This window comes from Nodosilinea sp. AN01ver1 (genome assembly GCF_050565655.1).
Taxonomy (GTDB): Bacteria; Cyanobacteriota; Cyanobacteriia; order Phormidesmidales; family Phormidesmidaceae; genus Nodosilinea.
This window is the reverse complement of sequence record NZ_JBNXVS010000048.1, coordinates 1-43,945: the sequence shown is the minus strand read 5'-3', so window position 1 is coordinate 43,945 and position 43,945 is coordinate 1. Positions and strand designations below refer to the sequence as shown.

32 protein-coding genes and 1 pseudogene are annotated in these 43,945 nt (G+C 52.2%); 19 read left to right on the top strand and 14 right to left on the bottom strand.

Features of this window, described 5'->3' with window-relative positions; genetic code table 11:
• The first annotated feature begins 894 nt into the window (after window positions 1-894).
• The 4 genes and pseudogenes from ACQ4N7_RS25390 to ACQ4N7_RS25375 all read left to right on the top strand — a co-directional run bounded on the left by ACQ4N7_RS25390 (window position 895) and on the right by ACQ4N7_RS25375 (window position 5,412).
• Window positions 895-4,131: an ATP-binding protein gene (locus ACQ4N7_RS25390; protein WP_430714234.1), complete on the top strand. Its 3,237-nt coding sequence runs from the start codon at window positions 895-897 to the stop codon at window positions 4,129-4,131.
• 34 nt (window positions 4,132-4,165) lie between these two features.
• Window positions 4,166-4,594, top strand: a complete 429-nt coding sequence (locus tag ACQ4N7_RS25385; RefSeq protein WP_430714233.1) for a DUF7680 family protein — start codon at window positions 4,166-4,168, stop codon at window positions 4,592-4,594.
• Between the two features lie 3 nt (window positions 4,595-4,597).
• Window positions 4,598-4,981, top strand: a pseudogene (locus tag ACQ4N7_RS25380) (hypothetical protein).
• 8 nt (window positions 4,982-4,989) lie between these two features.
• Window positions 4,990-5,412 carry an ankyrin repeat domain-containing protein gene (locus ACQ4N7_RS25375; RefSeq protein WP_430714232.1) on the top strand — a complete coding sequence of 141 codons (423 nt, stop codon included), beginning with the start codon at window positions 4,990-4,992 and terminating at the stop codon, window positions 5,410-5,412.
• Between the two features lie 60 nt (window positions 5,413-5,472).
• Here ACQ4N7_RS25375 and ACQ4N7_RS25370 read toward each other — a convergent pair whose 3' ends face one another.
• Complete coding sequence (locus tag ACQ4N7_RS25370) at window positions 5,473-6,318, bottom strand: hypothetical protein (protein ID WP_430714231.1); 846 nt, start codon at window positions 6,316-6,318, stop codon at window positions 5,473-5,475.
• Window positions 6,319-6,646: 328 nt separating this feature from the next.
• On the opposite strand from ACQ4N7_RS25370, the gene ACQ4N7_RS25365 reads away from it, so the two are divergent.
• Both ACQ4N7_RS25365 and ACQ4N7_RS25360 read left to right on the top strand, forming a co-directional pair.
• A complete protein-coding gene (locus tag ACQ4N7_RS25365; protein WP_430714236.1) occupies window positions 6,647-7,087 on the top strand; it encodes a transposase in 441 nt (146 codons plus the stop codon).
• A gap of 70 nt (window positions 7,088-7,157) precedes the next feature.
• Window positions 7,158-8,117, top strand: coding sequence for a hypothetical protein (locus ACQ4N7_RS25360; RefSeq protein ID WP_430714230.1), 960 nt, complete (start codon window positions 7,158-7,160; stop codon window positions 8,115-8,117).
• Window positions 8,118-8,134: 17 nt separating this feature from the next.
• On the opposite strand, the gene ACQ4N7_RS25355 is transcribed toward ACQ4N7_RS25360, so the two are convergent.
• On the bottom strand, window positions 8,135-8,344 hold the full coding sequence (locus tag ACQ4N7_RS25355) for a hypothetical protein (RefSeq protein ID WP_430714229.1): 210 nt from the start codon (window positions 8,342-8,344) through the stop codon (window positions 8,135-8,137).
• Between the two features lie 406 nt (window positions 8,345-8,750).
• Between ACQ4N7_RS25355 and ACQ4N7_RS25350 the strand changes: the two genes are divergently transcribed.
• From ACQ4N7_RS25350 to ACQ4N7_RS25330, 5 genes are all read left to right on the top strand, one after another.
• Window positions 8,751-11,579 (top strand): DUF1156 domain-containing protein, encoded by a 2,829-nt coding sequence (locus ACQ4N7_RS25350; RefSeq protein WP_430714228.1) that lies wholly within the window; start codon window positions 8,751-8,753, stop codon window positions 11,577-11,579.
• 100 nt (window positions 11,580-11,679) lie between these two features.
• Complete coding sequence (locus ACQ4N7_RS25345; protein WP_430714227.1) at window positions 11,680-13,395, top strand: ATP-binding domain-containing protein; 1,716 nt, start codon at window positions 11,680-11,682, stop codon at window positions 13,393-13,395.
• Complete coding sequence (locus ACQ4N7_RS25340) at window positions 13,382-14,365, top strand: hypothetical protein (RefSeq protein WP_430714226.1); 984 nt, start codon at window positions 13,382-13,384, stop codon at window positions 14,363-14,365. Before ACQ4N7_RS25345 ends, ACQ4N7_RS25340 begins: the two co-directional genes overlap by 14 nt.
• Window positions 14,365-16,023: a RecQ family ATP-dependent DNA helicase gene (locus ACQ4N7_RS25335; RefSeq protein ID WP_430714225.1), complete on the top strand. Its 1,659-nt coding sequence runs from the start codon at window positions 14,365-14,367 to the stop codon at window positions 16,021-16,023. Before ACQ4N7_RS25340 ends, ACQ4N7_RS25335 begins: the two co-directional genes overlap by 1 nt.
• Window positions 16,024-16,053: 30 nt before the next feature.
• Window positions 16,054-19,212 (top strand): helicase-related protein, encoded by a 3,159-nt coding sequence (locus ACQ4N7_RS25330; RefSeq protein WP_430714224.1) that lies wholly within the window; start codon window positions 16,054-16,056, stop codon window positions 19,210-19,212.
• 140 nt (window positions 19,213-19,352) lie between these two features.
• Here the strand turns inward: ACQ4N7_RS25330 and ACQ4N7_RS25325 are convergent, their stop codons facing one another.
• The 3 genes from ACQ4N7_RS25325 to ACQ4N7_RS25315 all read right to left on the bottom strand — a co-directional run bounded on the left by ACQ4N7_RS25325 (window position 19,353) and on the right by ACQ4N7_RS25315 (window position 21,440).
• On the bottom strand, window positions 19,353-19,901 hold the full coding sequence (locus ACQ4N7_RS25325; protein WP_430714223.1) for a tyrosine-type recombinase/integrase: 549 nt from the start codon (window positions 19,899-19,901) through the stop codon (window positions 19,353-19,355).
• 295 nt (window positions 19,902-20,196) lie between these two features.
• Window positions 20,197-20,676, bottom strand: a complete 480-nt coding sequence (locus ACQ4N7_RS25320; protein WP_430714222.1) for a hypothetical protein — start codon at window positions 20,674-20,676, stop codon at window positions 20,197-20,199.
• On the bottom strand, window positions 20,673-21,440 hold the full coding sequence (locus ACQ4N7_RS25315) for a ParA family protein (protein ID WP_430714235.1): 768 nt from the start codon (window positions 21,438-21,440) through the stop codon (window positions 20,673-20,675). The genes ACQ4N7_RS25320 and ACQ4N7_RS25315 overlap by 4 nt, the downstream gene beginning before the upstream one ends.
• Before the next feature lie 343 nt (window positions 21,441-21,783).
• On the opposite strand from ACQ4N7_RS25315, the gene ACQ4N7_RS25310 reads away from it, so the two are divergent.
• On the top strand, window positions 21,784-22,851 hold the full coding sequence (locus ACQ4N7_RS25310) for a PDDEXK nuclease domain-containing protein (RefSeq protein WP_430714221.1): 1,068 nt from the start codon (window positions 21,784-21,786) through the stop codon (window positions 22,849-22,851).
• 49 nt (window positions 22,852-22,900) lie between these two features.
• Here ACQ4N7_RS25310 and ACQ4N7_RS25305 read toward each other — a convergent pair whose 3' ends face one another.
• The 3 genes from ACQ4N7_RS25305 to ACQ4N7_RS25295 form a co-directional block, all read right to left on the bottom strand.
• The gene (locus tag ACQ4N7_RS25305) at window positions 22,901-24,598 is read right to left on the bottom strand and encodes a hypothetical protein (RefSeq protein ID WP_430714220.1); all 1,698 of its coding nucleotides are present in this window, start codon (window positions 24,596-24,598) and stop codon (window positions 22,901-22,903) included.
• 380 nt (window positions 24,599-24,978) lie between these two features.
• Window positions 24,979-25,248, bottom strand: coding sequence for a hypothetical protein (locus ACQ4N7_RS25300; RefSeq protein WP_430714219.1), 270 nt, complete (start codon window positions 25,246-25,248; stop codon window positions 24,979-24,981).
• Complete coding sequence (locus ACQ4N7_RS25295; protein ID WP_430714218.1) at window positions 25,245-25,439, bottom strand: ribbon-helix-helix domain-containing protein; 195 nt, start codon at window positions 25,437-25,439, stop codon at window positions 25,245-25,247. The genes ACQ4N7_RS25300 and ACQ4N7_RS25295 overlap by 4 nt, the downstream gene beginning before the upstream one ends.
• A gap of 188 nt (window positions 25,440-25,627) precedes the next feature.
• On the opposite strand from ACQ4N7_RS25295, the gene ACQ4N7_RS25290 reads away from it, so the two are divergent.
• The 7 genes from ACQ4N7_RS25290 to ACQ4N7_RS25260 all read left to right on the top strand — a co-directional run bounded on the left by ACQ4N7_RS25290 (window position 25,628) and on the right by ACQ4N7_RS25260 (window position 30,569).
• Window positions 25,628-26,146 (top strand): hypothetical protein, encoded by a 519-nt coding sequence (locus ACQ4N7_RS25290; protein ID WP_430714217.1) that lies wholly within the window; start codon window positions 25,628-25,630, stop codon window positions 26,144-26,146.
• A 63-nt stretch (window positions 26,147-26,209) separates the two neighbouring features.
• Window positions 26,210-26,872 (top strand): hypothetical protein, encoded by a 663-nt coding sequence (locus tag ACQ4N7_RS25285; RefSeq protein WP_430714216.1) that lies wholly within the window; start codon window positions 26,210-26,212, stop codon window positions 26,870-26,872.
• Window positions 26,856-28,151 carry a hypothetical protein gene (locus ACQ4N7_RS25280; protein ID WP_430714215.1) on the top strand — a complete coding sequence of 432 codons (1,296 nt, stop codon included), beginning with the start codon at window positions 26,856-26,858 and terminating at the stop codon, window positions 28,149-28,151. Before ACQ4N7_RS25285 ends, ACQ4N7_RS25280 begins: the two co-directional genes overlap by 17 nt.
• Window positions 28,151-28,699 carry a hypothetical protein gene (locus tag ACQ4N7_RS25275; protein ID WP_430714214.1) on the top strand — a complete coding sequence of 183 codons (549 nt, stop codon included), beginning with the start codon at window positions 28,151-28,153 and terminating at the stop codon, window positions 28,697-28,699. The genes ACQ4N7_RS25280 and ACQ4N7_RS25275 overlap by 1 nt, the downstream gene beginning before the upstream one ends.
• 2 nt (window positions 28,700-28,701) lie before the next feature.
• Window positions 28,702-29,124, top strand: a complete 423-nt coding sequence (locus ACQ4N7_RS25270) for a hypothetical protein (RefSeq protein ID WP_430714213.1) — start codon at window positions 28,702-28,704, stop codon at window positions 29,122-29,124.
• On the top strand, window positions 29,108-30,235 hold the full coding sequence (locus ACQ4N7_RS25265; protein ID WP_430714212.1) for a peptidoglycan DD-metalloendopeptidase family protein: 1,128 nt from the start codon (window positions 29,108-29,110) through the stop codon (window positions 30,233-30,235). Before ACQ4N7_RS25270 ends, ACQ4N7_RS25265 begins: the two co-directional genes overlap by 17 nt.
• Before the next feature lie 175 nt (window positions 30,236-30,410).
• Window positions 30,411-30,569 (top strand): hypothetical protein, encoded by a 159-nt coding sequence (locus tag ACQ4N7_RS25260; protein WP_430714211.1) that lies wholly within the window; start codon window positions 30,411-30,413, stop codon window positions 30,567-30,569.
• Window positions 30,570-31,261: 692 nt separating this feature from the next.
• Here the strand turns inward: ACQ4N7_RS25260 and ACQ4N7_RS25255 are convergent.
• The 6 genes from ACQ4N7_RS25255 to ACQ4N7_RS25230 all read right to left on the bottom strand — a co-directional run.
• A complete protein-coding gene (locus ACQ4N7_RS25255; RefSeq protein ID WP_430714210.1) occupies window positions 31,262-31,708 on the bottom strand; it encodes a hypothetical protein in 447 nt (148 codons plus the stop codon).
• An 88-nt stretch (window positions 31,709-31,796) separates the two neighbouring features.
• Window positions 31,797-34,238: a GUN4 domain-containing protein gene (locus tag ACQ4N7_RS25250; protein WP_430714209.1), complete on the bottom strand. Its 2,442-nt coding sequence runs from the start codon at window positions 34,236-34,238 to the stop codon at window positions 31,797-31,799.
• Window positions 34,239-35,244: 1,006 nt separating this feature from the next.
• Complete coding sequence (locus ACQ4N7_RS25245; protein WP_430714208.1) at window positions 35,245-35,778, bottom strand: hypothetical protein; 534 nt, start codon at window positions 35,776-35,778, stop codon at window positions 35,245-35,247.
• Between the two features lie 623 nt (window positions 35,779-36,401).
• Window positions 36,402-38,663 (bottom strand): pentapeptide repeat-containing protein, encoded by a 2,262-nt coding sequence (locus tag ACQ4N7_RS25240; RefSeq protein WP_430714207.1) that lies wholly within the window; start codon window positions 38,661-38,663, stop codon window positions 36,402-36,404.
• 500 nt (window positions 38,664-39,163) lie between these two features.
• Window positions 39,164-42,625 (bottom strand): MobF family relaxase, encoded by a 3,462-nt coding sequence (mobF, locus tag ACQ4N7_RS25235; protein ID WP_430714206.1) that lies wholly within the window; start codon window positions 42,623-42,625, stop codon window positions 39,164-39,166.
• A 1,105-nt stretch (window positions 42,626-43,730) separates the two neighbouring features.
• Window positions 43,731-43,945: hypothetical protein (locus ACQ4N7_RS25230; RefSeq protein WP_430714205.1), on the bottom strand; the 215-nt coding region annotated here is incomplete at its 5' end.

Genomic DNA, 43,945 nt, shown 5'->3' with positions numbered 1-43,945 from the left:
CCCAGTAAACCTTCCTAATCAACTCCCAGTAAACCTTCCTAATCAACTCCCAGTAAACCTTCCTAATCAACTCCCAGTAAACCTTCCTAATCAACTCCCAGTAAACCTTCCTAATCAACTCCCAGTAAACCTTCCTAATCAACTCCCAGTAGACTTTCCTGAGCAACTCTCAGTAGACTTTCCCGATCAACTCCCTGTAAACTTTCCTGATCAACTCTCAGTAAACTTTCCTGATCAACTCCCAGTAGACTTTCCCGATCAACCTGAGTAGACTTTCCCAGATTTCCTGGCTACCCCTGACCCTAGCGATCGCCGCGACGTAGCTCCACCTACCACAATCGTGGCGGCTACGAGAGAATCCCCAAGTCAGCCAGAGACGAAAATTTAGCCCCTTAACATTCTCAAGAAGAGCGTCAGATTCTCAATAAGGGTGTCTGGTTTTGCCTAGATTCTCTGAAACCCCTGCTATACGGATAAACTAGACTTGCTGAAATTCAAAAAGAGCTAGTCAGCGTTTGCAAGGGTAGTTTGGATCCACTTCTGAGGTGAGCCGGTGCCGAAGCAAAATTGCCATGACCAGGCGAAAATTTGGTCGGCGGATCAGTTCGAGCAGGTGATGGGGGAGCTGAGCCGCTACAGTTAGGCATTCCAGGCCGAGGTACGACACAGCAGAGCATGGGATCGGCAAGACAATGTAAACACTTAATTAAGGCTGATCCGGCTTTAGGACTTTAGCAGTGTAATTCCAGTGTAATTAAGGAGCCAACGAGGAATTTTCCGTACTGGCTTGGGTTACTGACCCCGGTGGGAATTCTTTTAAAGAGAGCCTCAGGGGTTGATCACTCCTGGGCTATTGCTGGCTCTCCCTTGCTCAAATGCCAAAAGAACTTCCCCATGCTGCCATCCGTCTTTGATACCTGCGTCCCTAGGGATGAGATTCGCTCTGGTGACCTCTCTCTCGATCTGTTCGCAGCCAAGCTTCGGCCTGTGGTGGAGGGGAAGGCTCCCCAGATTTACCAGAAACCCGCAGTTTTTCTGGCCAACACCTTTCCGACCGATGGCCTGAAAACCCTGATTACCGAGGTCTTTGGGCGGCTTACCGGACGGTTGATCGGCTCTCCGGTCATTCGGTTAGAGACCAGCTTTGGGGGCGGCAAAACCCACGACGAGATCGCCCTGTGGCACATGGCCAAGCAGGGGCGGCAGATTGAGGGGCTGAACCGCTTTGTGGACGATATTTCGCTAATTCCAGATCGCCCTATCCAGGTGGCGGCAGTGGATGGACGAGATTTAGACCCAGAGGCGGGGGTGTACCACCCCGACACGGGCATCACCACTTACACCCTGTGGGGCGAGATTGCCTACCAAATCGGCGGCATAGACGGCTACCAACTGCTGCGGGGCGCAGACGAAAACCGCATTAGCCCAGGCACCTCGGTGATTGATCGCCTGATTGGCCAAGAACCGACGCTGATTATTCTCGATGAGATTGCTCGTCACCTGCGGGCGGCCAAGGCCAAAACGGTAGGGCAGAGTAACCTAGCCGATCAGGTGGTGGCCTTTTTGTTCTCGCTGATGGATCAGGCGGCCTCCTGCAACAACCTGGTGTTTGTCTACTCTTTGGCCTCAGAGTCTGACACCTTTGCCAAAGAAACGGCGGAGATTCAGCAGGAGCTGATTCGGGCCTCGGCTCGGCAGGAGCGGGTGCTGAGCCCCAGTACCGATATTGAGGTGTACAACATTGTGCGCCAGCGGCTGTTCGCCAGCATCAGCGCCGAGGCGGCGGAGAAAGCCTCTGAGGAGTATCTACAAGCGTTTCGGGCGAGCCGGGTGAACCTGCCCGATGGCTGTAAAGATGCCACCTACGCCAGGGCGATCGCCAACAGCTACCCCTTCCACCCCGAGCTGTTTAATCTGCTGACCAAAAAGATTGCCTCGATCCCCGAGTTCCAGCGCACGCGGGGAGCCCTGCGGCTGTTTGCCCGGCTGGTGCGCTACCTGTGGCAGCACCAGGATGCTCGGATGCCGATGATTCATCCTCACCACTTGCCGGTAGGGCTAGAAGATGAAATTACCAATGATCTGACCTCACGACTCCAGCGGCCCCTGATGCGTCTGCCGATCGGGGCCGATATTTACAACCCCAATGGCCGAGAGGCCCACGCCCAGCTGCAAGACCAGGAATGGATCAGTGCCGGTAAGCCACCGTTTTCCACCTGGGTAGGCCGCACCATTTTCTTGCACTCCCTCCCTCAGGGCATCGCATCAGGCATTCGCCGCACTGAGTTGAATTTGTCACTGCTGACCCCAGGGGTAGACATTAGCTTTGTCGATCGCGCTCTGGAGAGGCTGAGCGGTGTGGCCTGGTACCTGGATGTAGACCCGATCACCTCCGTGGCTCGGTTCAAGGAAGAACCCTCGATTAACAAAATCATTGCCGAGGAGAAAGAGCAGGTCGGTGTCACCGAGGCCAAAGAAGAACTCCGCACCCGGCGCGATACCATCTTTGCCACCAAGTTCTTTCAGCTAGTGACTGGCCCCGAGGGTGCCCACGATGTGGACGATGACCCCAACACCATTGCCCTATGCATCATCGACTTTAACGAGGCGAAGATCGGCAGCTCCACCGACGGCCCGCCAGCGCTGATTGAGCAGATCTTTAACAACACGGGCGAATCGGGCAAGTTTCGCACCTTCCGCAATCGGCTGCTGTTTTTGCTGGCCAATGACCAGGAACTCGACCGGGCGATCGATATCACCCGCGAGTTTAAGGCGGTGCGGGCCATCTTGCGCAGCCAAAACCGGATGGATGACCTCTCCCAAAGCCAGCAGGAGCAGATCAAACAAAAAGAAGGGGAGCTAGATCTGGCGGTGCGGGTGGCCTTGACCAATGCCTACCGCCACCTGTTCTACCCAGCTAACGACTCGGTGAAAGCAGCCAAGGGGTTGATGCATTACCCTTTGCCGGCCCAGGATGCCAGCACCGTCAAAGGCAACCGCAACCAGCAGGATGTGGTGCTCAAGGCGCTGAAGGACTGCGGCAAGGTGCGGGGCGAAGATGCGGCCCCCTACGCGCCCGCCTACCTGCTGCAAAAGGTGTGGCCCACAGGGCTCGACCACTGGACGACCAAGAGCCTGCGGGAGCAGTTTGCCAAGGACTTGGCACTGAACATGCTGCTGGATGCGGAGGTGGCTAAGCTGCGGGACACAATCCGTAAGGGCTTAACCGAAGGCCAGTGGGATCTCAAGATGGGAGAGCAGCTTTACATCAAAACCGATGGGGCAGCGGTGGGAACGCCTACCACCATCGAGTTTTCTGACCGGGCGGAGCTTTACCGACGGGGGCTGCTGAAGCCCCCCGAGCCAAAGGTGGTGGAGCTGAGTGCCCAGCTGCTAGCCGGAGGCGGCGACGAGCGAACGGTGCAGGTGCGCTGGCGGGCCAAGGAGGCGTTGAAGGTTAGTTTGTATAAGGATGGCACCTTGGTGGGCAATCAGTTTTTGCCCTCAGATGAGTACCAGGGGCAGATAGCCAAGACGACTCAGTTTAAGGTGGTGGCCGACTACGGCACAGGGGAAATGGGCGAGGCAGCGCAGACAGTAGTGCTGTACCCAGCGGGGGGCACCGAGTCAACCAATGGAGGTGAAGGCGGTGGAGGGTACGCTGGAACGCTGCCGTTGTTGGACAAACCCACTGAAAAGGACTTTGAGGGCAGTCCCAACAAGATCTTCAATGACTTGGCAGATTGGCTGAGGGATTATCAGCCACAGGCGATCGCAGCTCTAGACTTCTCGGTGAGCGATGTGACGGACTACCGCAAGATGGGCACAACCCTGCCCCTGCTGGCTCGCTACCCAGTTGAAATTCAGCAGTTTGTGACAGTGCAAACAGGGCAGCAGTTTGTACGGCTAGAGTACCAGGGAGATGTGCGGGGGTTCCAGAGCTTCTTCAGCACGCTGAATGGCATGCTGAATCTGCCGGACACCCAGGCCAGTTTGACGCTGACGGTAAGTCTCAAGCTAGATACTCCAATGGCTCCAGAGGGGGCGGAGATCGTGGGGCTTCAGCAGGCGCTGACCCGGAACCCAGTCGATAGGATGAATCTGAGAGTCAGAGTAGAATACGAGACCTGACGTCTTCTTCCCTGTTTGTGGGATTCACGACACCATGCAAGAGTTCCAGCTTCGCGTTGTACCCCTGAACAACAATGACTTTGCCCTGGAACTGTACCAGTGCGCCTACAAAAAGGCGGGGGAAAAGAAGCGCCCGGCGGCCAAGCGAGTAGGGAGGCTAAAGGGCAAGCCGCTGGTGCAGGCGCGGCAGGCGATTTACCAGGCCCTGAAGGCGAATAACTATGACCCCAAGACACTGAGCTACAAGCGACAGGCTCCCTACGTGCTGAGTGAGGCGTCGGGGGTGAATTTGGCGCTGCTGTTTCAGGCGTTGCAGCCGTTGTCGAAGCCGGAGCGAATTGCCAATGTGACGGAGGGCATTGCGGCGATGAGTAACGAGGAGGCCCATTACTGGTTTGGTAAGGTGAGTAATGGGAAGAAGCGTCCGGCCCTGAAGGCGATGCGGGTGCTCTTGGGAGATTAATTGATGCAACTTTCAGATCTCAATCCAGACTGCTTGGCTTTCATCAAGACCGTTCGGTGGGATCGCATTATTGAGAAGCACGAGGGGCCGGAGAACTGGGCCTCTGTGCTGGAGTGATATGACCCAGAATTTATGATGATTGAGGGACGGGCGGTCTTGCTGCCTGTGGAGCGATCGCACCACGACAACATCACGATCCTCCGCACCATCTGGAGCGCCGATGGTAACTCTCTGACGCTATTTTTGAAAGACACCACCTACGGCGATGACTGGTTTATGAGTGGGTATATGGCGGTGTGCGATCGCATGGTTGATCAAGACTTCTACCTGGCTATTCTCTACCATGAGTGGTTCATCATTGAACCGTCCTCAGTGTTGGAAGGCTAATATTTTCAATGGGTAATTTAGATAAGCAGCTTAATCAGGCTATTAAAGATGGCGACGTTAGCACGGTTCAAACAGCCTTGAAACAAGGTGCGTGTGTTGAAGGACGAGCTGATCAGCCCTTTTCTCCGCTTTACAATGCCGTCATCAGTTTCTGTGGTGAGATGGAGCAGCTGCGAATTATCCAGATTCTGCTAGAGCAGGGAGCTGATCCAAATCGCATCGTAGCTACCCATTCAAACTTGGTGATGGCAGTCCGCAGGTGCCAACCGGCTGTCGTCGAGATTTTACTCAGGTATGGAGCTAATACGTCTCACCAGCATAATCTATCAATCGATGGCAGTTTATTGGACTTAGCTCACCATTTAGGACGTTCAGAAATTGCTGAACTTTTATCAAACTGGATGAATCAGGAGACCAACCAGCCCGATTAGAAATAACGGTTCCAGATGATCCAGGACGACATTACCTGTCAAGATGTAGGCCTGCCATAGTTACGAGGACAACCGCGAGGCCATACAAGAAAAACGTTTCATATGGGTACTGAGATTTTTAGCCGCCACTACCTTGCCACAAGAGGGGAAAACACGCTTTCCCCCTAATTTACTAGGCTTCTGCGAGACACCAGAATCTTGGGCAAACTGCTTTGCTAAGCGCGCCACTTCCTGATGATGGTAACGCTCAAGGTGAGAAATAAAACTGCAATTCAAGACATGTTTTTCGCAAAATTGACAGTCTATAGTGCGAGAGACTGCCTTTTCAGCACGATCTTCAGTGCTGTTAGGCTGAGTAAGATTGGCTGTGATGTTGATGCAGCCATAGACTGTTAACGAGTAAAGGTGCCCATAATCGCGCTTTAGGTCTGCCTTGGTAATTCCCATAGCCCTTGCAACCCGTGCCTCTGATATATCGAATAGCAGGCTCCTACTCTCGGTTTTACAGAGGCTATGCAAGATACCCAATAGAATCACTAATTTCTGCTGATCTTGTTTACTGCGGCTGCGGAACAGTGCCAATGCTTGGCGGCGTTGCTTGGCGTCTTGCCAGTAGCGCTGCCAGCATCCGTGTACCTGCCAGGGGTAACCCAGGCTATCGAAGTACACGCAGTCTCCGTTGCCGTTTGTATGGTAGTAAACATGATCGCGGCACCATTGGCAGCGTGTTAAGTAGGTTTCAGCCTTAGATAGATCGATCTGAAGATTGGTATTGCCGTTAGTCTGGTGGCTACCGCAATGGTGCCTACCACCATCAAAATTCCATGGCTGCCAATTGCCAGGTGACATTTCAGATATCAGAATTGGCTGGCTACAGCTACGGCAGAGACGAGGGTAGGCAACCATAAATCAAGAAATCTCTGAGGGGTGAGGATTACGGCTAGATCGGCCTTACTCCTTAAAGCACATGGGCAATAAATTTTGCATAAGCACCTGCCGGGCTAATGTGAAATTTCTGAATGCATCAATGCATCATTTCCACGCTTGAAAGTGAAGATCTGTGACAAACACAACCTACTCATGAACATGGGGTAGGCCGTTGCTTCCAGGTTTAAGGGATCACCACACTTTTTGAAAGAGGAGGTCTGGCAATCATACGGATTAAGTCAGGGCTGGTCTGAAAGGTGGAACAGAAATGATATCCACCCTGTAAGGCTGCAAGCTTGTGGCATTAATGCACTCTCTGGCTGACAGTAAGGCTCAGGGTAACCGGCTTTACTTCATGGAACTGAGCCGTCGGGAGTGCATCGAGTTGCTAGAGAAAATCAGGTGGGGAGGAGAGCCGCAGTGCCCGTACTGCGGCTCTAGACGGGCTTCGCCTATGGATAAGGGGTTGCGCCACCACTGTAACGACTGTTTTACGTCATATAGCGTTACAGTTGGAACAATTTTTCATAAAACTCATGTAGATTTGCAGAAGTGGTTTAGGACGATTGAACTTCTTGCTCAACAGCCTCAAAATATTACTGTTAGAGCCCTAGCGAATACCATAGAGGTTAGCAAAGACACGGCTGCATCCATGCTCAATCGTATCAAGACCCTCAAAAGAGAAGACCCAAATTTTCTCAAAGAGATCTGTTTAGCCTTAGAAAAAAGGAATAACAAAGATAATTAGTCTCTGTTAAATTTTGCTTTTATCTAATCAGCTTTAGCTCTCGATCAGCATCTACCAAGTATATCTAGCCATGAGTCAAGTTATTGAACCAGAAAAGATTAAGATCGGACATCGAAAGATTCCGATATATAAACTAAGTATTCTTTCTTTGGTCATATTTCTAGGTGTATTTTTAATCGTCTTCCTAGTCTGGCTATTCAAAAACGTAACAGATCCAGAACATACTATTAGCGGCTTTGGTACCGCTATAACTTCTGTAGTTGGCATAATTGCTTCTGTTGTCAGCATAAGCCAACTAGGGCTTTCTCAAAGAGCCGCAGATGATGCAGAAAGAAAGGCTAACGAGCAGATTCAAGATAATAAAATTCTGCAAGGCCAGATAAATCAGCTCAATCAAGCTAGCAACGAGTTGATTCAAGATAACAAAACTCTGCAAAGCCAGATAAATCAACTCAATCAGGCTAGCAGTGAAGTAATGGAAGAAATTAAAAAATTGAGGAGAGAGTTAGCTGAGCGTAAAATAGCTGTTTTGAAGCGAGCCAATCAAACCCTTGACGATGATCAAGTTCGAGAGTTGGTCTCTGAGAATTCCGACATAAATCCCGACCAGTTTCTAGTAAGGGTACGGGAATATGAGGCTTATTTAGATTCTTGCGAAAACACAGCCGCTCATCTTGAGAAAAGTGCCAAGCAGCTAATAGCGTTAGCAAAAGAATCAGGCGAAAAAGCAATTCAAAAGCTTGCAAAAAAAGATGCCGTCACCTTGAATGAATTAGGCTTAGACAAGGCAGATCAAAAACATCTCTTTTATACAGATATTTTCTTGTACTTAAGTATTTGGCTGAAAAATAGCATTAGGTTTGATCAAGAAATGCCTTCCATGAAAAGAAATATCAAGGATCGCTCTGTTTATGCCGACGCTCTGGAATATTTAAAGCAAGAACGTATAAGTTGGTTTTCACCAAAAGATCGCGTAGGGCAGGAAATTCTTAGGAAGTATCTAGGTTTGCTAATTAATCAGCTTCGATGATACCTTACCGAACAATCTTATTCCTCAGGTGGAATTGGGCTTCCTACCTGATCCCAGTCAATATTGGCTAAAGCCTCTTGACGAGCCTGATTTAGTTCAATTTCATGTTGATCAACGGCTAACCTAGCTAAATTTTCTTCATTTGTAAGAAGGTTTTGAATTTCCCTCTTGGCCTCCTCAATCTCTTGATAGGCTTGAGTGATCCATGTTGGCTCAGAATGATTCATAGGATAGCGGCTCTCCAACTCTCGCTGAATAACGCTGAGATAGGCAACAGTCTCTACTAGCAAGTTGTTAGTAGTGTTTTGGTTGCTCAGCTGTAGCTGGGCTCTATCTAGCTCTTGAACCACGCTTCCGCTTTAACCTCATGGACAGACCAATGCACCAAAATGCTAAACAAGCAAATCGGCTTTATCCACACCTGTAACTAGGACAAGGGCAGAATGGCAAGGCTACGGGCTAAAGTCAGCTATGGTATCTATGTACTATTTAAGTACACGAGTACTAAAAAGTCAATTCTTTTCGGTGATGATTTGTAAAATTCCACCAAAATGTCATCAATGCGTAGGGAACAACACTTGCGCGAAAGGAAACATAGTCAAGTCTGTTTAACTCAGCTCAATTATTTTTGCTATGCCAGATCAAAAGCCTCAGTCTCGCCCTGCTGTGTTCATCGAGAAGATTTTTCCGGTGACGCTGCTGAATAAGCAGGTGTATTACGAGCATGGGGGCAACCCGTTTAAGGGGCTGCATCGGTGGTATTCGCGCAAGCCGCTGTCGTTTAGTCGGGCGAGTGTGTTGGGCTCGCTGCTGCCAGATACGGTGACGATGGAGGAGTTTGAGTATCTGCTGGGGCTAAACCGGCGGGTGGCGGGGCACCCGGACAGCACGACGAAGCTATATAAGACGCCGCCTAGCCCGGAGCGGATTAAGCAGGTGCATGACCTGTGTGAGCAGACCTGGGGCACGCGCACGCCGACGGTGCTGGATGCGTTTGCGGGGGGGGGCAGCATACCGTTTGAGGCGGTGCGGTATGGGCTGAATGTGCTGGCGAGCGATCTGAACCCGGTGGCGGTGGTGACGATGAAGGCGGCGATGGAGTATCCGCTAAAGTTTGGGCCAGATTTGCAGCATGAGATTGATAAGTGGGTGAAGTGGGTAGGCGATGAGGCGGAAAAGCGGTTAGCGGAGTTTTTTCCGTCGCAGGAGGGGGAGACGGTTCAATATTATCTTTGGGCTCATACTATAACTTGCCCAACATGCGAATCTGTCCTGCCATTAAGTCCTAACTGGTGGCTAAATAAATCTCCTAGTGCAGCAAAGACCGGAAGATGGTGTGCCGCAAAGCCAATTAGCAACAAAGATAATAAATGCATCGATTTTGCCCTAATACAAGGAAAAAAAGGCAAGGGTAAAACTATTCGGTTGAATGATACTGACTATGACCCTACAACAACCGTCACTCTTGGTCGCGGTGTAGGAAAATGCCCTAATTGTGAATCTGTCCTAAGTGATGATGAGATCAAAAAATACTCGTCAACGCATGGCTTAGATTGCCAGATGTATTCTGTTGCATACAAGAAAGGAAAATCAAGCATAGAGTTTAGGCTTCCCAATAAGCTAGATACAGAGGGTTTTGAAAGGTCAAGGGCATTTCTAGATCTAAATTACTCCGGCTATCAAATCAAAAATCTTGTTCCCGAAGAACCAACTAGCATTGGATTAAATGATTCGCCAAGAAATTACGAATACGGACTTCGTCAATACAAGGACTGCTTTAATTCTCGGCAGTTACTTACTCTTATTACTTATTCTGAGATATTACAAGATTTGAAATCAGTAGCCCAGCTTGAATATAAGAAAGAGGAATTTCAAGCAATTATTAGCTATCTCAGCCTCGTTTTAGATCGTTGTGCTGATATGAACTCAAGAATGTCTCGATGGCGTGGTGATCCACTAGTTCCAGCAGGAGCATCTTCTTCTCATTCACTGAACTTGATGTGGAATTATCCAGAGACATCAATATATAAGCTTTGGGATTGGTGCTCGGAAACTGTCGCAGCTGAATACAAAAACCTTTCTTTATTAATAGGTGCTGATTCAGGACTGTCCCTTCTCTCAGATCATCCAAACTCAGACAATGGGAAAATCCTAGTTGAGATGACTTCTGCTGATAGTCTGATAAATATTAAAGATTCTTCTGTCTTTGCAGTTATCACCGATCCGCCTTACTATTCCACCATTCAATACAGTGAACTTTCAGACTACTTCTATGTCTGGCAAAAGCGCGTTCTCGGCGACGTCTTCCCCGAACTCTACCTCTCCGAACTCACCGACAAAGACCGCGAAGCCGTCGCCAACCCCTCCCGCTTCCGCAACATGGGCGAGTCTGCCGAAGAACTCGCCAACCGCGACTACGAAGCCAAAATGGCTCTCGCCTTTGCCGAATACTTCCGCGTCCTCCGCGACGACGGCGTCATGACCGTCCAGTTCAACCACAAAGACTCCGGTGCCTGGGATGTGCTCGCCAAATCCCTCATCGACGCAGGCTTTGAAATCACCGCTAGTTGGGCCGTCAGCACCGAGAACCCGCAAAACCTGCACCAGGCCCAGAAAAACTCTGTCTCCAGCACCGTGCTCCTCGTCTGCCGCAAGCGCGACCCCAACGCCGGTTCCGCCTGGTGGGATGACCTGCGCCCCGAACTCGCCAACCTCGTCGAGCAACGCGCCCCCGAATTTGAAGCCAACGACATCGGCGGCATCGACCTCTACCTCAGCGCCTTTGGCCCCGCCCTCAACGTCTTTAGCCGCGCCTGGCCCGTGCTCGACAGCTCCGGCGTCGAAATGCGCCCCGAAGTCGCCTTTGGGGAAGCTCGTAAGGCGATCGCCAACTACCGCTTCCGCAAACTGCTCGAAGCCGACACCGCCGGGTTCGACCCCCTCACCCAGTGGTACATCCTCGCCTGGGATGCCTTCCGCGCCCGCGAGTTCCCCTTTGATGAAGCGCGACAGCTCGCCCTCGCCGTCGGCGGCTTCAACGTCAGCGACCTGGCCAAAACCCACAAGCTGATCGACTCCGCCAGCGGCACCTGCAAACTGCTCACCCCCCAGCAGCGCCTCAAAAAACGCGCCTTCTCCACCAACCCCGACGACTTTAGCGCGATCGCCCTGGTCGATGGCCTCCACGCCATCATCGCCCTCTACCTCGAAGAACAAAGCATCGACCCCGTCCGCCGCTTCCTCAAAACCACCGGCCTACTCAGCAACGACCTCTTCATGCGCGCCTGGGAAGTGGCCCTCAAGGCGATCCCCCACATCGGCGACGAACGCAAACGCATGGTGGAAGAAAAAGCGCTGGCCGACCTATGGCTAGCGATGGATGAGATTCAGGCCAAGGTGCTCTACGTGCAGCCAGAGCTAGCGTTTGAAGAAGGGCAACAAGCGTTGAACCTAGGTGTTTAATTCTCAAGAAATATTATTCTTTCCCGGCAGACTGAAAACGCTAGCGTATCAAGGATGTAGGGAACTATAGGGTAGTACAGGGCATCTAGGCATCTCTCCTATGGCTGTAATGATTCCAGAAGCTCCTGCTGATTTTAATAACAGCCAGGGTGAGCTAGATGTCTTTGAGGCTCTTAAAAGCCTGGATGATAGGTGCTATGTCTTTCATTCTTTACGGTGGCTTAGCAATCCCAAATATGGTCGCAAGAAGCCCCAAGGAGAAGCCGATTTCGCGATCTTTGACCCCCAGCGTGGACTACTCATTATTGAAGTCAAGTCTGGGCTAATCCGGTTTGAGGCTGGTAGCTGGTATCAGACTAATCGGGCAACAGGGGTCGAAAAGCTCATGAAAGACCCAGAGCAACAGGCCTCTAGTACGAAATTTGAGCTCCTGCCGCTCTTCAAAAACTCACTTCCACCTGCTGAAAATTGCCTAATTGGTACTGCGGTGTGGTTTCCGTCAGGAACCTTTCCTAAACAGCCCCTACCGCTCAACCTACATTCAGATATTGTCCTAGATGAGGAGTCGCTCAACTCCCCGAAGGCGTCTATCTCAGCAGTCTTTGATTACTGGCGACAGAAATTTAGCCATCATCTGTCTCCGAGAGGGCAGGAGAGAGTTATCAGCATTTTGGCTCCTACCTTCAAGGTCATTCCCTCTCTGAAAGCCGGTTTTGCCAAACGCGCTCAGCAGTTTATTCAAATGACTCGCCAGCAGGCTAGCATCATTGATTTCTTAGACGAGCAAGAAGTTGCCGTCATTAGCGGTACTGCTGGCACTGGTAAAACCGTTGTGGCGCTAGAAAAAGCTCGTAGACTGTCAGAGTTTGGTGAAAACGTTCTATTCCTCTGCTATAACAGCGCTCTCCGCAATTTTCTCAAGCAGGAGCATCACCTACCTAGTGTAGACTTCCACACATTCCATAGTGTTGCCAGGAAGTTGGTCGGAGATGCCCCAACTTTCGACCTGATGGCAGAAAGGTTTCTAGAGCATCTTTCTAACCCCACAGAATTTTGGCCATACCAGCATGTCATCATCGATGAAGGGCAAGATTTTTCAGATGAATGGCTAGGATGGCTGACAGAGCGCACGGACGGCTGTAAATATATCTTTTATGATAAGAAGCAGCTCATCTTTAGAGATACGTTGCCTAACTGGGTTGTGAATGCCGAATGTCGCCTAGTACTAACCAAAAACTGTCGGAATACCCTTCAAATTTCAAGAACGGCCTATCGCTTCGCCAACCTTTTTCCTGGTAAACCTGGCGAACTAGTTACCGGTTTCCCTACTAGGCTTCATGACTGTGGCAATTCAGTAGACGTTGGCAAACGCATCAAGCGCATCGTTGGGGAATTATTGAACCAAGATGCGGTACAACCAGAGGATATTGCCATTCTTACAATGAGCACCGTAGAAAACTCCCTGCTTGCGGATCTGCACTCCATCCACTCTATACCTCTAGTCGAATCCTTTGAAAAAGGAAAAATCTGCTTTACAACTGTCCGCAAATTCAAGGGTTTGGAAGCGCGAGTAATCTTTATTGTTGATCTCGCCTTGGCAGATTTTGCTGAACCAAACTTTTCACAAAGGCTGTATGTAGGTTGCTCAAGGGCTAGAGATGAACTCCACCTTTTTGTAGAGGGATGTGATGACGTGAGCATAAAGTTAGCGCTAGAAGCAATTCAGCCTGGTACAAAGCTTGTTCCCAACCGAAAAAATCTTTCAAAACTACTCGATGCCGAATGGCATAAGGAGCATTATAATGTTGCGATCTGAAGCAATTGACAAAGCCCGTGAATTTGACCTGATCAAAAAACATAACCACGTCACCAAAGTCGAAGAATTAATCGAAAAGAACTTTGTTAATTACTTCGAAACAATTCTAGAGAGGGTAAAAGATGCAAAAAGTGCCCAAGATTTGGCTGCTGCATGGAACTCCAAGTCTACTAGTATAGATAAAAGCAAGTGCATTAGCTCTCTATTTGCCCAGAAAATTGAAGACTATGAGAAAGAAGCAGAAAAGTATCGCTCAACTTTTGACGAGGAAGCGCTTGACGAATTCATGTTTGACGAGAATGCATTTAAGGGCTTCTTGACGAAGGAGTGTCCCGTTATTATGCATTCTTTTTATGCTAAGTCGGAGGAGCTGAGAGAATGGCAAATTTCATATGCTAAAACAGCTTCCAGTGATCTGCTAGGAATTTTTAGTAATCTTGTCCAATTCGTAAATGAGTATGCCAATTCTTATGTAGAGGCAGATTATTCACAATATTCTGAATCAGATGAATTCAATTTTAATCAGATAGAAGATGAAAATTTTGGAATCGTAGGAGTCATTGGAATGGGAATCAAGTCCTTTGTGACTTATTACCTGCATCCCAATATTTTCCCAAAGAGAGGAAAGATGGATCTATTTGGACTTTATTTTTTGACTGATAGATCATTCCTTAGTCTGCCAACTAAGACATCGGAATTTATCATGGTTAACGATAAGGCTCATAGTAATGAGGGGGTTTATAAGATTGACCAGAACTATTGGTACCCCTATGGCTTATTCTCGGCATACGCCATGAAGCTATACAGAAAAATTTCCGAATACTGTGAAAAGCACGGTGCCCCTCTTGACCCTCATTACCGATATGTTTACGTCAACACGTTTCTCGAAGGAATTGCTCATTGTCACAAAGAAGATATACAAACCCTGACGAAAAGTAGTAATCCGAAGTACGCTACGAGTCATATCTAATGCGTAATAAACAAACAATCCTTGAACAATACTTTCCTGGCTACGAATTTAGAGATGTTCAGGCCTCGGCGATCGATAAAGTAATCTCTAGCCAGAGTACTCTATGCCTTATGCCAACAGGAGGCGGTAAGTCGCTTATTTTTCAGGTAGCTGGGCTGTTGCTAGACAAAGTCACCATTGTCGTGTCTCCACTGATTGCATTAATGGAGCAGCAGACGATGAGGCTCAAGGAGCAGGGAATTGGAGCAATATGTCTGAGTGGTCTTGGTAGTCAAGATTTTTATAATCTCTTGCGAGACTTTTCATTTACAGAAGGCGGTAAATTTATTTTTATGTCGCCAGAGAAGGCTGCATTTGATGGATATATCGAATATTTACTGAAGCATAATCGCGATCATGTTGGCCTAATTGTTTTAGACGAAGCTCATTGTGTTTCTCAATGGGGACATAGCTTCCGCCCTGCATATAAGGTAGTGCCTCACTTTTTAGATCGCACCTTTGGGGCATTTAACTGGCCTAAAGTTCTGGCTTTGACTGCGACTCTCAACCCTCGAGACCGAGAGGAAGTTTGTAGAGACTTCCGTATTGCTCCCGAAGATATTGTTGAAAGTCCATCCTTGCTTCGCGATAACTTAAAACTCACTGTTGAAACGCTTACAGATGAAGCTGCCAAGAAAATCCGATTAAAGGAACTTCTCTACAAGTTCAGGATAAATCAGGAGGGGAAGCCTAATAAAATCATCGTTTATACTCACCGCAAATCAGGTAAATATGGCACGAGAGCCTTCTCTAAGGAATATCAGGATGAAGGGTGGAGCTGTGATCACTTCGATTCTGATTTGCCTGACAACCGAAAAGATGAAGTTTTAAGAGGTTTCGAGATAGGGAAAATCGACATCATCTTTGCGACTAATGCCTTTGGTATGGGTATAGACATTCCCGACATTCGATGTGTCATCCACTATCTGATTCCTGAGTCTATTGAGCAATACTATCAAGAGGTGGGTCGTGCAGGGCGAGATGGATGTCCTTCTTTTGGGCACCTATTGTATTCAGAAAGAAACATCAGTGTCCGCCAAGACATGCTCAAATCTAGCTTCCCAAATTTCGAAGAGGTTCAGAATGCTTGCCTCTCATCGCCACTAGCAATTCAGGGTGGGAAACCCATCAGTTCACTTTCTCCATTGCTAGATTTCCCTGAAAAATCATCTCTTACGATGATTTTCTACGAGCTAGTTGAACGAGGATTTCTCAAAGTATTAGTTAAAGGGATGCGTAGAATTGCCTGCTTCACGACATATCAAAATGCTGATTTTCCTGAATTTAATAGATTCAAGCAAGCATCTAAGACAGAGCAGGTGCTTCTCGTCGCTCACAAATTAGGACAGTCACTACCTTCGGTTATAGACAAACTCTATGAAGCTTTTACCCAACGTCAGCTTAGATTAACCAGTGCTCCTGAAAAGGTGATTTTCTACGAGTATCCTAAACAACCAAGCGAGGATGAAATTAAGGAGATCACCCAAGGCTTTGATGAAAAAAGACAATCAAAGCTGGAAGCTTTTCAACAGTTAGTAGATTTGGTAGAGACGAATTCAGATCCGACAGCGGCGATTTGCAAACACCTGGGCATCCAGATAGAGTCCCAAAGCTCTTGAAGTCTTGTTTATTCCAACTTCAGTTAAACCATGCCGCAGCCCCTGAAGACCTACAACTGGAAAATCAGCTATGCCAGCGACACCAGCAATCCCGTCGCCGACTTCTACATCCCCGCCCTCGAACGTTCTACCCAGTACGATCGCAAATCCGGCTTCTTCAACAGCGCTATCCTCAGCCAGGTTGCCGGAGGGCTAGGGGCCTTCCTCCACAACGAGGGCCGCATCCGCCTGATCATGAGCTGCCACCTCAGCAAAACCGACCTCCAGGCCATCCAGCAGGGCTACACCCTCCGCGATGCCGTCGCCACCCGCCTCGATGCCAACCTCACCCCACCCACCAACTTTGCCCAGCTCAAACGCCTCGAAATCCTCAGCTGGCTAATTCAGAGCGATCGCCTCGACATCCGCATCGCCATTCCCCTGCGCCACGACGGTCAGCCCCTCGAGCCTGACGAGGCCATCGACACCCACTACATCTATCACGAGAAAGTTTGCCTCTTCACCGACGCCGACGGCAACCAGATCGCCACCACCGGCTCTAACAACGAGTCCAGCGGCGGCTGGAACTTTAACGTCGAATCCTTCCACGTCTTCTGCTCCTGGGAGGGCGATCGCGACCTGGCCCGCGTACAGGAAGAAACGCTGCGGTTCGAGCAGCACTGGCATAACCAAATCCCCAGTGTGCGCGTATTTGAAGTGCCTGAAGCCGTCAAGCGCAAGCTGATCCGCTACGCTCCACCCCAAAAGCCTATTTGGAAAGCTGACGACGAGTTTAATCAGCGCCCCCTCACCCGGCAAGAGCGTGAACAGCTAGAAATACCTGCCCCAGCGCCCATTCAGGAAGATGAGGCAGAGGCCCAGATTGATGAGGCAACCCTAGCTAGGGAACGGGAGATGTTTCGGGCGATCGCCAACATCCACCAAGACCCCGGCTGCCTCAGCGCTTGCCTCAGATCCATCCCCATTCAGCCCTGGCCCCACCAGATCAAAATCCTCAAACGCGCCGCCGCCGAGTTCCCCCGCAGCTTCCTGATCGCCGATGAAGTGGGTCTGGGCAAAACCATCGAGACCGGGTTAATCCTTCGCTACCTGCTGGTCTCCCAAAAGGTCAAGCGCGTCCTGGTGCTGGCCCCCGCCAGCGTCCAGCCTCAATGGCATGAAGAACTGCGCGAAAAGTTCAACCTCCACTTCTGGAGCTACACCCAGGGCGAGTTCAAAGACCCCTACGGCCACACCACCCCGCCCACCGGCAACCCCTGGAATAGCCAAAACCTGATCCTCGCCTCCAGCCACCTGGTACGTCGTAAAGAGCGGATGCAAGACCTGCTCGATGCCGAGCCCTGGGATCTGGTCATCCTCGACGAGGCTCACCACGCCCGCCGTAAATCGCCCCAGGCCCGCAAAGACACCCCCAACCGCCTGCTGCAACTGCTAGAGCAACTGCGTGAGAGAACCAAAGCACTGATTTTGCTCTCGGCTACGCCGATGCAAATTGACCCCATCGAAGTCTTTGACCTGCTGCATGTGCTGGGACTACAGGGCCACTGGGCCTACGGCGACACCTTCTGCGACTACTTTGCGTCACTGGATAGCAAACCCGATCGCCACCTGCTGAACTTTTGGCAAACGATGTCTGCCGACTACTTTGCCCGTGGCGGCCAGCCCTGCCCCCGGCTCCAGCAGCACCTCAGTCAGCAAGACCGGATGCTAGCCAGCACAGTGGAAGATGCTTGGCGGGGGCGGCTGAAAATAACCATCAACGATCGCACCTACCTGCAAGACGAAGCCTTTATCGCCGCCTCTCTCCAATTCCTCTCCACCAACACCCCCCTCAAAGACATGATGTTCCGCCACACACGGGACACCTTGCGGGAGTACTACCGCCTTGGCCTACTAGAAAAAGATGTCCCCCGCCGCGAAGTGTGCGACAACGCCATCACCCTCGAACCCACCCGCGAAGCCGACCTCTACCGCCAGGTCAGCGACTACGTGCGCCACTTCTACCGCCTGGCCCAAAAGGAACAGCGCAAAGCCCTGGGCTTTTTGATGACCCTGTACCGCAAACGGTTAACCAGCTCCTTCTATGCCATTCAGCAGTCGCTCCAGCGGCGGCTCGACTCGCTGCTTACCCAGCAAGGCAGCGGCCTCACCGCCGATGACCTGGCGGATCTGGACGATGCTGATGATGCGGTGATCGAAGGGCTAGAGGGTTATATGGAGCCCGTAGACCCCAGAGAGATCGAGCACCTGGAAGCCCTACTGCGACAGTTTGAGAACACCGGGGAAGACACCAAGCTGGCCCACTTCATCGCCACCCTGCGGCAGGAGCTGGTGAACCGGGAAAGTGCGATCGCCTTCACCCAGTACACCGACACCATGGACTTTCTGCGCGAGCAGTTGCGAGAACTCTACGGCAACCAGGTGGCCTGCTACTCTGGGCGCGGCGGCGAACTGTGGCGCGAGGGTCAGTGGGCGATCGTGCCCAAAGAACTCATCAAAACCCGATTCCGCGATGGCGAGATCAAGATTCTACTCTGTACCGAATCCGCCAGCGAGGGTCTGAACCTGCAAACCTGCGGGGTGCTGTTTAACTACGACCTGCCCTGGAACCCCATGCGGGTAGAGCAGCGCATTGGCCGCATTGACCGCATTGGCCAGCGGTATCCTACCGTCACCATCCACAACTTCTATTACGACGGTACGGTGGAAGCAAAGGTGTATAAGAAATTGCGCGATCGCATTGGGGCCTTTGAATCTGTCGTCGGCAACCTCCAGCCTATTCTGGCCCAGGTGCCCACCTTCATCGAACGGGCCACTATGAGCGTCGATGAAGAAGAGGAAGATGTCTTGCTCTCTGAGTTCGATACCGCTCTATCGGCTCCGCCCCAGCGCCCCGCCCTCGATGACATGGTAAAGCGCGATGTGGAGGCCGACCTACAAGAGATTCAGCGACCGCTGCCGCCTACCGCCATTACTCCGGAGGTTGTGGAGACGACATTTACCCAGTCGAACTTCCTCAAAACAAAAGGAATTCACTTTACCCAAGCAGAGCAAGACGTGTGGCAACTGAGTTACAAGGAGAAAACCTACCGGGTCACGTTCCAGCCAAAGGTCTTTGAAGAAACCCCCTCTCTACGACTGCTGCTCTGGGGAGACCCCCTATTTGAGGAAATAATTAAAGTAGGGTAAGAGCTGCCACAGAAAGCACCGGCGCGGTCACAGATTGCTGTTAATTCGTTAGGTGAAGGCGCTTAGGAGAGGGGCCACCAAGCTTCAAGCCAAAGCCGAGATCTCAGGCATCCTAGGCCCGATATACGTGGCATTCTCGCTTAATACCCCAAGGTCGCGATCGCCTTCTTCTTCTGCTCAGGGCTCACCTCCAGATACCGCTGCAAGCTGGCCAGGCTGCGGTGGCCGCTAATCTCTTGAATCACCCGCAGGGGAATACCCGCATTGCTCAAATTGGTTAGCGCCGTGCGCCTGAAGCTGTGAGTGCTGATGCCAATCCCATCCAGCCCGGCATAGGCCAGCGCCTGGTCGAGCAGCCAATCCGCCGACGAGCGGGCCAACCGGCCTCTCCCATGCCGACCGGGGAACAGGTACTCAGCCCCGCCGTTGTCGTAGGTCGCCAGCAGCGCCGCCAGCTTGGGGTGGATATCGATCTGCCGGGTGGCCAGCTTGCCCTTGGTCGCCTTGGCAGGGAGCACCAGCACATCCCCCTTGATGTCGCTAGGCCGCAGTGAGATCGCCTCACTCACCCGCAGCCCGCCGTAGAGCATGATACCGAACAGCGCCCGATCGCGGGGGGAGTCCATCGCCGCAAACAGCCGGGCAATTTCATCATGGGTTAAGACCTTCGCCTGACCGTTCGTGCTCATCGGATCCGTTATGCGCCTCCCCCACTCTACTAGACAAAATTGAGATTCTGTTGAGTAGAAAACAACGGTTTGTAAGGGTTTCCGGGTATTGGGTCGACGGGTGATTCTGCGTCTCAGATGAGACAGCCGAAAACCCTTGGTTTTTCGTTGAAGTGTCTCAGGCCTGGAATGGTGAGACGGAATCTGAGTTATGGTGCTGAGTCACCTTCATCGGTTATTCAATCTACTGTTTGCACAAAAATATACATGTATAAAGAACTCATTACACAATTATCTAATTGTGTAATGAGTTTATCTACCCTTTGAGCTTTTGCATTTGGCTGTAGATCCGGCGTAGCTTGCCTGCTTCTTTGCGTTCAGCTAGCCTTTCTGAAGCCTGGGAGACAACCCGAGCTTGCAGTTCAGCATCCTCTTGCAGGATGAGGTAGCAAGCCTCTAGCAACGTATCTATAGTCAAATCCTGGTCTTGGACAAAGCGCTCAATCTCCTTATCCAGGTTTTCTTCTAAGCGGATGTTGCGCCGAGGTGCGACCTGAATCAACTGTGCTAGCTGGTCTTCCAAGGAAGGTGTTTCAACCCCAGGCTTTTCAGCAGTCACTTTGGGAGGCTCTTGAAGATGCGCTGGTTCATCTGCTGCCGATGGTGAAGGCTCCATCGCCACTGCTTCAAAAGCCTGGGAGTCTTGGGCAGGTGAAATTAGGGATGTGTCTCGCGCTACCTTAGGTCGCTGACTCCGAGACTTAATACGAGCCAACATATCTTGTCCATCGCTCACTTCAGCACCTCCCGAATACGAGCAATCAATGATTCAAAGGGATAGGCCAGGTCTGGATAGCCTAGATCTTCTAGGAGAACGCCTTGGCTGATGGCCTGCTTATATTTTTCTGACTCTCGAATCGAAGGCAGCATCACGTTCTCTCCAACCTCTCCTGCCATTTCGCTAATGACCATGTCACTCTCTTTGGTGCGAGAGCGACCTACCCAGCGATCTCGAAAGGGAATCACACCTAGAACTTTTGCGTCAGAAACACCATCTTCTGTCAGCTCGCGAACAGCCTCCACTGTACGAATGAGCGAACCATATCCCTTGACCGTAGCCTCACAAGGAATCACGATCTGATCCGCAGCCCCAATTATGCTTTTACAAATCTGACTCCGTTGAGGTGGGGAGTCGATCACTACGACATCAAAGGAGCCTTTGGCGGGTTCTAGCCGTTTACCCAAAGCTAAAGCCCCTACCCCAGAGCTGGCCAAATACTCCTGAACTTGATCTAACCCATCGTCGGACGGAATTAAGAAGAGATTTTTAGTCGCTGTCGGGTAGGTTGCATCTTCTAGGCTTACCTGTTTGCGATAAAGCTCTAGCAGGGTTGGCTGATCAACTGCGACCTCATGCTGTAAAAATGTGGTTAGGTTGCTCTGGGGGTCTGCGTCTACCACAAGCACGGTATAACCAGCACGAGCCAGGTACTTGCTTAGCAGGACAGCCACCGTGGTCTTACCCTGCCCCCCGGATAGAGAAAGAGACGCTAGTGTCATCATGAATTAATCACCTAATTATACAATCACACAATTAGCTAAAGACATAGTAAATTGATTAAGCCAGAATATAGCGAGACTTAAATAGGCTCAAGCCCTTATATATTAAAGGTTAGCAGGTGGAGCTTGTTCAGTTCGAAGTTAAAGCAACTGTGAGCTATGTCTTTGCTTAATTGTATAATTACACAATGACTACTTCAAGGGCAGATGGGGTATGGCACTGATACGTGTGAACATGGGCCACATCTCTTGAAGCTCTTGTAAAACAGTGGTTACAAGGTTCAGAATTTCTGCGCTGGTCACGTCTCTTTATGGCCGCTGATCCACCAATGACTATTGCTTTATGCCCCAACCCCCTGCCCTATTTCCCGAAGACGAAAACTACTTTGCCCTGCTTAATGGCCTAAAGCAACGCATCCGTGGAGCGCAACTCAAAGCTGCCCAAGCCGTCAACCAGGAGCTGATCATGCTCTATTGGCATATAGGCCAAGAGATTGTGAATCGCCAGCTAACGCAGGGTTGGGGCAGCAAAGTTATTGAGCGCCTGGCCAAGGATTTGAAAAAAGAATTTCCGGATGTATCGGGATTCTCGACGCGAAACTTGAAATATATGCGGTCATTTGCCGAGGCCTACCCCGATGAAACATTAGTGCAACGCAGCGTTGCACAATTACCCTGGCGACACAACATCGCATTGCTCTCCAAGCTGAATAGCCTGGAAATGCGCATCTGGTATGCACAAAAGGCCATCAATCATGGGTGGAGTCGCGACATTCTAGCCATGCAGATAGACAGCAATCTGTATGGGCGTCAGGGCGGAGCAATAACGAACTTCGAGCGAACATTACCCCCTGAAAATTCTGATTTAAGCCACCAATTGCTGAAAGATCCTTATAACTTCGATTTTTTGACGCTTGGGGAAGATGCACAAGAACGGGATTTGGAACGGGGCCTGTTAGGCCACATCCGGGCATTCCTGATGGAATTAGGCGTCGGATTTGCTTTCCTCGGAAGCCAGTATCCGATTGTCGTGGATGACAAAGAGTATCGGATAGACCTGCTCTTCTACCATGTTCGCCTGCATTGCTATATCGTTATCGACCTTAAGATGCGGGAGTTTGAACCTGCTTTCTCAGGCCAGATGAATTTCTATGTTTCGGCGGTTAACCACACGCTACGCGCCGAGGGAGATAATCCGACCATTGGCATTATTCTCTGTAAATCAAAAAGCAAAACCGTCGTTGAGTACGCCCTTGATGCTGTACAGCACCCGATCGGCGTCTCAACGTACATGGTGCGTGACGAACTCCCGCCAGCTCTGCAAGATAGTCTACCGACTGCTGAGCAGCTGGAAATGGAGTTGGAAGCTGCTGTGAAAGAGCTAGGAGACGATCAGCCGGATGAACCGTGAAATCCTGCGGCTTTACCCATACCATGCTGCTTGAATAAGAACCTATCGGTTAGTGAGTGAGAATGCCTTGGATAGTCACGTCAGCAGGATCTCCAGCATCAAGGGAACCAAGCCCACGCAGATGATAGAGCAGTAGCAACCGCTCCTCGTCCGCCAGCTCAAACCAGCGCTTGCCCTCAAATCGGTCAGCGATGAACTGGCGAATCACCTCCACAGACCACCCCAGGCTCCTAACCTGCTGTTGAATCTGTTCGTGTAGGGCTAAGTCGTAGGCAACAGGCTCTGCTTCCTGTGGAAAAGAGGTCTCATCCCCCCGCACCCCCCTTTCCGGAATAAAAGAGGTTTGATCCGACCCCAAATCACCGGCGCAAAGCGCCTCACCCTTCATATATCTCTCCAAGGGGTGTAATTCCTTGATTTCTAAGGGTTCTAGCGATTCTGGCATCGCTTCAGAATTCACCTCTTCAGGGGCTAGAAGGCTTGCCAGCTGGGCTATTACACCCTCTTGGTGGGCAGGGTGCCAGAGGCTGAGGTGCTTGTATAGGGTCTGCTGGCTAACTTTGGCCAACTGGGCGATCGCCTTGGCTCGGGCTGTAATCTGCTCGGGCAGCTCTCCGGCTTTCTCTAGCTCGGTGTAGGCCGTACAGATGCGGTGCTGGGCGTCTTCGGCCTGCTGCTGGTTGAAGGGCACCAGGTTGTTTTTGGGCTGGCTGGTGTCGCGGCTGGGGGTAGTGCCCAGGGGCCAGTAGTAGCCTTCGACAGCTCTGGCCCAGGCGGTGACTTTGCGCTCGATGTCGTGCTGGTGGCGGCAGTACTGCTCGTAACCGGAGCAGGTGAGGGCGATGCGCAGGGTGTAGTCGATCAGGGCCTGGCCTTGGATGCCCTCGAAGACGTGGCCATAGCAGGCGATGGTTTTCAGCAGGTGGTTGGTCTGGCCGTAATCTGTCCAGCCCTCGGTAATCTCAAGGTCGAGGTCGTGTCGCCAGCTCTCGACGGGGTGGCTGCGGCGCTTGGGTCGCTTGCGGTGGTTGTCGCGACCAATTTTCATCGCATGGCGTAGGGCCTCCATGTCTTGGTGGCTAGCTGCACCATCCCAGAGCCAGAAGAACCGGGCCAGGCTGCTGCCGACAGGGTTGAGGGCATCGTCGAGCAGGCAGGAGCCGCTGCCCGGCTGGAGGGGCAGTCGGTGGCCCATGTATTCGATGAAGGTTTGAACGCCGTAGGCTTTGACGTTGGGGAAGATTTCGAGCTGACCAGCTTGGAGCCGAAACCCCTGGGACTGGAGGCATTCTTTGAGGGTGACAGCCAGGTTAAAGGTGTTGACTAGCTCGGCAAAGGGGAGGTAGAGGTGCAGGCCGCCGCTCCAGCTGGAGCGAATCAGCAGGGTGCGGGTAATGCCGATGGTCTCTAGGGCGGCACGGATCTGGGCGACGCCTTCGGCGGTGCAGTAGTCACCCCCGGCGTCGAGGTCGAGCAGGGCGTAGCGAGTGTCGTGGGTGAAGCGGACGCCGATCAGCTGGTTAGCGTCTTGCCACTGGTTCCAGAGAACGCGGGGCCGCAGGGGGTAGGTGTTAACGGTTGTCCAGGCGGCTTTGGTGGTGGCGTCATCCGGCAGGTCGGCGCGGATGAAGTTCCAGGGGTAGTGGCCAAAAATTTCACACAGCCGCTGGCCGGTGGGGTCAGCGGGGAGGGGTTCGGAACGGGGAATCTTACGCGACTCCTCGCCCCATCCTATAGATGCGGTCATGGGGGCTTCTCTCTCCTAAAAAAGAGCAATGGGTATTGCCCCGAGAGAGAGCCGGTGTTACCATAGCCGCATAAGTAATTGATGCGCGACTCGGGAACTGGTCCTCTCGGGTTTTCGCTTTTTAAAGAGCCGGTGGCATTCGCTGCCGGTTCTTTTTGCGTATTAAGGGTCTGGTCAGGACGCTTAACACTGATTCACGCAATCGCTAAGTGGTCAGCCCAGCGGGGCGTGAATCATTGCCGGATCATAGTACAGGTGTCTACACCGGGCAAGCCGACTCTAGATATTAGATTTCATCAGGGTTTTGGGGTTGGTATCGGCCTCCTAACGTGCAACAAAAGACTGTGTTTACCGCTCGGTTGGCGGTAGTCGCCAGGGCTCTAGACCAGCGTCGCGGAGTTGCTGGATCTGAACGCGCCTTTGTTCGGCGAACCCACTTCAATACTGTCCGGCGTATAAGCCCTACCCCACGAGGCTTTGATACCCATTGAGTCTAAAAACCGTCGGGCGTTAATTTCAAGCTTGCCCACGCTTTCAGCCACCTGGGTTGGGATCATCCGATAGGAGCCATCGGGCATCTGGAAACCATCGACCAACAGCGGGCCAATCGCAACTGTGGCGCGTTTAGCTTTGTCGCCGGTAGTGCTCACTTGCTGCCCTCTCCTGACTGGGCATCGCCATACTCCCTCACAGCTTTTGCCGCTAGATAGACAAGCAAGTTAGGTATGGTGCGCTGCTCTGATGCCGCCAGCGCCTCAACTTGTGCATAAAGCTCATCTTCAAAAGTGACAGTAGTTCGCTTAACCATGTCCTGCGGTGCCGTGGGATCTCCAATGCCCATCATCTTATTCCTACTTAAGGGTTTCAGCTTACAACTATGCAATATTAGCTCAATTGATGCCGATTTATGCCGATTCATGCTAACACTGTAACTATCCGTGGAACGTGACTGGAACGAATCAGTTCCACTGAACCGCCTAAAGCATTGATTTACCGAAGTTTCAAGCTGTAACTAAGAGGTGTAACGACGTGGAACGTCAACCACTATCGATTCGCAAGTTTGCTGAGGTCTGTGGGGTGTCCCACACCGAAATCGGGCGCAAGATGACCGCCCTGGGTATCTCAGGAACGCCTCAGGGCAAGGGTTTACCCACATTGCTGAGCCCGGCTGAACAGGACAGCATCGCTCAAACCCTGTTTATCCCTGATAAACCGCCCGCGCCCCCTGCGCAGCACGTCGAGGTTCTGGGCAGTGGTTTGTCGGTTTACACGCCGCCGCCGCTGGCCACTCGGGGCGTCAACAGCGAGTTAAGTCGCCATCTGCAACAGCAGCAGCTCACCCAGGCACTGGGGGCGTTTAAGGGCAATCAGGCCAGTTTTAGGAACGCTCTGCTAGGCATGGCCGCTGAGTCGGGTCGCCAGTTGGGCCACGAGATGGCCGTTACCGAGATGAACACCGCCCTGGCCACCCACGCGCAGCTGCAACAAACGGTGGGAAAGGAGTTGGGCGTCGTTGCAGATACGCCCGATACCGCTGCTGCTGGTTAGGGGTTTTGGCCCTGATAACCGCCGTTTTCATCCTGTTAACGCCGTAACTCTGGTCATAACGCCATGGAAGCTAAATTCACTCCCCCTGCCGTCCCCCTCGAATACCGTCGCGAGGTCGTTGGCGGTGCATCACCTATCCAAAACATCTACCTGGCCCCGGTTCCCTGGTGGCAAAACCGTCGTTACTGGGCTGCCGGTGGCATCGCGGTGGCCGCCCTCTCCGGCATTGCCTTCGCCTTTGCTCAGTCAGGCCGAACGGGTGACGAGGGCACCTATCAGAGCGAACTACCCGCTCCTGACTACGAGAACGTGCTGGCTGCGGCTCAAGACCGGCTCTCAGGCAACTACGAAGACAGTCGTTTGGTGTTGGCCGATGTCGGTCGGTCGGTGCTCAACAATGAGGCCTACCGTTACCGCCAGCAAGCGGAACAAGACGTTCTAAAGCCCACTGACCCCTGTTACCAACAACAGATCATCTGCCCCCTCAACCGCTACCAGCGCGATGCCCAGGTGATGTTGGATGCCGCCAAGGGCGATCGCGATTGGCGACAGGCGAATGCGGCGCTCTTTCGAGTTGAGGCCGTGGAGGTGGCGCGGTCAATGGCAGCGCTGCCCCAAGATCCGCCGACCAATCTGGCGGTGGTAGCGATTGAGAATCTGGTGCAGTACCACGACCGACAACACTCTTTGTCTGAAGAGGTGCAGGCCCATGAAGTTAGAGACTAACCATCTGCTCTATGGCTCCATGGGGGCCGCTGCCCTGGGGTTGTTCTGCGGGCTGCAACGGCCTGCCAGCAACCTTACCCCTGCCGATCTAGAAGCCTTCGCCAATGGGGCTCAGATTCGCTACGAGAAAACCTATCCCTATCTGCCTGCGGCGATTGCCTTTGGAGCTGTGGCCGTCGGCTGTGGAGTGGCCTGGGCCTTGGGTGGGGAGCAGCCTAAGGTGGCGATGGCCCTTGAGGGCCGGTCTTCGACCAACGCAGGCCCCCAGATTCAACCAGAACCGCAAAGCTGGAATGGGCAGGTGCCTTTCGCTGGAGCGACTGAGTCTTTCCGGGTGGGCAACCCTGCCGCTATTCTCGCTGCTCGTATGCGACCCACGCTGATTTCAGCCAATCCTCGGGTCGGCAAGGGGCTCACGGTGGCCCATGCCTACCGCCAGGCCCAGGTGAAACAGGGCGCGGTGGTGTGGGTGATTCAGCCCAAGTACCACCCCAAAGAGCACGGTTACTGGAAGCAGGCCGACAACGTGCTCGGGTTCATGGCTGACTCGTTGGAGAGTAAGGAAGACATTGACGACATCTGCGAGCAGATGCAGAAATTCATCTTTGCCTGGCGGCAACTGCCCCAGCGGCCCAAGGTGCTAATCATCGACGAACTGGCGATGATGAAGACGGCTTTCAAGACCTGGTACGACGGGTTCCTCAAGTCGCAGCTCACCATGGAGTTGTCGTCGGGGGAGACGGATGATCGGGCGCTGTGGGCCATTACTCAGTCGTCGCTGGTGGGTGATATCGGGGTCAGCGGTGGCATGAGAGCCACGTTTGATCTGCTCACCATTCAGACCCCCAGCAGCCAGAGCCATCTGGAGAGCTTGCGGAAGTCTGACACCAGCATTCCACCGATTGAAGATGAGGTGATTTTTGAGCGATCGTTCTCGCCGAAGCAGGCGGTCTTTTACCACTCAGAAATCAAGGAATGGCTGCCGATGGTGGCCTATGAAGTGCCGAAACCGAGTTACGCCCCTGCAACGGCAGGTGCAACGGACGGAAACGAAGACGGGGTAAGGCTTTCACCTCTGGGTGAAACGAAAGTTTCCAAGTTTCCAGACCCCACTTTAGCCCCGGATCTGCCCCTGATCATCGCGGTAACCAACGCTTTGACCCAGGGGATGCCCCGCTCCCAAGTCATCAAAGAGGTCTTGGGTTGCACCGGCAAGAAGTACCAGGAGGGCTGTGATTTATTTGACCGCATCAAATCCATCATTGAGGAAAATTCCTAATGGCTAGCTCCAAGAACAATCAACTCGCTAACAGCAACAACGGCCCCGAGATCATCGACGGGCAAATCATCGACATCACGCCTCAGCTCAGCTCACCGGGGCGGGGCAGCGGTGTCCAACTCGCGCCACGCAATGCCATGCGCTCTAATGTGCAGGATGGCGGCTGGTTTGATGCCACCAGCGGCAAGCGTAAGCCCATCTTTGTCATCACGCCCACTACCGATCCCTGGAGCATTTTCCCGGTGATTCGCAGCGGCCTCAGCTGCTTGCGGAACCACCCGTTACAGACGATGGGTGGAGCCTTTATCTCGGTGTGGGGCGGGTTGTTTGTGCTCTCAGCGGGGCTGAATGTCCTTCAAGGTTCGGCGGTTAAGGCCGGGGGCGACATTTGGAATCCGGTGGTGGCGGGGACTAACTTCGGGGCGATGTTGGTGGTGCCGACGCAGAGCATCGCGGGCAGCGCTCACAAGGTCTTGACCGGGGAAGAGCGGGTCGGTCAACCGATTGAAACCCGTCCCTACACTCGCGCTGTGAAGGTTGGGGAGTAGGGATGCTGTTCTGGCGAATCAGAACCCGGTACCTGCTGGCCCTGGCGGCGTTGTTCGTCGGGGCCGCGTTTTTAGACCTGAAGCAGCCAGGCCGGGGGCAGTTCTACAACCCAATTTATGGGGTGAGGTCGTGGGTCAACACTCATCAACCTGCGGCGTGGCAGCTGGTGAATCGTTTGTCTGGCGAGGATGCTCGTCTGCAAACCTGCGTGGCGGTGGCCCCTGACCCCGTTGCCCTCGATGCCACCAAGGCGGAGCTGCGCAGAGCGCTGGTGGGGGAGTCGGAGGCGATCGCTCTGGAGTGGTTGGGTCAGCCTGCTTGTGCCTTGGGTAACGGGGTCTATCGCTGGGCTTTGGACAATGGCTTGGCCCTCGATGTGACTGTGACGGAAGGGGAGGTGACCCACAGTGAACTCAACCGTTAGAAACTACAAACCCCACTGGTCGGAGCTGCCGCCGACCTGGCGCTATGTGATTGGCACGGCAATGCAGGCGGGCGAGCTGGTGCTCAAGCTGGGCTGCGTCGGGGCGATCGCCATCTCGACCTGGGTGATGGTCGATCAGGAGACGAATGAATCCTGGGGGGCACGGTTCAGGAAAGTCAGCGCGGTCGCAGAGTCCGTGGCTGGGTTCTATGACGATGACTTCAAGGCCCTGATCAGCCAGGGCGATGTGATTGCGGGCTACACCGTCAACTCGGGCTTTGGCTTGCGGATGCACCCCATCCATAACGAGATGCGGATGCACTCGGGCATTGACCTGCCGACGCCGGAGGGGGTGCAGGTTCATGCCATTGGCTACGCGGGGGATCGGGTGTCGGTGCGCTGCTGGAGTGACCCCAAGGGCTATGGCACGGTGGCGGATATGACCAGTTCGGCATTCCCTGAGATCACCTTCAGGGCGGCTCACTTGTCCCACTGCAAGGGGGGTGAGCATCGGGCCGGGGCGGTGGTGGCCAAGACCGGCAACACGGGGGGCAGCACGGGCGCTCACCTGCATTGGGAGCAGCTACAAGGCGGCGTGGCCCAGGCTCCGCAGAAGGGTTACTTGGTCTGGGCATTGAATGGTCGCAAGCCCCATGAGCGGTTGGGGGATACGATTGCCCTCTACCAGGCGATTGTCATTAAGGAATCGGGCGGTGACCACACCGCCGTCAACCCTGACACGGGGGCGCTGGGCCTGGGGCAGGTGATGCCGCAGAATCTCAATTGCTCCTGGGACGGTAAGCCGAAGAGCAACTGCGGGTGGGATTATGACGTGCTGGGCCGCGATGTGTCGCCCCAGGAGTTTTTGCAGAATCCCGAGATTCAGCAGCAAATCGTGGGGGTCAAGCTGGAGAGTGCGCTACAGCGGCAGATTCAGGCGGGCCACGATATGAACACGGCGGTGAAGCGGGTGGCGGCGGAGTGGTATTCGGGCAACCCTGAGCTGGCCCACGATACTCGACCCCAGGCAGGCTATGAGTCCATTAAGAGCTATGCCGACAGTGCGGCGGAGAAGTTTCATCGGCTAAGGCAGGAGAACCTGGAGAAGTAGGCTCACACCGAGGGATAGTTTTGGATAGGCCATCGTTGCTACGCCCCTATTCGGGGTCTTCGCGGAGAGTCCACACAGTACGCCAAAGTTAGGGTAAAAAATCCGCTGACCAGCAGCAGCGCCGAGGCCAGGGCAATGGGATAAATCAGGTTAGACCACACCAGCGAGGTATCAAATGGACGCCGACATTCAGACCCTAGAGCAGATCCTCAACCGCATCCTACATACTGAACCCGCCGACAAAGCCCAGGCCGCATTGCTAGATAAAGCCTACGCGGGCATCCAAAGCGCGATCGCTGCCCTGGAGCAGCTTGAGGCGCAAGAGCCCCAATAGAATTTCACCCCAGCCCTTGGCTGTAGTCGTTTTTTTGCGGGGTGGAAAGGTCTGCCCTCTACTCCGTACCCAGCCTCCAAAATTATCCGCAGGTGGGATCAAATTTAATAACCCCCCAATGCACGGGGCACCAGGGGGCAGGTTTTTTATAAGAGTTCGGGTTTATGGGGGGGGGCGAGAGACAGTATGTCTGCTCTCGACTCTAGAGTGCCCTGAACCGGCTGGTTCAGGGCACTCAAAGCTGGCATGTTTACAGGATGCTGGTCGAGCGCGTCAAACCCGTTAACGTTCGTCGAAATGTAGCCAAGTTTCTTTACTTTCTTCCCCGAGTCGTGTTGTTTGCCGGGGAGCAGCCCACGCCCGCTGCCTCAAGTTCACCACCATCGATATCGCGCCTAGACAGAGCACATCAGCAGGCTATTCCCCAGAGTTCATAGCACCACCCACGCGACCAGGCGATAGTGCCCAAACAAAACCCCCACGGCCAACGGTACCGGTGGGGGTTTTGTTCTCAGACTGCATCTACGTTTCAGGACTCCTGCCCGCTGTCTACCCAGGGTGCCCTTGTCGGTTGGGGCGGTAGCAGGGGTAAGCTGTTTGGCGTAAATGGAATTTCACATTTGCCCCCGGCGTTCACACCGTGTCCCCGAAGGGAATCGCTGGGGGCGTTGCACCGCAATTGTTAGGCCTTATCAGGCAAAGAAATTTTCCGGCCAATATGGCTGAGGCAGATAACCGCGAATTAGATTTGCCTCTGCCTGATAGCCTCTTTTATCAAGTTCTCGCAGAAAGTGCGGCCACGGTGGAATGTTGCTCATGTACGGCTCGGAATCAGCGCCAGCATACATGCCACCGCCAACACCAGCGTAGAGACCACCGCCAACACCGGTGTACATACCGCCACCCACGCCAGCGTAGAGACCACCGCCAACACCGGTGTACATACCGCCACCCACGCCAGTATAGAGACCACCGCCAACACCGGTGTACATGCCGCCACCCACGCCAGTATAGAGGCCACCACCTACGCCGGTATACGCGCCGCCATTCACGCCAGCATAAAGGCCACCACCTACGCCGGTGTACATACCGCCACCAACACCGGTGTACAGATTGCGAGGCCACTTGTTTACTATCATGTGTTCACCTCCTTATAAGAACCGCTGTATATCCCTACCAAAAATTCTCAACCGTCCGCTGCAGGTTGTTGGGCTGTATCTACTCCACTTAGGACTCCCTATCTTTTTCTCCCATCGAACAGCTATCTATCTTGGTAAATAATGCAATTAAGCGGTCTCTACGATTTTCAAACCAACCATCTACTCCTGACCACAGGCTACTGGGCAAATGTCCATCAGGAATTTTTTCAGAATCATAAGAAAAGTCTGAATTGCAACGCCAAGTCCAATTCCCATTAGCATCTTTTATCCGCCAGCCATTTTTGATCCCAAAGAGGCATTTGTCCTTAAATGACTCCTGGAAAATTCTCTTTTGCACGCTGAAACCAAATCTCCCTTCACTATACTCTAGCCAAAACGAATCTATTGTCTCTAAGTCGGTGCAAGGAAACACTTTCAAGGCTTCTTGATTAACTTCTGTAGAGTTAGCGACTTTTTGAATCACTTCTTTTATGACGAGGGCTGTTTCTCGATCCGCTTCACGCCATTGCTTCTGCTTCAAATACTCTTTTAAGGACGTATAACTTACACCAACAGAAGATTCCATCAGTTCCTTAAATTGCTCATCCTCCCACAAATGATTGAAATCAGGATCAGATTTAGCAAGCCGCTGAGAAGAATCTGAATCAATTCTAACAGCTTCTCTCAAGCTTTCTAATGCCAACTCTTTATTACCTACCAAGGCGTTAAAACTGGATTTAGCATACCAACCCAAAAAGTTTTCTGGATCTAGTTCAGTAAGTTTCTGAGCAACTGTTGTTGCTTCCTGATATTTACTAAGGTTATACAAACAGGTTCCTTTACCCCACCAAGCCTGATAATTATCAGGCTCTAGTTTTATGCTTTCCTCATAGGTTGAAATTGCCTCTTGATTCCTGCCTAAACCTTGTAGACAATCTCCAAAGTTATTCAGTGAAATAGCAAGTGTTCGATCTAGTTGAACTGCTTGAGCTAAGACTGGCAATGCTTCCTCAAATTTTTTCAACTGGTTTAAACTATAGCCTTTATTATTCCAGGCAAGCGTCAAGCCGGGGTTAACCCGAATTGCTTTATCATAAAACTCAATCGCTTTCTCTAGATCTTCCTCTAAATGCTCATTTCCTTGGTGATAAAATTCAATCGATTGATCCATTACCTGATAGTCAAGCAATCTAACCGAGGCCGTTTCTGATAAGGAATCAATTAGTTTTGCATAAATTAATTGCAAGAGAATTTCCCATTCCTGGAATAGATTAAATCTTGCCTTCTGATATTTTCCTATTAGAGCTTCAAGTGATTTTTGCTGTTTATTTCCTGCAAGCCATCCGCCGATAGCTCCACCAACTACAGAGCCTAAAGGTCCTGCAACCATACCAATCGTTGCTCCTATGACTGCCTCTTTGCCCATCGCAGTCATGCCAAAAAATTGGGCAGTAAACTCTTGCGCAGCTCCTGCGAAAAAGGATTTCAGTGCATCAGTCTCCTGAGGAAAGTCAGTTTGCAGAACTTCTCGTGTCACGCGCTCTAAATCTCGAATTGCCAATCTTACTCCAGCAAAATCAGCATCTATTGCATTAGAAACAATTGCCTTTATTGCTGTGCTGTCTAGTTGAAGTCCAAAGGGTTTAGAAATATTAATAGACTGTTTTGCAAATTGATCAAGATCTCGCTTCAGATCTGTCTCCAGCCCATCCACAAAATCTTCCACAATCTCATGGATTGTTTTGTCATCCTCTGCCCCAACTTTATAAGCAAGGTGTTGGTAGCAAGTTGTTTGAATTGTAATGTAAAGCTGATTTGATAACCTAATGCCATCAACTTCCTGTATTACTGACACGGTTTGGACATGCTTTATTTCCTCGGAATAGAAGGAGGATTTCAGGCTAATAGGCTGAACTTCCTGAGATTTCATTTTGCCTGTAAGCAGTTTGATTTCTTCCTGCCAGTCAGGAAAATCTTCTCCAGATTGTTTGCCATATAGTCGCAGAGTGCTGATACCTGGAACTCCCAGCTTCTGGAACTCAGATTGCAGGAGCAAAACCATTTGTTCTTGATTGGGAACTTCTGTCGCTTCCAGCATTACTTGAAAACAATCATTTTTTGCGCTAACCTTCGCTATAACTCTATTCGCCTGTAGTTTTTGATTAATTAGTGTTGAAATAGCTTTGACGTCTCCTTGTTTCGCAAGAATTGCAGAATCTTGATTGGTCTCTCGCCTAATTTTGAACTCTTCTACCCAATCTGGAATTTCTTCATCTGCCTGTCGCCCGTAAACCTTCACAGCACACCAATCGTCAACAGCCAAACCTGCCAATCCTTTACTGATAAAGTCAACTAACGGTTGCTGCTGGGGTGTTTTAGCCGCTTCCAGCATTATATGCAAGCAGCTATTTTTTATAGAAGCCTTTGCTGTAATGCCTTTGGGCTGAAGTTTTTGGTTAAGTAAGGTTGCGATTGCTTTCGCGTCTCCCTGTCTTGCCTGAGCCAAAAGGGACGGCTGAGAACTTTCCATAGGTACTCCAGCGGGGCAGAAATATGAAGATCTTTTAATTGCTAGGATGCCCTGATTTACTCCCAAGCTAACCGATTTGCAGTCTACTTTGCTCTATGGTTTCCACAATTTAAACTCATCAATGCCATTCTCCACACAGATAACGCTACACCCATACCAGAAACTAAGCAGCCCAAAGTTGCCCATCACCCGTCGCAGACAGCCTGGAACGCTCAACAGATAAGCTTTCGGCGTCGGGGCAGTGGTCTTCTAAAAGGAGATGAATCTTTATAGCTCTTGCCGTACAAGAGCTCAAAGTAGCGAAGCTGCTATTTGGGGAAATTTAGTTTCTTTGTATTGCTGGATAGCTGCGCGCGCAGGCAACTATTCAACCCACAAGCCTTCAGCAGGTCAAGGCCATTGAGCACTCAGTTTGATCGATAGGCACTTCAGCTACCTCTTAGCAGTGCCACTTATCCCACGCAAAGTCGATATTTCAGGAAACAGGTTGATTGCAGGCGGTCTAACGGCTCAAATCAGCGGCGGCAGATAGCCTTAACTTAGCACCAGCACCTTTCAACTGTCCGCTGCATTTGAATTGTGTACGCCCAGCATGGGCGTGAACTAATGGGGTGAAAGTCCTCTGTGGGAGAACCAGCCATCCAAATGCTCGTAAGTCATAGGAGCCGAGAGATGGACAACCACTAGCTTAAGGCAAGGGCGTTTCCGCGAGGAAGGGTCTGAAGGAAGCCAGCGGCAAAGATGCGAGCCGACGAACAGAAACGTCATAGAAGGCCGAGTTCCTAGGGCGAGTTGGCACAACACAACGAAGCCTTTTGGTTCAGGGGATACGGTAAATGACGCGGTTGCGCATTGACAGTTCACGGTCTTATCTGGGGAGGTCTGCCTTCAAGGCAGCTTTGGAGGCTAAGGGAGCCTGATTGAGGTCTGGCCGGAAACGGCCAGGTAGCCTGGTGTGGGAGGGGGGATTCGTGAGGATTCTCCCTATCCCGATTTAGGCACCCTATTAGTCAATGTAAATTTTTTTAATCTCGTAAACAAACTCTGGCTTGTTAGCATATTGCAAGGCCCTATCCCATAGTGGGCTTGTGCGATTGTTGAGATTATTTGCAAGAGCCTTTATTGCCGGTGGTGCATCCTCTCGGAAAAAGTCTTTGTTGCTTCGATTTTTATCGTAGCTTATACCTGTTATCTTGAATTTCCGTGATGCTATGTTCTTTGATTTTTGCTGTTCTATGTCCTTATGTGCGGCTTCCCACGTTATAGCTCGTACCATTAAGGAATATCTGCGTTCATCAAATTTGCCACCAATGGTGTATACAGATTTTGATGGATACTGAGGTTTTATTTTTCTCTTATACAGGCCACCTAAGACAAATCTGAAATGCAAATTATCCGAGGACATCTCATAACGTCGATAATCGACAATATCTACCCAATGCCCTTTTGCTTGAGCGAGATGCTTTTTGACAAAGAGAACTGCAAAGGACTCTTCGGTCTTAGCATATTCAAGGTATTTTTTAAGTAATTTGTCGTCCATAAGGCAAGATGTTCTGGAACCCGTACTTGGCGCCTAACTTGTTATTAGAGAGAAAATCTCCGTCTAATATCCCTATAGGGGTAATTAGGTAGAAATTTGTCAGCCTAATCCACTTTCAAGAGGAATTAGATGGAAAATCGTCAGCCTAATTGTCTTATAGGGGCAATTAGGTAGAAAAAGTCAGCATAATTAACCCTTCAACTCTAGCCGCGATCACACTAATTATCTTTCCCCCTCCCATCCCCCTTGGGAACATTTCGGTTCAATGAAAGGAAAGCTAAGGCCTCGGCACCTGGGAGGAGCCCCGATCAGGCCATACAGTGGCCTAGGTTAGTTGCCCGCGCCGCAGAGCAGTATCACAGCTTCTCTTGGCAGCTCTTTCGTGAAACGTTCCGAAATTTGTCCAGCACTGCTCTGAACAATTACCTTCAGCTACCCAGGGCTTCCTCTAGGTATAAGGGCCTGGTAAGCCATATCGGCTAGTTGCGCGCGCAGGCAACTATGCGGATTCTGGCCAGTTTTAGGTGAAGTTATGGCTAGTTGTGAGGATAGCTAGCAGTGGTCCAGAAAAACAAAGTCGTGTGAGCAACTCTATCGGCTGAAATAGCTAGTCTTAGGGTATCTCATAGGCCGATGTCCTCTCCTGTCTCTGGGTCTATGCCCAGTGCTTCACAGTCACGGTTGGGGTCGAAGGTGATGTTGTCGGGGAGGGTCGTGCGACAGAGCTTGGCTTGAGTGAGCTGGGATTCAGTTAAGTTTTGAGCGTCGCTGAGGTTGGCATTGCTAAGGTTAGCATTGCTAAGGTTGGCATTGTTAAGGTCGGTGTTGCGGAGTTCTGCGTTGTTGAGGTCGGCGTTGTGGAGGTTGGCGCTGAGTTCTGCGTTGTTGAGGAAGGTTCTGCTGAGGTTAGCGTTGCTGAGGTTGGCGTTGTAGAAAGCAGAGGCGAAGATGTAGGCGTTGCTGAGGTTGGCGTTGCTGAGGTTGACGTTGCGGAGGTCGGCGTTGCTGAGGGTAGCGTTGCTGAGGTTGGCGTTGCTGAGGTTGGTGCTGTTCAAATCAGAATCAGACAAGCTTGCTCCTATAAGTGAACGACAATGGCCAAAAATGCGTTCACTGAAATAGTGGGGAATCCACTTCATTTGTTGCTGTCGAGAGCAACCTGCAACTAAATCTTGAACAGCTTGTTTTTCCTCAGACATGCTTTCGCTGTCCAAACGAGCATAGTCTGCCTTGATGCCGCTTTCCCGAATACTATATTCCACCAAACCAACAACCAAAGCCGCTGGAATAAGGAGCCAACTGGCTGTTTTGAGTCGATTGATTTGCTGTTGCCGAATACTGGTCTGAATAAAGGTGTTCGCTAGACCTGATAAGGGTAGCTCAGCAGGATTTTTAGTAGGAAACTGCTTGGCTTCAATGAGTGGGAGTCCTTGCAGTAAGTACCCTGATTTATACCCTTGTGCCTTCCACTCTTCAGCCGCCAACTCGACTTTGCGTTGCTGTCTTAGTAGATCGCGATTCTCATCTAACCACTGTCGTAATTTTGGCCAGATACGGATCAAAGCTTCATGGGCCACATCCACTGTCGCTGTGCGCTGCTCTCCCTGGTCATCGGTCACCACCAGGTTGGCGTCTGCAAGCTGTTTAACAACCTCAGTAACTCGATTCTCAGGATACCGAGAAGACACTAGACTATCTTGAGTCACCCGACGGCGCGTATCTTCGGCTCCTTCTCCCAGTTGAGTCAGGCTCAAGAAGATATGCTTAGCGGTCTGGCGCTGTTCTGGAGTAAGCGACTCGTAGACCTGGTCAGCTCGCTGTTTGAGCGTGCCCGTCACTCCACCCAGTTGGTGATACACCGATAGCTTCAGCTGATAGCCTTGCTGCCGCTGCCAGAGCTCGGTCAGGGTGTATTGGAGTAATGGCAGACCACCTGGAGATTGCTCTAAGTCTTTCAGCAGGGCTTGGGTCAGTCCAGGTTCTAGGGAGACACCCGTTTGTCGTGCGGGTTCTTCGATCGCCTGGGTAAGCTCCTCAGTGGTCATGGGAAGAACTAGTTTTAAATGGTCATTAACCGCTTCCGCTAAGCCACCATAATCTTGCTCAAAGCACTTCCCCACAAAGTCTGATCGCATGGCTAGAATCAGGCAGAGCTGAGACGAAGTAGCTTCTAAGCCACCTAGCAGGGTTTCAAAAAAAGCCTGTCGCTCAGTCTTGTCCTGGCACAGCGTAAAAGCTTCCTCAAACTGGTCAACCACTAACACCACCCGTTGGGCCTCAGAGTTCTGTACCAAGCGGCGCAATCCATCCGCGCCACCAGCGATTAAGGCTTCGGCTTTTGCTTGTTGGGCGGCTCGGTCTAGACGATCTGAGTCTTCATCAATAAAGGCCCGAGCCAAACTCTGTAGCGGATGCTCACCCGGCACCAGAATACAAATTTCGCTGTCCCCTTTATCTTTGAGGTGTTGCAGCAATCCGGCTTGCAGAACAGAAGACTTTCCACTCCCAGAGGCTCCCACGATCGCCAGGAAGTTGTCTTGGTTAACCCTGTCGAGCAGTACCTGGGTCAGGGCTTCACGGCCATAGAAGTATTTGTAGTCTTTATCATTGCAATCAAAGTAGGACAGACCTTTGTAGGGGCAAATTCCCGATGGTGCAGGAGGAGTAATGCCGAGGTCTTCCAGAATTCCTCTCAGGGCATTCATCCCTCGACCTGTCGGAGATTCAACCCAGTCCAGTAAGGCTGCTGCAGTTTTCCCCTGGCTAGTTTCTGTTGGCAAGCTCCCCTTGGGTGGGTTTAAGGCAAACGCCACCTGCTTAAACTGAGCTTCCGGTAAGCTGCTCAGGGTTTTGATCAGTTCCAGGCGTTCAGATGATGAGATCATCGGAGCAGAGGGCTAGCTGGAAATAGTTTCAAGTAAGGTGCTGGCGATTCCGCGTAGAATCACCGCTATCTTATGCCCATTCTTATCTCCTGTGGCTGCGACTCAACTGTAGTCACCTGATGATTTGCCCGCGCCGCAACTCCTCCATTATTGGAACTAAGCCTCAAACTCTTGCCTGGTCTTGATTTCAGCCCCTTAGCTAGGGCTCAAGGTAGAGAGAATACTGAACGAAGCCATCAGGCGTTGGGGGAACTGGCACAAGCCAACATAGTCCTCATTTAGGCCACTCAAGCTGGCTACTGTCACAAAGCATATTTGCTTAAGGTGCATAAGCTCCGATTTCAGCCTGGCCTTTGACCGTGAATTCATTTGAGCCACTAATCCCGCCTGATTTGGATCGCCCGATTGGAACCACATTTTAGGGAAAGAGGAGACAGACAGACAGGCAGAAATCGGTAACGCCGTTTCCGTTTTGAACCCTGGCGGGGACAAGCTTCGCCTTAGCGTTCTATCTCGACCTGACGAGAACGCTGGGGAGCCTGCATCTCCTGGTTCAACAGCCGATGGGCTTTTTGGATCTGGCCAACGTCCTCTACCGTGATGCCCTGGGCCAGCTGAGTCCGCCAGGTTCCCTGGTGCCCCTGAAGTCGGAGCAGCTCGCCGCGACCATCCTGAGCCACCAGGGAGAGCGTGTCGGTCGCTTGGCAAAACGACAGCAAGTGGTGTCGTCCCTCTAGCACCCAGGTTTCAGAACCAGTTTGCTTGAACAGGTCAGCCTGCTCGGCTAGCGTCAGAATACCGCTCACCTCCTGCACCAGGCGTTCAGCCCACATCATCTGCTCGGCGTCGGCCAGCGCCCGTTGCTCCCGCTGCTGGCGTCGTCGTTCAAGGCTGCAAGCGAGGTCATGAGCAAGGCGAGAGATCGCTCCTGCCCATCGAGATTGCTGCTCACCCGCTGATTTAACGCGTTCAGCTGTGTCACTAAGGCCGATAAGAGTGCCTGCAATTGCCTGGAGCTGTCGCTGCTGCTGCCAGTCTCTAGCCCCTTCAGCAATGCGTTCAAGCTCTGCTGGAGTTGGCTGTGTTCGGTGGTCATCTGCCTCAGCGCCTGCTCCGATTGGGCCTGGTGGCGCACCAAGGTCTCGATCTGAGAGCGCAGCTGGGCGTTGTCCTGCTGGAGTCCCGCAATCTGCTGCTGGAGCGGTAGCAAGGCCTGCTGCAACGCGCTCACCAGCGCGTCGGCCAAGATCCCTGGCGGCATCTCGACTGCCCACTGCTGAGGGGGCGACGGCGGGGGTACTTTCCTGGGTCTGGGCATGGCTATTCACCAAATTAAAGAGCGGGACATAGTCGCTGACGTTTTCCTTGGCTGAGGATCGCTGCGCCTGGCGCAGCAGCTCATCTGAGTCAGCGGTGTAAAGCGAGAGCTGGTATTTGGCCCGCGAGACAGCCACATAGAATGACTCCTGGCTGGTGGTGGCATCCATCAGCGCCATCACCCGGTCGGCGGTTTTACCCTGGGCGCTGTAGGTGGTACTCACCAGGCCGTAATCGACATACTGCAAGCCGGTTAAATCGACGCTGTCACAGCGGCCATCGGGGTAGCGGATCTCGGCCTGGCCCTGGGCATCGATGGCGGACAGGGTAAAGGCCTGCCCATTGCGGAGGTTTTGCGACCGGTCGTTGCGCGTCCAGCGCAGGCGATCGCCCACGGCAACAGGGATCGCCTGGCGGGTGTAGACCGTCTTGTTGGGGCAGGCTGTTGGGTCAATTTCAACGGTTTGACCGGCTTCATTGGCCAGGGTCAGTCGGTTGCGGCGAGCATCGACTTGGACAACCTGGTAGGGCTGCTGCTTCACCAGGCCCTGGCGTTTGTAGGGCTGGTTCACAATGACGATGTCGCCGCTGGCGTAGTGGTCGGCATAGCCTGCCTGGGCCTGGGTCATGTCTTTTCGCCGCAGCGAGGTCAGGGTAAAGCCGTCGGTGCTTAGCTGGCCCTGGGTCTGAAGCCCTGTGCGAATTAAGGCGGTGAGGGCCAGGCGCTCTTGGTTGGTTCCGGCGAGCAGCAGGGTTTTGTCGCGCTCTGCCTCGCCCTGGGCCAGGTAGTCGGTGGCCACCTGCTGGAGGCGTGCCTCCGGCGATTTGATCGTCTGAATCGAGCCCGCGCCCACCAGGGTTTGAAAGGCGGATTCTGTCTGGTCGGTGGCCAGCAGGTTAACGGCCTGTTTCAGGGCCGCTGTCTTCTGTCGTCGGGACTCATCGAGGAAGGCGGTTTGAATGCCTCCGGCCTGCAAGCTCTTAAACGGGTTGCCTGCCTCCACTGCCGAGAGTTGGCGGGTGTCGCCCACCAAAATGACGCGAGCCTGTCGCTCCACGGCCAGACTCAGGAGCCCATGGGCATCTTTGGCGGAGAGTAGCCCGGCCTCGTCAATCACCCAGATTTCTCGTTGACCAGGTGCTGAGGTTTTATCAAACGGTGGGGCGTGCAACAGGCTGGCCACGGTGTCGGTCGGCAGTCCGGCTTCTTTGCCCAGCACGTTGGCTGCTTCAGCACTGGGGGCAAACCCTCGCACTGAAAAACCCTGGGCTTCAGCTGATTGTTTGAAGGCCTGCAACACAAAGGTCTTACCGCTGCCCGGCAGGCCCTGCCAGGCCAACATCTGATCGCTACTGGTCAGAGCCAGGGTGAGCGCTCGCTGCTGACCAGCTGTCAGAGTCGGCCACTGATGCAGCTGATCCTGGAGTTCGGCCTCATCTAGAATCGGTGCCCACTGGTGCTGGCCCTGGTGCATGAGCTGAATGGTGTCTCGCTCCCGGTGGAGCGCTGCGGTGGTCGTGCATTTGTCTTTGACCACGTCCACTGGCAGCAGCTCGCCTTGGGCTGAGATCGCCTCAGATAGAGTCGAGAACGGCATTTCACCGAGGGCATGTTCTAGGGCAAAGCGCTCTACCTTTCCCCGGCGAAAGACCGACTCTCGCTCTGAGGCATGGGCGGTGCCCACACGGGCCATCTGGTTGGCCTGGTGGTGGGCGGCAGTGGAAAGATCGCGCTCCTGGTGCGGCACCTCGGGCAGGGTGAGGTTCTGGTCGCTCACCTGCTGCTGCCATGCCGCTAGCAGCACTTCGCGGGGCACGGCCTGTTTGCGTTTTCGGGTGCGCAGAGTGGCCTGCTTTTTCTGGCTGGCATGGAGCGGACTGCCCTTCGTTTCGTCCAGGTTTTGTTGCCACTGCTGGAGATACTTTTCAATTTGGCGGGTGCGAGTTGAGAAGGTGCCGAGCAACGTTTGGCTGTAGTGGCTTAGTTCAAATTGTCCTTTGCCCTGGGGGTCAATGTCGTAGCCGCACTGCCGCAGCTGGTAGGCTAACTCGTTCTGATAAATCTCTCCTAGCAGGATCTGATTGGCCACAATTTCTTCGTTACTGAGGCTCCGCCAGCCTCCGCCGTCTGGCAGCTGGGTGGTGTTCATGACCACGCAATGACTGTGCAGTTGCGGGTCAAGTTCACGGCTACTGTCGTGTTGAAAAACCGCCGCGACGATGTTGCCGGTCACCACTCGCTGCCGTCCTTCGGGGGTGCTAATTCGGGCTTGGGCAAAGCGCTTTTGTAAAACCTCTAGGGCCACATCAACGGCCTGATTATGGGCTGCAATCACTCGCTCGTCGCCTTGCACCAGCCCGGCAATGGAGATGCTTTTAGGAGCCGAAAAGGTGTAGTCGGTGGCCGCCCGATGACGGGTAGGATCGATGGCACGAGCGTGAAGACATTCGCCATTGGGGGCGGTGCCATGGAGCAGGGCTTTGAAGTCCTCGGGCTTGACTTCGCCCTGAAGTCCGAGGGTGCTCGCACCCTGGCCATACCACCGAGCAGTTGAGCGGGCCGCGTCGGTGCCTTCGGTGTAGTAGTCGTCTTTTTCGTAGTAGGTTTCCGCCTGGGCAGCGGAGACCGAGCACATCGATAGCATGGAGCGTCTAATCGCTAAACCAATGGGTTGGATAGTAGCCTTCGAATATCTCCCCCATATTGCAAATCAATTGTCTGGGGTAAAGAATTGTTAGGCAGTCCCTGATCCAGGGCATGGGGGCTGCAATCGCTAAACTGATTGCCATGTGGGGTTTAGGAGGGTTTTGCCCCGCCAGGGATGGCGTAATGTCTGTACGGTTCGGATGCGTAGCCCTCCCAGGGCGTAGCCACCCTCGCAGCTGGGGCTACTGCGCCATCTAACGCTCGGTGTCGCCCCATAACGCCCAGGGAGGCAGAGGCAGGGAGTCCTGGCGGGGAAAAGTGGTCAATGGCGGTAAGTGGCGGTAAGTGGCGTCACAGAGCTAGTTACAACCCCCAATTTAACGTACCAATTCACTGTCGATTCACCCGTCTAGTTCACTGTCGATCAACTCTCAGTAAACCTTCCCGAGCAACTCTCAGTAGACTTTCCCGATTAACTCCCAGTAGACTTTCCCGATTAACTCCCAGTAGACTTTCCCGATTAACTCCCAGTAGACTTTCCCGATTAACTCCCAGTAGACTTTCTCGATTAACTCTCAGTAGACTTTCCCGATTAACTCCCAGTAGACTTTCCCGATTAACTCCCAGTAGACTTTCCCGATTAACTCCCAGTAGACTTTCTCGATTAACTCTCAGTAGACTTTCCCGATTAACTCCCAGTAAACCTTCCTGATCAACTCCCAGTAGACTTTCCCGATCAACTCCCAGTAGACTTTCTCGATTAACTCTCAGTAGACTTTCCCGATTAACTCCCAGTAAACCTTCCTAATCAACTCCCAGTAAACCTTCCTAATCAACTCCCAGTAAACCTTCCTAATCAACTCCCAGTAAACCTTCCTGATCAACTCCCAGTAAACCTTCCTGATCAACTCCCAGTAAACCTTCCTGATCAACTCCCAGTAGACTTTCCCGATCAACTCCCAGTAGACTTTCCCGATCAACTCTCAGTAGACTTTCCCGATCAACTCTCAGTAGACTTTCCCGATCAACTCTCAGTAGACTTTCCTAATTAACTCCCAGTAGACTTTCTCGATCAACTCTCAGTAGACTTTCCCGATCAACTCTCAGTAGACTTTCCTAATTAACTCCCAGTAGACTTTCTCGATCAACTCCCAGTAAACCTTCCTAATCAACTCCCAGTAGACTTTCTCGATCAACTCCCAGTAAACCTTCCTAATCAACTCCCAGTAAACCTTCCTAATCAACTCCCAGTAAACCTTCCTAATCAACTCCCAGTAAACCTTCCTAATCAACTCCCAGTAAACCTTCCTAATCAACT

Bases quoted from the DNA above. Each gene is read 5' to 3' on its own strand.
- ACQ4N7_RS25390 (WP_430714234.1), top strand. From the start codon at position 895: ATGCTGCCATCCGTCTTTGATACCTGCGTCCCTAGGGATGAGATTCGC.
- ACQ4N7_RS25385 (WP_430714233.1), top strand. From the start codon at position 4,166: ATGCAAGAGTTCCAGCTTCGCGTTGTACCCCTGAACAACAATGACTTT.
- ACQ4N7_RS25375 (WP_430714232.1), top strand. From the start codon at position 4,990: ATGGGTAATTTAGATAAGCAGCTTAATCAGGCTATTAAAGATGGCGAC.
- ACQ4N7_RS25370 (WP_430714231.1), bottom strand. From the start codon at position 6,318: ATGGTTGCCTACCCTCGTCTCTGCCGTAGCTGTAGCCAGCCAATTCTG.
- ACQ4N7_RS25365 (WP_430714236.1), top strand. From the start codon at position 6,647: ATGCACTCTCTGGCTGACAGTAAGGCTCAGGGTAACCGGCTTTACTTC.
- ACQ4N7_RS25360 (WP_430714230.1), top strand. From the start codon at position 7,158: ATGAGTCAAGTTATTGAACCAGAAAAGATTAAGATCGGACATCGAAAG.
- ACQ4N7_RS25355 (WP_430714229.1), bottom strand. From the start codon at position 8,344: ATGAATCATTCTGAGCCAACATGGATCACTCAAGCCTATCAAGAGATT.
- ACQ4N7_RS25350 (WP_430714228.1), top strand. From the start codon at position 8,751: ATGCCAGATCAAAAGCCTCAGTCTCGCCCTGCTGTGTTCATCGAGAAG.
- ACQ4N7_RS25345 (WP_430714227.1), top strand. From the start codon at position 11,680: ATGGCTGTAATGATTCCAGAAGCTCCTGCTGATTTTAATAACAGCCAG.
- ACQ4N7_RS25340 (WP_430714226.1), top strand. From the start codon at position 13,382: ATGTTGCGATCTGAAGCAATTGACAAAGCCCGTGAATTTGACCTGATC.
- ACQ4N7_RS25335 (WP_430714225.1), top strand. From the start codon at position 14,365: ATGCGTAATAAACAAACAATCCTTGAACAATACTTTCCTGGCTACGAA.
- ACQ4N7_RS25330 (WP_430714224.1), top strand. From the start codon at position 16,054: ATGCCGCAGCCCCTGAAGACCTACAACTGGAAAATCAGCTATGCCAGC.
- ACQ4N7_RS25325 (WP_430714223.1), bottom strand. From the start codon at position 19,901: ATGAGCACGAACGGTCAGGCGAAGGTCTTAACCCATGATGAAATTGCC.
- ACQ4N7_RS25315 (WP_430714235.1), bottom strand. From the start codon at position 21,440: ATGACACTAGCGTCTCTTTCTCTATCCGGGGGGCAGGGTAAGACCACG.
- ACQ4N7_RS25310 (WP_430714221.1), top strand. From the start codon at position 21,784: ATGCCCCAACCCCCTGCCCTATTTCCCGAAGACGAAAACTACTTTGCC.
- ACQ4N7_RS25305 (WP_430714220.1), bottom strand. From the start codon at position 24,598: ATGACCGCATCTATAGGATGGGGCGAGGAGTCGCGTAAGATTCCCCGT.
- ACQ4N7_RS25295 (WP_430714218.1), bottom strand. From the start codon at position 25,439: ATGGGCATTGGAGATCCCACGGCACCGCAGGACATGGTTAAGCGAACT.
- ACQ4N7_RS25285 (WP_430714216.1), top strand. From the start codon at position 26,210: ATGGAAGCTAAATTCACTCCCCCTGCCGTCCCCCTCGAATACCGTCGC.
- ACQ4N7_RS25280 (WP_430714215.1), top strand. From the start codon at position 26,856: ATGAAGTTAGAGACTAACCATCTGCTCTATGGCTCCATGGGGGCCGCT.
- ACQ4N7_RS25275 (WP_430714214.1), top strand. From the start codon at position 28,151: ATGGCTAGCTCCAAGAACAATCAACTCGCTAACAGCAACAACGGCCCC.
- ACQ4N7_RS25270 (WP_430714213.1), top strand. From the start codon at position 28,702: ATGCTGTTCTGGCGAATCAGAACCCGGTACCTGCTGGCCCTGGCGGCG.
- ACQ4N7_RS25260 (WP_430714211.1), top strand. From the start codon at position 30,411: ATGGACGCCGACATTCAGACCCTAGAGCAGATCCTCAACCGCATCCTA.
- ACQ4N7_RS25255 (WP_430714210.1), bottom strand. From the start codon at position 31,708: ATGATAGTAAACAAGTGGCCTCGCAATCTGTACACCGGTGTTGGTGGC.
- ACQ4N7_RS25250 (WP_430714209.1), bottom strand. From the start codon at position 34,238: ATGGAAAGTTCTCAGCCGTCCCTTTTGGCTCAGGCAAGACAGGGAGAC.
- ACQ4N7_RS25245 (WP_430714208.1), bottom strand. From the start codon at position 35,778: ATGGACGACAAATTACTTAAAAAATACCTTGAATATGCTAAGACCGAA.
- ACQ4N7_RS25240 (WP_430714207.1), bottom strand. From the start codon at position 38,663: ATGATCTCATCATCTGAACGCCTGGAACTGATCAAAACCCTGAGCAGC.
- mobF (WP_430714206.1), bottom strand. From the start codon at position 42,625: ATGCTATCGATGTGCTCGGTCTCCGCTGCCCAGGCGGAAACCTACTAC.